Raw genomic sequence first — 57,671 nt, forward strand, 5'->3', positions numbered from 1 at the left:
CTGGAAGGCGAAGTGACAGACGGTGATCAGATCACCCTGAGCCGGCAGGATACTTTCAGTCTGTTTGATTCTTTCAAACGCGGAATTGAAGTCTCTGCCCGCGCACCTTCTGATGCCTCAGCAACCGCTGAATTGCACCAGGTGGCAGAAGAGTTTTCACAGGCGTTCAAGCATATTAACCGGGCGCGATCAGAAGTCGGCACCCGGCTGCAGACCCTGGATCGTCAGGCCGATATGCATGAAGACTTTAAGCTGGTGATCAATAAAGCACGCGGTACGCTGGAAGATCTGGACTATGGCAAAGCCGTGGTGGAGCTCAATGAAAATATGCTGGCGTTGCAGGCTTCCCAGCAGGCGTTTGCGAAAACTAAAAACCTTAGCCTGTTCAACTATATCTAACTTCCGGTCTCGGCTGTCCGTTTAATGAGCCCCTTTATCGGCATTTTAGGTAAGGGGCTTTGTTTTATCTTTGCCGCTGTCAACTTGCCGGGCGGCAAGGCTTGGCGGCAGAGCGGTTCAATGAGCTGGCATGGCTTTGCCGCTTTGCTTCAATTGCCACTGAAATAGAGTGCAAAGCCATGAAAATAAAGACTTATTATTTATGGCACACTAATTGCTAAAGTATTATTGTGATTTTCATTAACGACATTTTTACTAACGCTGGTCCCGCTTCACTCTCTGATGGGTTGACGTTGCGGGTAGCTGTTTCGCTAACAGCGAAAAGTCAAAGGAGAGCAAAATGGGTGTAACAGTGAACACCAACGTGTCTGCCATGACTGCGCAGCGCTACCTCAACAAAGCATCTGAGGGCCTGAGCCAATCCATGGAGCGCCTGTCTACGGGTAGCCGCATTAACAGCGCCAAAGACGATGCGGCCGGTTTACAGATTTCCAACCGTCTGATTGCGCAGACGCGTGGTCTGAACGTGGCGATGCGAAATGCCAATGACGGTATTTCAATTGCGCAGACCGCAGAAGGTGCGATGCAGGAATCCACCAGTATTTTGCAACGTATGCGTGATCTGTCGCTGCAATCGGCGAACGGTGCCAACTCGGATGACGACCGTGTTGCTATCCAGGAAGAAATTACCGCGTTGCAGGACGAGTTGAACCGTATCGCGGAAACCACTTCGTTCGGTGGCCGTAAACTGCTCAATGGTACTTTCGGTGAAGCGGCCTTCCAGGTCGGTGCGGATGCCGGTGAAGCGATTGTTGTCGGTCTGGACAGTGTCCGTGCCGACGAAGCGAAAATGGGCGGCAGCTTGCTGGTCTCGACCACGACGATTCAACCGGATGCAACGCTGGCCGCTGATACCAATATTGAATTGAGTGTTACGGCAGCAGACGGCACGGTCACGCCAGTGGCTATCGGTCTTATTGGCGGTGATGATGTGGAAGAAATTGCCACCCGTATTAATGGCCAGAATGGGCTGATTAATGCGTCCGTGACCGAGAAAGGCGAGCTTCAGTTGGTCTCCAGTGACGGTACCGTGGGTGTCACCAATGGTGCGATCAGCATGATCAACAGCGACGGAACGACTGTCGCGGGTGATATCGCCGGTACGGCGACTGATATTACTGTCTCGCAAGTCGATGTATCAACTGCAGGTGGGGCGCAGCGTGCTGTTCCTCTGATTGACTCGGCGCTGAAATATATCGACAGCATGCGAGCCGATTTGGGTGCAAAGCAAAATCGTCTGACGCACACCATCAATAACCTGGCCAATACCTCTGAAAATGTGTCTGCCTCGAACAGCCGTATCCGTGATACCGACTTTGCGAAAGAGACAACAGATATGACTAAGAATCAGATTCTGCAGCAAGCAAGTACCTCTATTCTTGCTCAAGCCAAACAGATTCCGCAGTCTGCACTGAACTTACTGCAGTAACCTCTAAACGCAGTATTTTGATTAAACGGCAAGGTGGCAATACCTTGCCGTTTTTTATTGGTGCCAGCCAATAAAAAATTAGCAAATAAATAGCAAAAAAATCCTGTAAAGTTTTCTTCCTTACCGCCGATAACCCTTATAGAACAAGAAAGTGCGCCACTGCTTAATCAAGGTAATGAATTCTGATTCATTGTTGATTGTGTTCAGTTTCACACTTTTTTGCCCAGTAAAAAAATTTCAAAAAAAATCTTAAAGCTTTCTTCACCAGTGCCGTTAAAGGTGATGTACGAAGAATAACTCGGACTTGCCGGCTGAGCTGGTCAAGCCACAAAGAAGCACAAGTAAGGAGAATTACTATGGCAGTTACAGTAAACACTAACGTTTCTGCAATGACCGCTCAGCGTTACCTGAACAAAGCTAGCGATAATACAGCAGCTTCTATGGAGCGCCTGTCTACCGGTTCACGCATCAACAGTGCAAAAGATGACGCAGCAGGTCTGCAAATTTCTAACCGTCTGATGACTCAGAGCCGTGGCCTTGACGTAGCAGTACGTAACGCCAACGACGGTATCTCAATGTCTCAGACTGCTGAAGGTGCGATGCAAGAAACCACCAGCATCCTGCAACGTATGCGTGACCTGTCTCTGCAATCGGCGAACGGTTCTAACTCAGATGACGACCGTAAAGCGATTCAGGAAGAAGTAACAGCACTGAATGATGAACTGAACCGTATCGCGGAAACCACGTCTTTCGGTGGTCAGAAGCTGCTGAATGGTTCATTCGGTACCCGTGCGTTCCAGGTGGGTGCAGATTCCGGTGAAGCCGTACAGCTTACGCTGAAAAATATGCGTTCTGACAGCGCTGACATGGGTGGTAGCCTGATGGTTTCAACTAACCAGGTGGCAGATAAAAACTCTACCCTGGATGCAGATACAACCATCGAGCTGAGCGTAACGGATGCTGACGGTAATGCGACAGCGGTAAGCATCGACCTGGTTGGTGGTGACGATATCGAAGAAATCGCGACCCGTATCAACGGCCAGAATGACCAGATCAATGCGTCTGTTTCTGAAAAAGGTGAGCTGCAAATTTTCTCATCTAACGGTACTGTCGGTGTGACTACCGGTACTATCGCAATGACTGATACTGCGGGTAATGCTGTGGATGCCTCAATTGCAGGCACAGCGGCTAATATCACAGTGTCTCAGCTGGATGTCAGCACAGTCGGTGGTGCACAGCAAGCAGCGGCCATTCTGGATGGTGCTATGCAGTTTGTTGATTCACACCGTGCAGAGCTGGGTGCGAAACAAAACCGTATGGATCACACCATCAGCAACCTGAACAGCATCAATGAAAACGTGACTTCTTCTAACAGTCGTATCCGTGATACTGACTTTGCGAAAGAAACCACAAACCTGACTAAGAACCAAATCCTGCAGCAAGCGTCGACCTCTATCCTGGCGCAAGCGAAGCAGGCGCCTCAGGCGGCACTGAGCCTGCTGGGCTAATCCGTTCAGTAAAGCGGCAGGGGCAAGCCCTTGCCGCTTTTTTCGATCAGAAGGTGTCAGAAAATGGACGTAAAATCTGTATTAAACCCTTCATTTCTATCCCGCTTTTCTTCAACCGGTGCGAAATCACCTGTTGGCACAGATGTTGCAAACCCTTCTGTTGGTCATCCACGCGAAGATTCTTTGGCGGTCGCAACCCCAGGGCACAATACCTCAGGTGTGGCAGCGAACACGGACGTCAGACGCGTAGAGCAGTCGGCCAGGTTGGAAGAACAGCAGCAGTTACATCGCCAGCAATTAGAGAAACTGGTGGAAAGTATTGAAGATTTTGTCGGCTCAATGAATAAAGGGCTGGCATTTAGAATTGATGAAGAGTCTGGACGTCAGGTCGTTACCGTTTATGAAAAAGCAAGCGGTGAAGTGGTCCGGCAGATCCCCGATGAAGATATGTTGGCGCTGTCACGTCAGATAGCTACCTATACCACCGGGCTTTTGACCACCAAAGTGTAATAGTAACTGATTGAGGTTGTAGATGAATATTGGCGCAATGGGTACGGCATCCGGTTTGGATATCAATGCCATGGTCGACAAGATTGTCGCCGCAGAGCGGGCGCCAAAAGAAGAGCGCATCAATCAGCGAAAAGAGCAGGCCAATGTTGAGCTGAGTGCTTACGGGCGCCTGAAAGGTGCACTGGATGGTATGAAAACCCTGATGGCAGACATCAGGCAGAACCATACACTGGCTGAGCGTACCGCTTCTTCAGACAATCAGGATCTGGTGTCTGTCCGTGCCAGCCATGAAGCGCAGCCCGGGCGGTATTCCGTTGAAGTCAAGCAACTGGCGACCTCGCATAAAATAGCGTCCCAGCCGGTTGATGATAAAACGGCAATGGGTGCCGGAAAATTGACACTGTCCGTCGGTGGTCAGTCTTTTGACGTTTCATTCGACCAGGATCAAACCAAACTGCTGGATGTGGTTCGTGAGATAAACCGTCATCCGGATAACAAAGGCGTGCTCGCCACTGTTATTAAGGATGCCAGCGGCGCCCGGTTGGTGCTGAACTCCGATAAAACAGGGGCTGGCAATCCGCTGAAAGTGACTGTCGAGGCGCAAGCCGGCAGTCCGTTGCAGTCTTTTGCGTTTGATACCGGTAATCCCGGCAGCCCAATGCAGGAAATGCAGGCTGCCTCTGATGCCAAAGTGCTCATTGACGGCCTGGCAGAAGTGACGAGCGACACCAATACCCTGACAGATGCGATTCCCGGTTTGGATATAGATTTAAAGCAACTGTCAGCGAATGCCGAAAAACCGCAAGCCGTGATTGAAATCGGCTACGACAAAGACAAGGCCGGGGCACAGATCGAACGGTTTGTGAACGCTTACAATCAGTTTTACGACACCGCTCTGGAACTGGGTAAATTTGACCCGAATACCCAGAACAAAGGGCCGCTGGTTGGTGACAGTATGCTGCGCTCATCGGTTCAGCAACTGCGAAACGCATTCAGTACGCCGCTGGAAGAAGGGCCATCGAGTTTGCAGACCCTGAGTGAGCTGGGTGTGACAACCACACTGAGCGGGCATCTGGAAGTTGACTACGATAAACTCGACAGGCAACTGAACCAGAATTTTGCTGCTGTCGGTGAATTTTTTGGCAGCCGTAAAGGTTTTGCCCGTCGGATTGAAGATATGTTACATGCTTATACAGGTGTGACCGGTAGTATCTCGAACCGGGAGAAAAGCATCAATGAGCAGGTGTTAACGCTCAATGATGATCAGCGCGATCTGGAACGCCGGATGGAAGGCGTCTATCAGCGCACCCACGACCAGTTTTCTGCAATGGATCATGCCATGGGGCAGATGCAGAGCCAACTGGGATCAATGATGAGTATGATGCCGCAGATGTAATAGCGGATAACAAGAGGGAAGGCAGTGTCAAACAAGATGATGCAAACCCTGGCCGACATTGATCAGCAGCTGAATCAGCTTATCAATGACGGTACGGACATTGACGTGGACACCCTGTACCGCTTGCTGGCGGATCGCCAGACGGTGCTGAATGATCTTAAAGCCGTGCCAGAAATGCTGGATCAAGTCAGCTGGCAGGAAGCAATAACCCGAACATCGGATTTGCTGACAAGATTGCGCGAAAGGCGCGAAAAGTCAGCAAGTCAACTGAAACGATTACAGCACGGACAACGTTCGCTGCAGGCATATAATCAATTTCGTTAAGGTAACATCATGAGCATGAGAGGAAATCTACAGGCTTATAAACGAGTCTCAGTAGACAGTCAGTTAACATCCGCATCACCTCACCGTGTGATTCAAATGCTGATGGCGGGTGCCATAGAGCGTTTGATTCAGGGTAAAGCGGCTATGGAGCAAGGATCAATTGCCATCAAAGGTGAGCGCCTCGGTAAAGCTCTGGATATCATCATCAGCTTGCGTGGCTGTCTGTCATTTGATGATGGCGGCGAGATTGCCAGCAATCTGGACTCGCTGTATCTGTATATGATTGAAAAAATCACCGAAGCCAACCAGAAAAACGAAGTAGAGCATGTTGATGAAGTGATCGACATGTTAAGGGAACTGAAGTCAGCGTGGGATCAGATTCCTCCTGAGCATCACAATATTACTCAGATGGAGTATTAATCCGTTTACGAGTCAGTATTCAGCTTCCTACTTCCCCCGCACGATTTTGGCCGTTAATAGTCTATTAATTGTGTATCCGGCGTAATTCCGTGGCACTGGGCTCACAGCTTTTCACTGTGCCCGGTTGCCAAGTCCTGTTCTTTTATTACAATGGGCAGCATCAGTTTTGGTTGCTGTTCCGTTTGAATACGCCATAAGAATACATAAAGACAGGCAAATATCACTTCTATGCAAGGTTTAGCTAAGACCCTCGTCATTGATGACGACCCGCAGCACCGTCACGATCTCAGCGTGATCCTTAATTTTGTCGGTGAGCAGCATGAAGCGATATCCACCGATGAGGCTGAAGGCGCACTGTGGGAACAACCCTGGGGCGCCTGTTTGATTGGCAATATCCATTCTGTTAAAAAACAGAATCAGGTGCTGGAACAACTGCGTCAGCGATATCACATTCCTGTGTTATCCATGCCTCAGCATGAAAAAGCAGTCTCAGGCATGCCGAATTTTGTCGGCACCCTGGCCCATCCTCTGCACTACAGCCAGTTGATGGATGCGCTGCGTCATTGTCAGGAATTCCAGGGCAAAAATCATTTTCAGGTGCCGCAACTGTCCCGAAAAAATACCCTGTTTCGCAGTATGGTCGGGCGCAGTGACAGTATCAGTCAGGTCCGTTACCTGATTGAACAGGTTGCAGGGACGGACGCCAGTGTGTTGATCCTTGGTGAATCCGGTACAGGTAAAGAAGTCGTTGCCCGTAATATTCACTACCACTCCTCTCGTGGTAAAGGCCCGTTTGTGCCAGTCAATTGCGGCGCAATCCCAGCTGAGCTGCTGGAAAGTGAGCTGTTTGGTCATGAGAAAGGCGCATTTACCGGCGCGATATCCTCACGCAAAGGGCGGTTTGAACTGGCGGAAGGCGGTACGCTTTTCCTGGATGAAATCGGTGATATGCCGATGCCGATGCAGGTTAAGCTGCTGCGCGTTATTCAGGAACGTTGCTTTGAACGTGTGGGTGGCAATCAGAGTATTAAAGCCAATGTCCGCATTATTGCCGCGACCCACCGTAATCTGGATACTATGATTGCAGAAAACCTGTTCCGGGAAGACCTGTTTTATCGTTTGAATGTATTCCCGATTGAAACGCCGCCGTTACGTGAGCGACTGGAAGATATCCCTCTGCTGCTGCAGGAATTACTGTCCCGGATGGAAGCTGAAGGGGCGAGATCGGTGCATTTTACCCCGAGAGCGATCACCTCTTTGATGGAGCATGACTGGCCAGGCAACGTGCGTGAACTTGCCAATCTGGTCGAGCGCTTGATGATTCTCTATCCGGGTGAAATGGTGGATGTGAACCATTTACCGGTGAAATACAGGTACTGTGATTTGCCGGATTTCCGTCCTGAAGAGCGCATGATGTCTGTTGAGGAACAAGAACGTGCGATGTTAGCCGATGTCTTCGCCGACAGTTATGATGAGCAGGACGAGAGTTTCGGTTTCAGCGATTTACCACCTGAAGGCCTTAACCTGAAAGAAATGCTGGCAGATCTTGAGATTGACATGATTCGTCAGGCACTCGAAGCGCAGGGTGGGGTGGTTGCTCGGGCAGCCGACATGCTGGGCATGCGACGCACAACCCTGGTCGAAAAAATGCGTAAGTACAATATCTCGACCAAAGAGTCTGTGCGTGAAGAGTCTGTGCGCGAATAGCATCAGCGAGTAAAAATTTATCCTGGAGTATTGTAACTTTTATGCAGTACTCCAGACTCTGACAGGAGTGATGTCAATATTCTGACATCACTCTTTTTTTATGGGCTTACCATAACTTGTTGTTTTTTGTTGAATATTTTTGGCATAAAAAGTGCTTATTTAGTGTAACAAAGGACAATGCGAAAGTAGGTGTAAGGTGGAAGAAGGGCAGTCTGTCTCCCCGCTGGGAAACCTGAGTCAACAGGTCAGCCGGTATAAGCAAGTGATTGAAGTCATGCCGACTGGCGTGATCTTGCTCGATGGAATGGGAATGGTATGTGAGGCCAACCCTGAAGCTGTCCGCCTGTTAGGAGAGCCATTGGCCGGGGAACGCTGGCTGGATGTCATACAGCGTGCCTTTGCGCCTCAGGAAGATGACGGCCATGAAATTTCTTTACGCAGTGGTCGTAAAGTCAAACTGGCCATCTCCGCGTCAGCCAGTGGACAGCTTATCGTGATCACTGACATGACAGAAACCCGCCTGTTGCAGTCCCGCTTCAGTGAGATGCAACGCTTATCCTCACTGGGCCGTATGGTTGCTTCGCTGGCGCATCAGGTCAGAACACCGCTGTCCAGTGCCATGCTATATGCTGCAAATCTGGCCGCGCCTCAGCTGACCGCGCAAACCCGCGACAGGTTCCAGAGCAAACTGATGGACAGGTTGCGGGATCTGGAAAAGCAGGTCAATGACATGCTGCTGTTTGCCAAAGGCGGTGATAACAAAGTGGTGGCACCTTTTACGCTCGAAGCCTTGTTCAATGAACTGGACGCCATGATAGAGGCCCAGGTGGTGTCCAATCAGGTGGATTTCTCGATTGAGTGTGATGATGAGAGCCCCAGTGTTCTGGGTAATGTGAATGCCCTGGCGAGTGCGATCAGCAATCTGATCACCAATGCCATTCAGATGTCAGGCAAAGCATGCAAAGTCTGTTTGTCGGTACACTGCGACGCCGACATGATTCACCTCAGCATTACCGATAACGGTCCCGGCATTGCCCCTGAGATGCAGAAAAAAGTGCTGGAGCCTTTTTTCACTACCCGCCAGCAAGGCACAGGCTTAGGGCTTGCCGTGGTGCAGATGGTGGCAAAAGCCCACAATGGCAGCCTTTCGCTGTTTTCCACCCCGGGAGAAGGCGCCTCATTTACGCTCAGCCTGCCTAAGGCAGAAAGCCATGAGCAAGACTATGAATTAACAGCAACAGGAGACAGGCAATGACGAGCCGAGTACTGATCGTTGAGGACGACGAAGGTCTGCGTGAAGCTTTAGTGGATACACTGGCGCTGGCAGGTTATCAGTGGCTGGAAGCAGACAGTGCCGAACAAGCCCTGTTGCTGTTGAAATCTGAGCAGGTGGATATTGTGGTATCCGATGTTCAAATGGCCGGTATGGACGGACTGGGCCTGCTGCGAAATATCAAGCAACACTGGCCCAAACTGCCGGTACTGCTAATGACAGCCTATGCCAATATTGAAGATGCTGTACTGGCAATGAAAGACGGCGCCATTGATTACATGGCAAAGCCTTTTGCTCCGGAAGTGTTACTGAACATGGTCAGCCGCTACGCGCCTGTGCAAGCGGTCAGCAGCCAGGCGATAGCCGCTGATGAGAAAAGCCTGAAATTACTGGCGCTGGCCGAAAGAGTCGCGCAGACTGACGCCAGCGTGATGGTACTCGGGCCGAGCGGCTCGGGCAAAGAAGTCATGTCGCGATACATCCATGAGCACTCACTGCGCCGTGAGGGGCCTTTTATCGCGATCAATTGTGCCGCCATTCCCGACAATATGCTGGAAGCGACCTTATTCGGTTATGAAAAAGGCGCCTTCACCGGTGCGGTTCAGGCCTGTCCGGGAAAATTTGAACAGGCACAGGGCGGTACCATCTTGCTGGATGAGATCAGTGAGATGGACCTGAACCTGCAGGCGAAACTGCTGCGTGTCTTGCAAGAGCGAGAAGTCGAGCGTTTAGGCAGCAGGAAAAGTATCAAACTGGATGTGCGGGTGCTGGCCACCAGTAACCGGGATCTGAAACAATATGCGGCGGAAGGAAATTTCCGGGAGGATTTGTACTACCGCCTGAATGTTTTTCCGCTTGTCTGGCCGTCGCTGTCTGAACGTCCGGGCGATATTATGCCGCTGGCCAGTCACCTGGCTGATCGGCATTGCAAGAAACAGGGCATGCCATCGCCGGTCTTTTCTGCTGCCGCGCAAGCCAAACTGCTTCAGTATGGTTGGCCCGGTAATGTCAGGGAGCTGGATAATGTTGTCCAGCGCGCACTGATTCTGGCCGGTGATGCCGACATAGGTGGCGAACATATTTTGCTGGAAGGCATGGACTGGATGGATTCACACAGCCTGCAGCATGCTATCAGCCTGGCTCCGGTGGCATCGCAGGAAGTGAACGACACATCGGTACATGTGATACCACCTGGTGTGTCAGGGGCTGACAGCCTGGGCAGCGAACTTCGCGAACAGGAATTTGCCATTATTCTGGAAGCCATACAGGCCTGCGAAGGCAAACGAAAAGAAGTGGCGGAGCGATTAGGCATCAGCCCGCGCACGCTCAGGTATAAATTAGCCAAGATGCGGGACGCCGGAATCGAGATCCCAGTTTGACCATAAAAGCGGAATTAACAGATTAATTTCATATTTTTGGCGTTAAGCTTGCACAACTTTATCTTTTAAGATGCGATCAATTTAGATTGTGTCAAAAAAGTACCACGGAGATAACCTATGAAAGTCAACGGATTTATGTCAGAAATGCAGGCAATGCAAATGGAAGCCAGCAATGCGTCACGTCCGGCGACTGGCGCTAAGGTCAGTGCTGATTTTGGTGCAGCCCTGCAAGATGCGATACAAACGGTTAACGGATTACAGAATACATCCAGTGAGATGACCAGTCGTTTTGATCAGGGCGATCGCAGCATTTCGCTGTCAGATGTCATGATCGCGCGAAATAAATCCAGCGTGGCTTTCGAAGCAACCGTCCAGGTTAGAAATAAGCTGGTTGAAGCTTATAAAGAACTGATGAATATGCCGGTTTAATTCAGGAATTAAGTGAGTGTCGGAACAAACATCCAACGAACTCGCCATAGCGGGTAGTGCTGCAGCTCCTGTCGTTGCCAACAGCGACCTGGATCTGCAAAATCCGGATCTTGAAGAGAAGAGTGCCAGCACACGTGTTGACAGCATGCTGGGCAACCTTGATTTGCTGCGTCAGATTATTCTGGTGCTGTCAGTGGCTATTTGTGTCGCTTTGATAGTGCTGGTCGTCGCCTGGCTCAAAGAACCGGAAATGCGTCCGCTGGGTAATTTCTCCACTGAAGAGCTGATTCCGATTCTGGATCATTTTGACCAGAAGCAAATTGAATACCAGCTGGAAGGCAATACCATCAGGGTGCCGGCTGATAAATACGGCGCACTTAAGCTGGAGCTGACCCGTGCCGGACTGAATAACCCGACGGCGGAAGGTGATGATATCCTGCTGCAGGATATGGGATTTGGTGTTTCACAGCGTCTTGAACAAGAACGGCTGAAACTGAGTCGCGAACGTCAGCTGGCAAGAGCCATAGAGCAGATCAGACAAGTGCGCAAAGCGCAGGTACTGCTGGCGATGCCCAAGCAAAGCGTTTTTGTCCGTCATAATCAGGAAGCGACGGCCAGTGTATTTCTGACCCTGAGTACAGGTGGCACGCTGGGTCAGCAGGAAGTGGACTCCATTGTTGATATGGTCTCTACCGCCGTGCCGGGCCTGAAACCCAGCCGTGTCACAGTCACAGATCAACACGGTCGTCTGCTCAGCTCCGGTACTGAAGATCCGGCAGCCACGGCACGCCGGAAAGAATACGAACTGGAGCGCAAACAAGAGCAAGCCTTGCGCGAAAAGATCGATGCAATCTTAATTCCTGTCCTGGGGCTGGGTAACTACACCTCTCAGGTCGATGTCTCGATGGATTTCAGTGCCCAGGAAGAAACGCAAAAACGTTTTGATCCCAATACGCCGTCTACCCGCAGTGAATATACGCTGGAAGATTACAACAACGGCCAGTCTGTAGCGGGTATTCCGGGCGCGCTGAGTAATCAGCCGCCGCAGGATTCAGCGATACCGCAGGATGTGATTGATTTACAAACCGGTAAAGGCGGCAACGGCTCGGTGCACCGGGAAGCAACGCGAAATTTTGAACTGGATACCACTATCCGTCATAAGCGTTCGCAAACCGGCACTATCAGCCGTCAGACGGTTTCAGTGGCAGTGAATTATAAGCCGCAGATCAATCCGGAAACCGGCGAAATGACCCGTATTCCGGTGACCGAAGAAGAGCTGGTGAAAATCCGTCGTCTGCTGATGGGCGGGGTTGGCTTCCTGCAGGATCGCGGCGATATGCTGGAAGTGATTTCCGTACCTTTCGCCACTCAGGAGCAAGAACGCATTGTCGACTTGCCTATCTGGGAACACCCGAATTTCAATACCTGGATTCGCTGGCTGGCTGCAGCGCTGGTTATCATAGTCGTGCTGGTGGTGCTGGTACGCCCTGCCATGCGCAAACTGCTCTATCCGAACCAGGCTGCCGATGGTACACCTCTGGATGAGAATGGTCTGCCTATCATGGCGGGTGACGGTTCAGATCTGATAGGGGCCGATCTGGACGGTGTTGACGGTATCGATTTAACCAATAACAACCTGGATCTGCCAAATCTGCACAAAGACGACGACTTACTGAAAGCCGTGCGTGCACTGGTGGCCAACGAACCGGATCTGGCGGCTCAGGTTGTGAAGAACTGGGTATACGAAGATGGCAAATGAAGTCGCGACTACAGATGAAAAACCGTTCGACATTAATAGCTTAAGTGGAACGGATAAAGCAGCCATCCTGTTACTCAGTCTGAATGAACAGGATGCGGCTTCCATCATACGCCACCTGGAACCCAAGCAGGTTCAGCGCGTGGGTGGGGCGATGGCCAGTATGAAGGAACTGAGCAATGATAAGGTGACGGCTGTGCACCGCCAGTTCCTGACCGATATCCAGAAATACACCAGCATTGGTATGGGCAGCGCCGACTTCGTCCGCAATACCCTGATCGCCGCACTGGGTGAAGATAAAGCCAATAATCTGGTTGATCAGATCCTGATGGGCAGTGGCTCCCGCGGCCTGGATTCTCTCAAATGGATGGATCCACGTCAGGTGGCCAGCATCATTCTCAATGAACACCCGCAGATTCAGACTATCGTGTTGTCGTATCTGGATCCTGAGCAATCGGCAGAGATTTTATCCCAGTTCCCTGAGCGCGTGCGCCTGGATCTGATGATGCGTATTGCGAATCTGGAAGAAGTTCAGCCTGCTGCCCTGCATGAGCTGAACGACATCATGGAGAAGCAGTTTGCAGGTCAGGCTGGTGCTCAGGCCGCGAAAATTGGCGGCATGAAGGCGGCAGCCGATATCATGAACTACCTCGACAACAATATCGAAGGTCTGTTGATGGATCAGATCCGCGAGAACGACGAGGAGATGGCCGTTCAGATCGAAGACCTGATGTTCGTGTTCGAGAACCTGGCCGAAGTGGACGACCGGGGTATCCAGAGCCTGCTGCGGGAAGTGCCTCAGGAACTGCTGCAAAAAGCGCTCAAAGGGGCCGACGATATGTTGCGCGAGAAAATTATGCGCAATATGTCCAAGCGTGCTTCTGAATTGCTGATGGATGACCTTGAAGCGATGGGGCCGATACGTGTCTCCGATGTGGAAGCAGCACAGAAAGAAATTCTGTCTATTGCCCGTCGTCTTTCTGAAGCCGGCGAGTTGATGCTGAATGGCGGCGGTGGGCAGGATGAATACCTCTAATTCAGCCGGGGAAGCACAATGACGATTGAACGCCGTCGGGGCTTTGTCCGCCTGAGTGGCCACCAGGCAGAAGAACTGGAACGCTGGGCTTATCCCGATTATAGCGATGAAGATCGCGGCCCGGTTGAGAACGCATTAAATTATGATCCGGGCTGGCGCCCGAGAGAAGTGCCGGAAGAGGAGCAGGCTCCCCAGCCACTGACCGCTGCCGATCTGGATGATATCCGCCAGTCAGCCTATGAAGAAGGACTGGCCGAAGGCCGGGCTGCCGGTCATGCTGAAGGCTTTGAAACCGGAAGGCAGGAAGGTGCTGCCGCCGGTCATCAGGAAGGGCTGGAGGCTGGCCGGGAAGAAGGACTGGCTGCCGGACAGGAACTGGTTGATCAGCATGTGGCTCATCTAACGCAGGTTTTTGACAAACTCGCCCAACCCTTACAGCAGGTTGATCAGCAGGTAGAAAGCCAGCTGGTGGAGATGGTCAGCGTGCTGACTCGTGAGTTAATCCGGGTTGAAGTGCAGACCAATTCGCAGGTTATTTTGTCCACGTTACGAGAAGCCATTGCCACTTTGCCGCTGGCCTCTCAGTCGATCACTGTGCAACTGCATCCGGACGATCTTGCGCTGGTAACTGCCGCGTACAGCCAGCAGGAACTGGATAACCGTCGCTGGCAGTTGCTGGCAGAGCCGGGGCTTGAGCGCGGTGATGTCCAGCTCAGTGCCGGTGATTCTGCGGTGGATTATCGAATGGAAGATCGTGTTCGTCATCTGTTGAGCCAGTTTCTGGGCATGAATCAGCGCCCTGCTGACAGTTCATCACAGGATAGCGCGGAATGACCCTGTCGCAGCGGCTGGGTAGCTACCGCTTACAGGGGCTAGCCTGTCGCCCCGTGGCCTCCGGGCGGCTGGTGCGCGTGGTCGGTTTAACGCTGGAAGCCATTGGTTGCCGGGCGCCTGTTGGCAGTGTGTGCCGTGTCGAGGCGGTACAGGGCAGTATCGAAGCCGAAGTTGTCGGATTCAGTGGTGACACCCTGTACCTGATGCCCAGTGAGCAGCTGACCGGGGTGATGCCCGGCGCTAAAGTCACGCCTGTGATGAGCGACGGTGGCCTGCCGGTGGGTCCTGAGTTGCTTGGCCGGGTTATTGACGGCATGGGAAATCCCCTGGACGGCAAAGGACAGATTTATACCTCGGCCCGGGCCGCACTGAATGCGGAGCCCATCAACCCTCTCGCAAGAAAACCAATCAGTGAACCTTTGGATGTCGGATTAAAAGCCATTAATGGGCTGCTGACCGTAGGTAAAGGCCAGCGCATTGGCCTGTTTGCCGGTTCCGGGGTGGGTAAATCTGTCACTCTGGGCATGATGACCCGGGGCACTACGGCGCAAGTGGTGGTGGTCGGACTGATTGGTGAGCGTGGCCGCGAAGTCAGAGAATTTATTGATGAGATCTTAGGTGAAGAAGGCCGCCAGCGCGCGGTTGTGGTGGCAGCCCCTGCTGATGCTTCTCCTCTGATGCGCCTGAAAGGGTGCCAGACTGCCCTGACCGTGGCGGAATATTTCCGCGATCAGGGCTTAGATGTTTTATTGCTGATGGACTCGCTCACTCGCTTTGCTCAGGCGCAGCGTGAAATTGCTCTGTCGATTGGTGAGCCACCAGCCACCAAAGGGTATCCGCCCTCTGTGTTTGCCAAGCTCCCGGCCCTGGTTGAGCGCGCCGGCAATGGCGGCGATCATCAGGGGTCGATCACGGCATTTTTTACTGTGCTGACCGAAGGCGATGACTTGCAGGATCCTATCGCCGATGCATCACGAGCGATTCTTGACGGCCATATCGTGTTGTCACGTGAGATGGCCGATGCCGGCCATTATCCGGCCATTGATGTTGAACGCTCTGTCAGTCGTGTTATGCCAGCCATAGTGGATGAAGAGCAGATGCTGATGTCGAAAGCGGTTCGGCAGATATTGTCTATTTGCCGCAAAAATCAGGATTTGGTGTCTATCGGCGCCTATAAACCCGGCTCAGATCCGGCGATTGACCAGGCCTTTACGTTAAAACCCAGGTTGGATCAGTACTTACAGCAGACAATGAAAGAGTCGGTTCCTTATGACATGTGTGTCAACATGCTCCGTTCTGCGCTGGGAGCCTGAGGATGAAACACCTAAGCGGCATGACCGGAGGCGCGGATGTCTGATCAGGCACTGAACCTGATTCTTGAACAGGTCAAAGACAAAGAACATAACGCGTTTCTGGCACTTCAGCAGGCTAAGCGGGATTTGGACAGCTTTTATCAGCAACGCGAACAAATTGAAAAATACCGCTACGATTACTGCCTGCAATTGACCGAGCGTGGTCAGAATGGACTGACGGCCAGCCAGTTCAGCCATCTGCATAAATTCCTGGGTCAGTTAGACGAAACTCTGGTTCAGCAGGGAGCGGCCGGCCGTGAATTTGAACGTCAGGTAGAGAAATGCGCTGAGTTCTGGCAACAGGCCCGTACTGAACGAAAGTCGGTTGAATGGCTGCTGGAAAAAAAACACACAGAGCGGGAACAGCGTCTGGCGCGTCAGGAGCAAAAGTTAATGGATGAGTTTGCCACATTGCAATCTGCCCGCCGCCGGTGTTAGTCGCTTATCGCAGTCAACTCAAGAGCTGGTTCACTTCTTGCATGGTTTTGAGTATAACCACGACTTTGGTCGTCAAATAATTGTCAGTGTAAGGTAGTTATGAAACCGTCCAGCAGCATTTCTGTCGATTTTAGCGCGTCCGGATCCTCTGTCCGGCCGGGTAAGCCTGCTCGTTCTGACAGCCGTGAAGAACCGGGACTGTCAGGGTTTTCATCACGACTTGAGTCTGCCGTCCACAGTGAAAATAAGACGGCGACTAAGCGTCAAAAAATTGAATCGTCTGACGCGCAGCCGGCAAAAGCCAGTGACAATACCGCGCAAACACACAAGGCGAAAGACAGCCAGCGGCAAGAAAATGCAGATAAAGTGACTGCCAGTAAAACATCGGAAACGCCGGACGATACCGCGCAGACAGCGGAGAACGTCAAGCCTGAGTCTGAGGGCACTGAAGAAAGCATTCGCGCCGAGGCAGAAGCACTGTTAGACAGACTGAATGCCTCCAGTCAACAGCTGCTAATGGCAAAGGATGGCAAAGAATTGCCACCTGAAGCTGAAAGCAGCGAAACGGAAGGGGTGGAGATGGGCTTATTGTCGCCGGGTTTCTCTGTCCAATCCGGCGTTCAGACACTTGCTCAGACTGGTGATCTGTCTGAGGGTGGGGGTGATGATGACAGTGTGACGGCCGGACAGTCGGGTAAGCTTGCCGAGATGCTGGCGGCAGTCACTAAAGGGACAGCTTCTGATGCCAAAGGTAAAGGCGATAAACCTGACTTGACGCTGGTGGCCGGCTCGGTTCAGTCCGCCATTCAGGGTGACGCCAAGGCGGGCAGCGAAGGAGATACACAGCCAGATTGGCTCAGTGATGCTATTGCCCGGCTTTCTGCTTCTGCCAAAGGCGGGGAAGCGGGTCTGGCTGACGGTGCAAATGCTAATCAGGCCGGAGCCGGTCAACCGGGCGTCTCTGCATCGCTTCAGGCAGCTTTGGCTGATGCCGGACTGCAGATGGATACAGCGCAGAAAGAAGCGATGGCGACGGGGGCAGCATCAGGCACCAATGCGATCACCGGGCAGCCTACTTCACTGGCTGCGATGCAACGAGCTGAAGCGCAGGCACAACCTGCCGCACTGCCTTTACAAAAAGAGATGGCTGGTGAGCAACTGGCGGAGCGGGTGCAGATGCTGATGAGCAAAAATCTCAAGCATGTCGATATTCGTCTGGATCCGCCTGAATTGGGCCGGATGCAGATAAAACTGGCCATCAATAATGACCAGGCTTCAGTCCAGTTTCATGTCGGTAACGCGCAGACCCGGGATCTGGTTGAACAGGCCATGCCGCGACTGAGAGAGCTGTTACAGCAGCAAGGTATCCAGTTGACTCAGGGCAGCGTCCAACAGGACGGTAATCAGCAGTTTGCCGGCCAGCATACCGGGACCCAACAGGGTGAAGAAGGCTTGGCCAGAGGCGGTCAGAGCGGCCAGTCGCAACAGGATGATGACGATGGCAAGGCGATTGCCGTGACTGTCAGTGAACCAAGCGACGGCATTGATTATTACGCATGACCTCCAGCGGCATAGCTGGCATCCTGCGACACCCAAGTGACTATTATTGACCCGCGAACGGAATTGGAAATATGGCTGAATCAGCGGCAACAACAAATAGCAAAAAACGCATTTTATTGATTTTAATTGCTTTGGTCCCCGTACTTCTGGGGGGCGCAGCAGCCTGGTTTTTTCTGTCTGACGATCAGTCTGCTGCTGATAGTGACGGCATGTCGGCAAGCCAGTCATCAGGTAAGCCGGAACCGGCTTATTATGTGATTTTGCCGCATCCCTTTATTTTTAATGTGACGGGAGATACCCAGCAGCGGCTGGTACAGGTAAAAGTACAACTCATGGTACGCGGTGATGAGAATGATACTCTGGCCCGTCAACACATTCCTTTGGTAGAAAGCACCCTGCTTCAATCTTTCGGTGCAGCCAGTGTGGAGCAGCTTCGTTCTCCCAGCGGACGGCTTGAACTACGTCAACAGTCGCTGCAATCGGTGCAGTCTGCGCTGGTGAAAGTGTCTGGCAGCCCTGTGGTCGAACAGGTACTGTTTACTGGCTTTGTAATGCAATAGGTTCCCAGTGACTGATTTATTAACCCAAGACGAAATTGATGCGCTGCTGCATGGCGTCGATGATGTAGAGGATGATCACCCCCGGCAAGAGGAAGGCACTGGGGTTATATCGTTCGACTTCTCATCGCAAGACCGCATTGTCCGTGGCCGGATGCCGACGCTTGAGCTTATCAATGAGCGTTTTGCCCGTCATATGCGGATCAGTTTGTTCAATATGCTGCGCAAGACGGCAGAAGTGTCGATCAATGGCGTACAGATGCTCAAGTTCGGCGAGTACCAGAACACACTGTACGTTCCTACCAGTTTGAATATGGTGCGTTTTCGTCCCCTGAAAGGCACGGCCTTAATCACCATGGAAGCCCGGCTGGTCTTTATTCTGGTAGAGAATTTCTTTGGTGGCGATGGCCGTTTTCACGCCAAGATCGAAGGGCGTGAATTCACACCGACTGAGCGCCGTATCGTCCAGATGCTGCTGAAACTGGTGTTTGAGGACTACCGGGAAGCCTGGTCACCCGTGATGGGCGTGGAGTTCGAATACCTGGATTCCGAAGTGAATCCGACTATGGCGAATATCGTCAGCCCGACAGAAGTGATAGTGGTGAGCTCTTTCCACATTGAAGTGGACGGCGGCGGCGGCGATTTCCATGTTGTGATGCCGTACTCCATGGTGGAGCCGATCCGTGAATTGCTCGATGCCGGCGTCCAGAGTGACAAAATGGATACCGATGTCCGCTGGAGCAAGGCCCTGCGGGATGAGGTGATGGATGTCGAAGTGAATCTGCGTGCCAAGTTGCTCGATATTGACCTGACGCTGCGGGATCTGATGGAACTGCATTCCGGCGATGTTATACCGATTGAATTGCCCGAAACGGCCACTCTCTATGTTGAAGACCTGCCGACTTACCGCGGTAAAATGGGTAAGTCAGGCGATCACGTAGCGATAAAAATTTCCAAGAAACTAAAGCGGCCAGATACGGTGAAAACGGACCTTGCCTTCCTGGATGGCGATGAACTGAGTCCGACTTTCTCCGCCACTGACCCGATTGACGATTAATACAGGTGACTTATGTCAGATAAAGACCAACAAGTAGCTGACGACTGGGCGGCAGCCCTGGCCGAACAGGCCGACGACAATATTGAAGCCGCACCGCTGGAAGAACTTACAGATGAAAGTACCCCTATTTCTGATGAAGAACGTCGTCGTCTGGATTCCATCATGGATATTCCGGTCACGATATCGATGGAAGTCGGGCGCACCAAAATCAGTATCCGTAACTTACTGCAGTTGAACCAGGGTTCCGTCGTCGAGCTGGACCGTGTCGCCGGTGAGTCGCTGGATGTACTGGTCAATGGCACTTTGATTGCCCACGGTGAAGTGGTGGTGGTCAACGATAAATTCGGTATTCGTCTGACCGATGTGATCAGCCAGACTGAACGTATTAAAAAGTTGCGGTAACTGGGATGAAAGCATTGAAAAGCACATTGCTCGCTGGTCTGGCAGTGATCAGCCAGCCGGTAAGGGCGGCCGGGGCGCCGGAGCTGGATATGGGCACAACGATAGGTTCATTGCTGCTGGTACTGGTTCTTATCGTGTTTCTTGCCTGGCTGCTGCGCCGCATGAAATTGCCGGGTGTGAGTGGCGGAGATAACGGGTTGCAGATTGTCCGCCAGGTGGTGGTTGGCCAGCGTGAGCGAATCGTGCTGGTACAGGTGGGTGACGAGCAGTTACTCATTGGTGTGACGCCGCAAAATATTTCAATGTTGACCAAGCTGGAAACCCCCTTGCCGGTCAGTGCTGGTGCAGGCAACGGTGAGTTTGCTCAGCAACTCGGTAAGTTGTTGAAAAGACAATGATGTATAGATCTAACTTCTTTATCTGGGTTATCGGTGCGCTTTGCCTGCTGCTTTCCGGCATGGCGAGTGCGCAGAGCGAAGATGGCGGGCTGGGCAATGTGGCGGGCAATAATGTCACCGTCAGCGAGATGCAGAGCGATAAAGGGGCGGCAACCCTGCTGACCACCAAAGGCGGTGGTGGTATTCCGGCATTTTCTGTGTCGGTGAACCCGGATGGCACTGAAGATTACTCAGTCACGCTGCAAATCCTGGCCTTGATGACCGCGCTGGGCTTTTTGCCAGCCATAGTGATCCTGATGACCTCATTCACCCGCATTGTGGTGGTGATGTCGATTTTGCGCCAGGCGCTCGGTCTGCAGCAGACCCCGTCAAACCAGGTGATTATCGGGATTGCCCTGTTCATGACTTTCTTTGTCATGTCTCCGGTATTGGATGAGATCAATACCAAGGCCGTTCAGCCCTATATCAATGAAGAGCTCTCTGCCCGTGAAGCCTTGACGATTGCTCAGGATCCATTGCGCCAGTTCATGCTCAAACAAACGCGGGTGAAAGATCTGGAAACCTTCGTTGATATGTCGGGTTCGCAGGCGACAGACCCCCAGCAAGTCCCTATGACAGTCTTGATTCCCGCTTTTATCACCTCGGAACTGAAAACGGCGTTTCAGATTGGCTTTATGCTGTTTCTGCCTTTTCTGGTGATCGATCTGGTCGTGGCTTCAATATTGATGGCGATGGGTATGATGATGCTGTCGCCGATGATCGTCTCACTGCCGTTTAAACTTATGTTGTTTGTACTGGTGGATGGCTGGAACCTGATCCTGTCGACACTGGCCGGCAGCTTCGGCACCTGATGACAGGGAGAGACAGACAATGACACCAGAAGCCTTCGTCGAAATTTTCCAGGAAGCCCTGTACATGGTCCTGGTGATGGTCTGTGTGATCGTCATACCCGGCTTGCTGGTTGGTTTGGTGGTGGCAGTTTTTCAGGCCGCCACCTCAATCAATGAGCAGACGTTAAGCTTCCTGCCTCGTCTGGTGATCACCCTGGTTGCGCTGATGGTGTTTGGTCACATGATGACCAGAATGCTGATGGATTATTTTCATCGCATCATTGAGCACATTCCTCAAATTCTTTACTGAGCAGATTGGTCATGACGTATCCGGCGGAAGTCATATTAGATTGGCTGGCCAATTATTTTTGGCCGCTGACCCGCATCGGCGCCATGATGATGAGCATGACCTTCTTCGGCGCCCGTTTCGTGTCGATGCGCATCCGGCTTTATCTGTCGCTGACAGTCACTTTTGCTGTGATGCCGATGCTGCCTCAGGTCCCTGATATTCCTTTGTTGTCCTTTGAGGGCTTTCTCACCACAGGCCAGCAAGTGATCATAGGTGTCGCTATGGGGCTGGTCACTCAGTTTGTCACCCAGACTTTTGTCCTGTTAGGGCAGATTCTGGGCATGCAGTCCAGTTTGGGCTTTGCCTCCATGGTCGACCCGGCCAACGGACAAAACACCCCTGTGCTGGGCCAGTTGTATATGATGCTGGCGATCATGTTATTTCTCGCCACTGACGGTCATCTGGCGATGCTCAGGCTGGTGGTGCTGAGCTTTACCACTTTGCCGGTCGGCCAGTCTATGTTGCAGGCGGTGGATTACCAGCAGCTGGCGGGCTGGTTCGGCTGGATGTTCAAAGCCGGTTTAAACATGTCGCTGGCCGGGATTATTGCGTTGCTGACGGTGAATCTCTCGTTCGGTGTCATGACACGTGCGGCACCTCAGCTGAATATTTTCTCTCTGGGCTTCTCGTTTGCGCTGTTGCTGGGGCTGTTCGTCAGCTGGTATCTGTTAATGGGCATTCAGGCACAGTATGAAGAACACTGGCAACTGGGTACTGAGCAAATCTGCAGCCTGATCAGGCTGGATTGCTGATGACAGACAGGAGGGAGTCCGATGGCTGAGTCAGACGGACAAGAACGTACTGAAGACGCAACCCCCCGACGGTTGCAGCAAGCGCGGGAAAAAGGTCAGGTCGCGCGCTCAAAAGAACTGGCGTCGGTTGCGGTACTGGTATCGGGGGCAGTTGGCCTGATGTGGTTTGGCGAAATGCTGGCCGTTGCCTTGAGCGAAGTCATGCGCAAGTTCTTTACCCTCAGTCGCGAGGAAGTGTTTGATTTTACCAAACTGCTTGCCGTGACCGGGGATGCCATAGTGCATATGCTGTGGCCTTTGCTTCTGGTGTTGATATTTTTGTTTGTGGCGGCACTGATTGGTGCTTCCGCCTTGGGCGGAATCAGCTTTTCCGCTGAGGCGGCAAGGCCCAAGCTCTCAAGAATGAACCCGGCCAGCGGCCTTAAACGTATGATTGGAAAGCAAAGTGCCGTTGAGCTGGTGAAATCCATCATGAAAGTCACTTTGGTGGCCGGTGTCGCTTACTACCTGATGTACAGCAGCCTGGAAGGTTTCTTTCAGCTCAGCATAGAGATCTATCCGAGTAACATCTTTCATGCGCTGGAGATTTTACTGCGCTTTGTGTTGCTGATCTGTTGCTCGCTGCTGGTCGTGGTGGCTATCGATGTGCCGTACCAGATCTGGCAGCATAACGAGCAACTGAAGATGACCAAGCAGGAAGTAAAAGACGAACATAAAGATGTTGAAGGTAAACCTGAGGTCAAAGGCCGTATCCGTATGCTGCAGCGTGAAATGGCGCAGCGGCGCATGATGGCGGAAGTGCCGAAGGCCGATGTGGTGATTACCAACCCGGAGCACTTCTCTGTTGCCTTACGATATGACCCCACGCTGGACAAGGCGCCAGTGGTCATCGCCAAAGGTACCGATCACATGGCGATGAAAATCCGGGAAGTGGCCAACGAATATAAGATCGATATTGTGCCTGCGCCTCCGCTGGCACGCTCCCTCTATCACAGTACCGAGCTGGAACAGCAAATACCGGATGGTCTGTTTGCCGCTGTGGCGCAGGTACTGGCGTACGTATTCCAGTTGAAACAATACCGGCGTGGTAATGGTAAGCGGCCTAAGTTATCTTCAGGCGCGGTTGATATACCTCCTGAATTACGGCACTGATTGCTTGCGGCAAAATGTTTTGGCTGCAGGTCAAAAAATTGACTTATCAAGACGGTATAAATTTTGCTTTATGCGAAGCTTAGCCCGTTCAGTTGTCTGCGATTCACTGCCGCACCAAGTGTCAGACAGAGAATAGCGGTGAACACTGAGTGAGCACTGACGATTAACCGATTCCAACCAAATAAGAATGCATGAAGCTGCCGATACCCTTTTCAGATAAATTGCCTTTACACCGATTGCAGTCACTGCCTGCAATCGGCGCCCCTGTCATGGTACTGGCAACATTGGCGATGGTTGTGTTGCCAATGCCAGCAATGCTGCTGGATATGGCCTTTTCTTTTAATATAGCCCTGGCCCTTGTGGTGCTGCTGGTCACTGTGTATACCCGCCGCCCGCTCGATTTTGCGGCTTTCCCGACCGTACTGTTGATTGCCACCCTGCTCAGGCTGGCGCTGAACGTAGCGTCAACCCGGGTTGTTTTGCTGAATGGTCATGAAGGCCCGGAGGCGGCAGGCCAGGTGATCGACGCCTTTGGTTCTGTGGTTATCGGGGGGAACTACGCTGTTGGTTTAGTGGTATTCCTGATTTTGATGATCATCAACTTCATGGTAGTCACCAAAGGTGCGGGTCGTATTTCAGAAGTCAGTGCCCGCTTTACCCTTGATGCCTTGCCGGGTAAGCAGATGGCAATTGATGCCGATCTCAATGCCGGGTTAATTGATCAGGAGCAGGCACGAACACGGCGCAGCGAAGTCACCAAAGAAGCCGACTTCTACGGTTCGATGGACGGTGCTTCTAAATTTGTCAAAGGGGATGCCATTGCCGGCATCCTGATCCTCTTTATCAATATTATTGGTGGCCTGATCATTGGTATGGGCCAGCATGATCTCAGCTTCAATGAGGCGATTCATATCTACAGCCTGCTGACCATAGGTGATGGTCTGGTGGCGCAGATCCCGTCTCTGTTGCTGTCCATTGGCGCAGCCATGATGGTGACTCGTCAAAATACTGACGAAGACATGGGGCAGCAGATGCTGTTCCAGATGTTCAACAACCCTCAGGCGCTAATCATCACAGGCGGGATTTTGTTTGTGATGGGTATTGTTCCTGGCATGCCTCATGTCCCGTTTCTGCTGCTGGCGCTGATCATCGGCCTGATTGCCTACTGGCGGGTGAAGAAAGAGCAACAGGCAAAAGTGCTGGCAGAATCCGCACCGCCTGAGGCGCTGGACAGCAAACCCGTCACCAAAGAGCTGTCGTGGGATGATGTTCAGCCTATGGATACCATCAGTCTGGAAGTCGGTTACCGCTTGATTCCTATGGTCGATAAAGAACAGGGTGGCGAGTTGCTGGAGCGGGTAAAAGGTGTTCGGAAAAAACTGTCGCAGGATTTCGGCTTCCTGGTACCGCCTGTCCATATCCGCGATAACCTTGAATTGCCGCCCAATACATACCGTATCAGCCTGATGGGGGTGAATAACGGTGAGTCAAACATCCACCCTGATATGGAGCTGGCTATCAATCCGGGTCAGGTATTTGGCAGTTTGGAAGGGGAGCGGACGACCGATCCCGCTTTCGGGCTGGAAGCAATCTGGATTTTAGAATCGCAGCGAGAGCATGCTCAGGCATTGGGTTATACCGTTGTTGACGCCGCCACTGTACTGGCTACCCATCTGAGTCAGATTCTGGTGAACAATGCTTCTCAGCTGCTTGGGCATGAAGAAGTCCAGAACCTGCTGGAAGTGCTGGGGCAGTCTACACCGAAACTGGTGGACAATTTCGTCCCTGATCAGCTGCCGTTAGGGGCTGTGGTGAAAGTGCTGCAGAACCTGCTGCATGAAGGTGTGCCTATCCGGGATATCCGCACCATAGTTCAAACTTTGTCCGAGTATTCCGGTAAGAGTCAAGATCCCGACATTCTCACAGCCGCCGCACGTATTGGCCTCAAACGCCTAATTGTTCAGGAAATCAATGGAATAGAGCCTGAGTTGCCTGTTATCACGCTTGTTCCTGAGTTGGAACAAATATTGCATAAAACAATGCAGTCTAGCGGGGGCGAGTCCTCCGGTATCGAGCCGGGTCTGGCAGAACGTCTGCAGCGCTCTTTGACCGAAGCCACACATCAGCAAGAGTTGAAAGGCGAACCGGCTGTACTGTTAACGTCTGGCGTATTGCGCGGCACGTTAGCAAAATTTGTGAAAAACACCATCCCGACACTGCGGGTGCTCTCTTATCAGGAAATCCCTGATGAAAAGCAAATCCGTATTGTGAATGCAGTGGGTAACTAGGTGTCCCCAGGCTGACTGAGTCAGCCAAAACGTGCAGGGTAATCCGTACCGGATGGGAAGACTGAATTGAAAATTAAACGATTTTTTGCCAAGGACATGCGAACCGCGCTGAGTGAAGTCAAAGAACAACTCGGTGCGAATGCGGTGATCATGTCCAATAAGAAAGTGACCGGCGGTGTTGAGATCGTGGCGGCGGTGGATAATGACGCCAGCGAAGCCAAGGTGCCGTCGCCGTCACAGCCTACCCGTGATGCCCTGGCTGAACGTTTGGGCGAGGCCAGGCGTAAATTGGCTGACGACAAGGTGCAGCTGCAGCAGCCCGGTAGCGGCCACTTTGCCAAGGTGCTGCAAAATTATGCTCAGGATCCCGAGACAGAAGTGGACTCCCTGTCAGCCTTATTACAGCGCCAGTCGAAGCACACCGGTGGACACCCTGCTGAACGTCAAGGATATGACTATTCTTCCCGTCCTCAGTCTGAGAACAGCCCTTACGGCAGTGACAGGCGTCAGTCTTCCCACCCTTATGGAGCGGGCGGACGTCAGCCAGCACCGAATGCTTACAGTGACTACCGCCAAAATCATGACGCAGATGCACACGCACCGGCAGGACGCACCGGTCGGGCAAATCCAGCGGCTGCGAGCCAGAAAAACAGTGCTTTTCAGAACCGTCTGGATCCCAGCCGGTTTGAACAGCGAGCGCCGCACCGCGAGGATGATCTTGATGCCATGCGCAGTGAAATGGCGTCAATTCGTCGCCTGCTCGAACATCAGCTGTCTGGTTTGATGTGGCAGGAGGTTGAGCGTCGCGAGCCGATGCGGGCCATGATGATTAAGCGTTTGGAAAAAATGGGCTTATCAGCAGAACTGGCCGATCAGCTGGCTTGTTATATTCCTGAAGATGTCCAGCCGCACAAGGCTTGGTCATCCTTGCTTCAGTTGCTGGCCGACCAGATCATTACCACTGATGACTGTATTCTCGAAACCGGGGGCGTGGTCGCACTGCTCGGGCCGACCGGTGTAGGAAAAACAACGACAATTGCAAAACTGGCCGCCAGAGCGGCGATGGACTTTGGTCCGAATGAAATTGCTCTGGTTACCACAGATACCTATCGTATCGGTGCACATGAACAGCTGGCGACTTATGGTCGAATTCTGGGCTGTCCGGTAAGAGTTGCTAAAGATGCCGAAGAGCTTGCCGATATACTTCATCAGTTACGGCATCGGCGCCTTGTACTGCTGGATACAGCAGGCATGGGGCAACGGGATCTTCGCCTGCAGGAACAGCTGGATACCCTGATGCATAATAGTGGCTCACAAATTCGTAGCTTTCTGGTATTACCGGCGACCTCCCAGCGCCGCGTTCTGCACGAAACCATTGAGCATTTCCGTCGTATCCCGCTGTCGGGGTGCGTGCTGACTAAGCTGGATGAAACCCTCAGTCTGGGTGAAGTTATCAGTGTCACATTGGAAAGTGCTCTGCCGATCGCATATCTGGCGGACGGTCAACGAGTGCCTGAAGACATTAAAGTCGCCACAGGACACTTCATGGTTAATCGTGCAAACGAGTTGTTGGAAAACGACATGGGCCAGCAAACCCACTTCTGGAGCAGCGACAGCGCAGATAACCAGGGGGCGGATTTTTATGATTGAGAACATGATGCACGATCAAGCAAGCGGCTTGCGCCGTATGACAAAACTGGCCTCGACCAAAGTGATCACCGTCAGCGGTGGTAAAGGCGGTGTGGGTAAAACCAACATCACACTGAATATGGCGATTGCCATGGCCCGTCAGGGCAAGAGAGTGATGGTGCTGGATGCCGACCTTGGCCTGGCCAATGTTGATGTGATGCTGGGGCTGCGAGCGGGTCGTAACCTGTCTCATGTCCTGTCGGGTGTGTGCGATCTCCGGGACATCATTATCGAAGGTCCTTACGGCGTAAAAATCATACCGGCCTCTTCAGGCACGCAAAATATGGCGGAACTGTCCAGTGCTCAGCACGTTGGCCTGATCCGCGCGTTTGCCACGCTTGAAGATGAAGTGGATGTCCTGCTGGTGGATACTGCTGCAGGGATCTCAGATATGGTGTTGAGTTTTGCCGGTGCGGCCCAGGATGTACTAATTGTCGTATGTGATGAGCCGACCTCCATTACCGATGCTTATGCGCTGATTAAAATCCTGAACCGTGAATACCAGGTGCAGCGGTTTAAAATTGTGGCCAATATGGTACGCAGTTACCGCGAAGGGCGAGAGCTGTTTGCCAAGCTGACCCGGGTGACTGAACGGTTTTTGCAGGCCAACATGGAGTTAGTTGCCTGTATTCCACTAGATGACAGGGTACGTCAGTCTATTAAGCGACAAAAAGTAGTCGTGGAAGCTTTCCCACGAAGCCCAGCGGCACTGGCCCTGACAACGCTCGCCAATAAAGCGTTAACCTGGCCGGTACCGAATAATCCGGCCGGACATCTGGAATTTTTTGTTGAAAAGTTATTAGTTAAACCAACACCTGAAGAGGTACCTCTGGGTGAATAAAGCACAAACATACGGCCGATATCAGGAATCCCCCCATGCTTTTGTTGAGCGGTATTCGTCACTGGTGAAGCGGATTGCGCATCACCTGATGGCGCGATTACCGCCCAATGTACAGCTGGAAGACCTGATCCAGGCTGGCATGATTGGTTTGCTGGAAGCACAACAGAACTATGATCCGAGCAAAGGTGCCAGTTTTGAAACTTTTGCCGGAATTCGAATTCGGGGCGCCATGCTGGATGATATCCGTCGTGGCGACTGGGTTCCTCGCTCCGTGTATAAAAACAACCGCCGGATATCTGAAGCCATTGCTCAATTGGAAAGCCGTTTTGGCCGCGATCCGAATGATCAGGAAATTGCTGAATATCTCGAAATGACACTCGAACAGTACCATCAGGCATTAAATGATGTTAATTGTGGTCGCCTAGTGGGTATGGACGACCTGGGTGTCTCAGAAGATACGGTAGCAACCGAAGATTCAGTGGCAGAAAACCTCCCTTTTCAGGATGTTGCGGACGGCAGTTTTCGCCACGCTCTTGCTGGTGCCATTCGTACATTGCCGGAAAGGGAAGCACTGGTGTTGTCGTTGTATTACGACGAGGAACTCAACCTCAAAGAAATTGGTGCCGTTTTAGGTGTCAGTGAATCCCGTATTTGCCAGATTCACAGTCAGGCAATGCAGCGTCTGCGGGCCAAGTTGTCTGCTTGGACTGCTTCATAAACACACGATTTAGAAGAAACACTGTGACCTCAGTGGAGGCAACTTTGAATAAAAATATGAAAATCCTCATTGTTGACGACTTTTCAACAATGCGCCGTATCGTCAAGAACTTACTACGTGACCTGGGCTTTAATAACACCCAGGAGGCGGATGATGGATTGACTGCGTTACCCATGCTAAAGAAAGGCGACTTCGATTTCGTCGTCACCGACTGGAATATGCCGGGCATGCAAGGTATTGACTTGCTCAAGCAGATCCGGGCCGATGCTAGCCTGAAACACCTGCCAGTATTGATGATTACTGCTGAAGCCAAGCGCGAGCAGATCATCGAAGCGGCTCAGGCTGGTGTCAATGGCTACATTGTTAAGCCATTCACCGCTGCCACGCTGAAAGAAAAACTGGACAAGATTTTCGAGCGTATGCAGTGATGCCGTCAGTCTGACGCTAACTAGGGTAGACACATATGATTTCACTTGAACAGGCGAAACAACTCGTCGCGCTGCTGGAAGAAGATCGGCAAGCGGACGCGGATGAGTTGTTCCGAAGCCTGGTGTCGGATTGTCGGGATCCGATGTATCTCGAAGTGGGTAAATTGACGCGTCAATTACATGACTCATTGCAGAATTTTCGTCTGGATCCCCGTATTGCTGATTTAGCGACGACCGACATTCCTGACGCACGTGGGCGTCTGAATTATGTGATAGACAAAACCGAGGAAGCGGCCAACAGGACAATGGATGCTGTTGAAGGCACCCTCCCTATCGCTGATTTATTGCGTGAACGTCTGATGCAAGTGAAACCCCAGTGGCAAAGTTTAATGCACGGGGAGATCACCCTTGGCGAATTTAAACGGCTTTGTCACGATATTGACGCATTATTAGTTCAGCTCGACGGTGACAGCGAGCTGCTTCACCGTCATCTGACCGATATTCTGATGGCACAGGACTTCCAGGATTTGACAGGCCAGGTTATTCGCAGAGTGATCGAACTTGTTCATGAAGTGGAACATCAGTTGGTTGAGATTCTGAAGGCTGCCGGTATTGAACAGAGTGAAAGCTCAGTGATAGTGAGCCAGAAAGACAAAACACTCTCCCCGGAAGGGCCAATTATCAACAGTGCTGAACGCACTGACGTCATGTCTACCCAGGATGACGTCGATGATTTGCTATCAAGCCTTGGATTTTAGGGGAAGCTTATGAGCTTTGATTTAGACGAAGATATCCTGCAGGACTTTTTAATCGAAGCCGGGGAAATTCTGGAATTACTTTCCGAGCAGTTAGTAGATTTGGAACGTCGTCCAGATGATACAGATTTGCTGAATGCCATTTTCCGCGGTTTCCATACTGTTAAAGGTGGTGCCGGGTTTTTGGCGTTAACGGCATTGGTTGACGCTTGTCACGGTGCTGAAAATATTTTTGACTTACTCCGTACCGGTAAACGCACTGTGACGTCAGAGCTGATGGATGTCATCCTTCAGGCACTGGATACCATCAATGTGATGTTCGCACAGGTGCAGAACCATGAGCCGATTGAGCCCGCGGAACAAAGCCTGCTGGATGCGCTGCATTATTACAGCCAGCCACCGGGAGCCGAAGAGATGGCGGCTGTTTCAGCCCCGGCATCGGTTGCTGCTCCCGTAGCGGCAACGGCACCGGCTTCGCCTGAGCAGCCTGCGATTGCCGGTGGTTCGGTTGATGAAATCACACAGGATGAGTTTGAACGTCTGCTCGATGAGTTGCATGGTGCGGGCGGAAGCCCAAGCCCGAGTGCAGCACCAGCCAGTGATGTTCAGAGTGCACCTGTCTCGACCGACATCGATACTGGCGATATCACCGATGATGAGTTTGAACGTCTGCTTGACGAGCTGCACGGTATAGGTAACGCGCCTGGCACTGAAACCACGGGGGCTGAAGTGTCGGCCTCGCCAGTTGTTGCACAAGCGTCCGAATCACCTGCTGCTGGCGACAGCGACTTAATGACAGATGACGAATTTGAACGTCTGCTCGATGAACTGCACGGCAGCGGTAAAGGGCCGTCAGATGAAGAGCTGGCGATCGCAACCAAACCGGCTTCCGCGTTACAGGCTAAAGCTGAATCAGCGCCTGTTACCTCTCAGCCCGTTACTGAGATGCCGCAACCTGTGGCGGAGCGTAAAGCAACAGGACTAAAAGAAAAATCCAAAACTCAGGCTGAAGCCACAGTACGTGTCGATACCTCTACGCTGGACACCATAATGAACATGGTTGGCGAGCTGGTATTAGTTCGTAACCGTCTGATCAGCCTGGGCCAGAACAGCAATGACGAAGAAATGTCAAAAGCTGTTGCGAACCTGGATGTAGTGACTGCAGACCTTCAGGGCGCGGTGATGAAAACGCGGATGCAGCCAATCAAGAAAGTCTTTGGCCGCTTCCCGCGTGTTGTTCGCGATCTGGCCCGAAGTCTGAAAAAAGAAATCGTGCTGGAAATGCGCGGTGAAGAAACCGATCTCGATAAGAATCTGGTGGAAGCGCTGGCCGATCCTCTGGTTCACCTGGTGCGTAACTCAGTCGATCACGGTATCGAAATGCCGGATAACCGCGAGAAAGCCGGCAAGCCGCGTATTGGCACCGTACTTTTGTCTGCGGCGCAGGAAGGGGATCATATTCTGCTGACTATCGAAGACGATGGCGGCGGTATGGACCCGGATCGACTGCGTCAAATCGCCGTTGACCGTAATGTCATGGATGCCGATGCCGCCGCGCGTCTGTCTGACAGCGAATGTTATAACCTGATTTTCGCGCCCGGCTTCTCGACCAAAAAAGAAATCTCAGATATTTCCGGCCGTGGTGTCGGAATGGATGTCGTAAAAACTGCTATCAGCCAGCTGAACGGTTCCATTTATATTGATTCCAATCTGGGCAAAGGCACACGCATTGATATTAAAGTGCCGTTGACGCTGGCCATTTTGCCAACGCTGATGGTCGGTGTGGCTGACCAGCCATTTGCACTGCCTCTGGCCAGTGTAAATGAAATCTTTCATTTGGATCTCAGTAAGACCAATGTGGTTGATGGGCAGCTGACTATCATAGTGCGCGATAAAGCGATCCCGCTGTTCTATCTTCAGGATTGGCTGGCAGGTCACAGTGTTTCCAAGCGGGAAAGACAGCTTGGGCATGTGGTGATTGTTCAGATAGGCCATCAGAGAATGGGCTTTGTGGTGGATACGCTTATTGGGCAGGAAGAAGTGGTGATTAAGCCGCTCGATGAGTTATTGCAAGGCACACCTGGTATGGCGGGGGCCACCATTACCAGTGATGGTCACATTGCACTGATTCTGGATGTCCCCAACCTTCTGAAACATTACGCAGGCCGCAGATAATAATAATTGACAGGGGCTTAGAAGGCCCCTGTTCATTCAGGCCTGATTGCTTACGGAAAGATAAAACATGGCTGTAAAAGTGTTGGTGGTGGACGACTCCAGTTTTTTCCGCCGCCGGGTGAGTGAAATTATTAATGCGGATCCGCGCCTTGAAGTGATTGGCGATGCTGTTAACGGTAAAGAAGCCGTTGAAAAAGCGCGGACACTGAAGCCTGACGTCATCACTATGGATATTGAAATGCCTGTGATGGATGGTATCACCGCAGTGCGCGAAATCATGAAGTCGAACCCGACACCTATCCTGATGTTTTCGTCGCTGACCCATGAGGGCGCGCGGGCGACATTAGATGCTCTGGACGCGGGCGCGTTAGACTTCCTGCCGAAAAAATTTGAAGATATTGCGCGTAATAAAGACGAAGCAATCTCTCTGCTGCAAAAACGTGTCGCCGAGCTGGCCCGTAAACGTGTCTTTATGCGGGCGCCTGTGCGTACCAGCACTCCTGTTTCGCCATCGCCGGCTGATCGCCCGCTGACGTCAAGCCGCCCGGTCGCAAGTACGGCCACTGCCACGACGCTGACACGATCAGCACCGTCACAGGTTCGTCCGACCGCGCGGTTTAAAGCGACAGGTAAACAGTATCAGCTGATGGCGATAGGTACATCGACCGGCGGTCCTGTGGCGCTACAAAAAATTCTGACACAGCTGCCTTGCTCATTTCCGTACCCCATTGTTTTGGTGCAGCATATGCCTGCAACATTCACCGCGGCGTTTGCTGCGCGTTTGAATAACCTTTGCAAAATCGGTGTGAAAGAGGCCGAAGATGGTGATGTACTGCGTGCCGGTACGGCTTATCTGGCACCTGGCGGTAAACAAATGATGCTGGAAGGCCGCCCGGGTAATGTGCGTTTACGTATTATTGATGGTGGCGATCGTATGAACTACAAGCCTTGTGTCGATGTCACTTTTGGCTCTGCAGCCAAGGTGTATCATGACAAGGTGCTGTCCATGATCCTGACAGGAATGGGCGCAGACGGGCGTGACGGATCGCGTATGCTGAAGTCGGCCGGCGCAACCGTCTGGGCGCAGGACGAAGAAAGTTGTGTGGTATACGGTATGCCACAGGCGGTTGCCAAGGCAGGGATATCGACCGAAGATCTTCCTTTGGATCGCATTGCTGAGCGTATTCTGATTGAGGTTGGCTTAGCTTAAGGAGATGTCGTGGTAGTCTGGAGCATTGCCAACCAGAAAGGCGGCGTGGGGAAAACCACCACTACTGTCAGTCTGGCGGGCCTGTTAAGTGAACGAAACAAACGCGTATTATTGGTGGATACTGACCCGCATTCATCACTGACGACATACTTGAATTTTGATTCTGATCGCCTTGAATCCAGCCTGTTTGATTTGTTCCAGCTGTCGACAATTGACCGTGACACTGTCAAACCACTGGTGCTGGAAACACGATTTAAAAATATCCATCTGATACCGGCGCACATGTCGCTGGCGACCTTGGATAGAGTCATGGGGACTCGCAGCGGCATGGGATTGATTCTGAAAAAGGCACTGAAATGCCTGGAAGAAGAATATGATTATGTGCTGATTGACTGCCCCCCGATCCTGGGTGTCATGATGGTGAATGCGCTTGCTGCCAGTGAGCGCATTTTGATTCCGGTGCAAACGGAATTTTTGGCGATGAAAGGTCTGGAGCGAATGATGCGTACTTTGCAAATCATGCAAAAATCCAGGCCGGATGAATTCAAAGTCACTATTGTGCCAACCATGTATGACAAACGAACCAGGGCCTCACTGGAAACCCTGCAAGAACTGAAGTCGCGTTATGCCAATCAGGTCTGGGCTTCGGCTGTGCCCATTGATACCAAGTTTCGTGATGCCAGTATCAAGCACATGCCGCCATCTCTGTATGCCCGTGGCTCTCGCGGTGTGTTTGCGTATAAAACTTTATTGAATTATCTGGAGCGGCTTGGTCAAGATGAGCGATAACGCAAAGCTGTCCAGTGAACAGGCATTAGATGATTACTTTTTCGGGCTGCTGGATGATTCTTTGCTGCCCGAAGAGGGTAGCGTGGACGCTGTCAGCCCGCAGGATGACCTGCCAGCGTTAGCAGAGGAAAATGACGGCCAGATGTTGTTGTCTGATTCTGCTGTTGCTGATGAAGCAGCGGCTGAGTTGCAAAGTGGCAGTGAGCCCGATGATGCGATAAGTCTTGCGGTGATCCCCCAGACTCATCAGCCCTTTGATTTTAATAGTCTGGATCAATCCGGGCGAGATAACTCGTCTGTGAACTCGTTTGCAGAAGGTGGCGAACCGCCATCACTGCGGGCAATGGCAACCCAACTGCCGAGTGCTGCTGCGCCGGTTTCGTTGTCCGCAGAGCCAGAGCTGAGTGTACCTGAAGTCAGGTTTACCCCGCCGCGGACGAGAACGGATCTTGAGCAGTTGCAGCGTCTTCTCGACCAAATGTCAGAGATGCAAGAGGAAGTGATTGTTGAAAGTGAAGCCTGGATTGCTGAGCAACAGCAATTGGCTGAACTGGAAAAACAGCAAGAAGTTAAGCAAGAAGATGTTAAGCCAGCCGTTTTAGACGACCCGGGCTGGTTTGAGGATGACAGCGCGCTGACTCAGCATCAGAACACTGCGCCAGAGCCGCTTAAAAAATCGCTGGCAGTGGCTGCGCAGGCGTCAGCTGTTGAGTCGGCCCCCTATGCAGAGCCGCAAAACAGTGTCCAGCTGATGCAGATGCTGCCTAAGGTCGCTGAGGCTCCGGCTGTTGCTGACAAGGCGGCGCAGGTGGCTGAATTGGAAACAAGCTCTCAGCCTCAGAGTGAAATAGTTGCAACGGAGCCTGTTCCAGACATTCTTGATAAAGAAGAGAGTGTGCAGGAAACTGTGGCCGATGCCGCACCTGAGCTGGCGGCTGAGCCGCCACCGCCTTCCTGGGCATTACCTGGCGCCAGTGAGCAAACAGAATTTCAGGCGCTGTTTTTTGCTGTCAACGGTGTGACTTTTGCTGTTCCGCTGACAGAGCTGGGAGGGATTCACCAATTGGGTGAGATGAGTCACCTTATTGGCCGCCCGGACTGGTATCTTGGCTTGCAGCCGGTACAGAACCGAAAGCTGGATGTGGTGGATACCGCCAGATGGGTGATGCCAGAATCTATCTACAATGATGACCATCAGGAAAATTACCGATATGTGGTCATGTTGGGAGAAAGTAAGTGGGGACTGGCTTGTGATCAACTTCACGGAACAGAAACCCTGACAAAACAAAGTGTTCGCTGGCGAGAAAAGGCAGGTAAACGGCCTTGGCTGGCGGGTATGGTTAAAGAGAAAATGTGTGCTTTAATTCATGTCAATGAACTCATTTCCATGCTGAAAGCGGGTTTGGACGTGAAGAGCGTTTTGTGACGATGGCCGGAGAGGATACAGCATGTCGCAGGTAAGTGTTGCCGAGATTCAAAAAGAAGACAGTAACGACCAGGTATTACAGTGGGTTACCTTCCAGCTGGAAGAGGAAACCTACGGTATCAATGTAATGCAGGTTCGTGAAGTGCTGCGTTATACTGAAATCGCCCCGGTTCCGGGCGCGCCAGATTATGTGCTGGGAATTATCAACCTGCGTGGCAATGTGGTCACAGTGATTGATACCCGTGCACGGTTTGGCCTGATGTCAGGTGAGATTTCAGATAATACCCGTATCGTAATCATTGAAGCTGAAAAGCAGGTTATCGGTATTATGGTCGACAGTGTGGCAGAAGTGGTTTATCTGCGTAGCTCTGAAATCGACAGTACGCCAAGCGTGGGCACTGATGAAAGTGCCAAGTTTATTCAAGGCGTCAGTAACCGTGACAATCAACTGCTGATCCTGGTTGATCTGAACAAGCTCCTGTCTGATGAAGAATGGGAAGAGATGGCGTATCTCTGATGCCTGCTATCTTGCTTGAATGGCTGCCTTTGGTTGTTGCTTTGCTGGCAGTGGTGATAGCGGTTGTGCTGGTCCGGCGTGAGCGAAAAGCACGCCAGGATCTGGAAACCAAGTTTGCAGCAGCAGAGTTGCTGTTAAAAACCGCCAGACAGCAGCAGGAAAGCTTAACCAAACAGTTTCATGAGTTGCGTGCGGGTACGATGGCAATGAGTAATAAAATGGCCATATTAACCCGCCAGCAGGAAGAGCTGTCTGAGCGTCAGGGTGAAATGGCCATGCAGGATCCCGATGGCCGCCTGTACAGCCGCGCCAGTAAAATGGTCGAGCTGGGTGCCGATGTTAATGAGCTGATGGAAGAGTGTGATTTGCCGAAAGCGGAAGCTGAACTGCTGTTGCGGTTACAGCAGCGCATGAATAAAGGCCGGCGTTAGCCTGTTGCTTGCTGGCTGTTGTTTGTGGATAGCGACACCTTGCCGCTTTTATTCACGTTTTCTGCTATTTCATCACGGTTTCGGTTATTCACGGCACCTGTGTATAGCTTCGGTACACGCCTTAGTACATAGCTTCAGCGTCAGGTTCTGCCGCTTCACTGCACAATAGCGTCAGACGGTTTCGTTTACAGACACAGGCCCTTCCCATCCGGGAGGGGTTTTTCCGTTTAAAACCCACGAAAAAGCAATCAGTTCGGCTATGATCACGAACAGGGCGGGTGGGATGTTATCTCCGGCCTCTAGGTTATTGAGGTACTCAGCCAGTGCCGGATCCTGGTGTATCAATCCTCCCTGGGCTTTGGCCTGCTCGATGATCTCTCTTGCCCAGTCGTCATAACCTTTCGCTGACACATAAGGGGTGTTATAGCCATCGTAGCTCAACGCGATAGCCCGGTTTTGTTCTGTTGTCATACGCTGATCCTGATGCCGCATTGTGGGTGGATGTCCGGCGCTGAATCATCATGGGTTGGCGTCTGATGAAAACTCACGGACTCACAGTTAATCTCCAGCTGTTTCAGGCGACGCATAAGCTGAGGTGTTAACTGTTCTGTCAATGTCAGTATGTCTGACTGCTCGCAACTGAAAGCCAGATTGAGCTGGCTGTCCTGCCAGATGGCAGTGGCTTCTAACGTGTTCGACTCACCGACAGGTAATCCCAGTTTGACTGTCCAGGCCCGGCCGGGCGATTGCCGTTTCGAGGCTTGTTGCGATGCGTTTGAATGCACACTGAGACGGATTTCGCGGCCGTTACTTTGCGGTAAATGCAGTATAAAAGGCGTGTTTTCGTCGCGTCCGGCTGGCGCGCCGGCAATACGCTGCTCGGCGGCCAGGCGGATCAGTGCTTTGAGTTCGGTTTGTGAATCAGCCGGCAGGCTGGCGAGCAACCGGGCAAGCGGACTGTCGGGCTGTGTCAGCTGGGTTACCAGTGCCTTCAGGCTGTCTTTACCGGCCCCTTGCTGTAACCAGGGTGCGATATCGGCCGGCGTTCGCGGCAGCACCAGCTGAGATAGCCATGGTGCGATCGGTGAACTCTGGCCGCTCACTGCAGGAGGTAAATTGGCAAATAATCGTTGCAACACATGAAGTTGTGTTAGCAAGTGTGAAAGTTGGCTGATTTGCTGGCCGGATTGGAATACAGTTGCGCCTGCCTGAGCTTGACTTGTATGGCTGACCGAAGCGGTCTGCTGCGGCGCAGTTGTCTTCGACGCACTGGCCGCTGCTGGCGGATAAGCGGAGGATTGAGATATAGAGGTCACATTTAGATACCTTGCTGCCGGATCTATAACAGCCTGAAACTAACAAAGATCTCAGTCGCTGTGATATTATCCGAGGATTATTTGTGTCATTCAGGATGTCTCATCCCTATGTTATCAGTCAAAGGATTGAGCTGTACCCGTGATGAGCGTGTATTGTTCGATGACCTCCAATTTAATGTTGCTTCTGGCGAGCTGGTTCAGATTGAAGGCCGCAACGGGGCCGGTAAAACGACCTTATTGCGTATCATCGCTGGGCTCGGCTCTCCTGATACCGGCGATGTCTATTGGCACGATAACAAGATAGGCCATGTGCGTGAAGAGTATCATAGCCAGATGCTGTTTTTGGGACATCAAACTGGGGTCAAGCGCGAATTAACCGCCTCAGAAAACCTGGCTTTTTTCCAGGCTATGCATACGCCGGATAACAGCGAGAGACTCAGTGGTCAGGCAAGAGTGCATGGTGATGATGCTATCTGGCAGGCCCTGGCCCATGTGGGGTTGGCCGGACGCGAAGATGTGCCTGCCGGACAATTGTCCGCCGGCCAGCAGCGTCGGGTGGCTTTGGCCCGCTTATGGTTAAGTAACCATCCGCTGTGGATTTTGGACGAGCCGTTGACAGCGATTGATAAACTGGGAGTAAAAGTCCTTGAGCAGCTTTTTGTTTCCCATGCCGAACGCGGCGGGATTGTGCTGCTGACGACTCACCAGGATATGTTTTCTGCGCAGAACAGATTGCGCAAGGTGACACTGGGGCAGGCGTTGTGATGTGGCATTCTATGTATCAGGTTATCCGGCGGGAATTGCTGATTGCGTTTCGTCGTCAGGCCGATGTGTTCAACCCTTTGTGGTTCTTTATTATTGTCATCACCCTGTTTCCATTGGGGATAGGGCCTGAACCGAACCTGCTGGCGCGTATCGCGCCCGGTATTATTTGGGTAGCAGCTTTACTGGCGGCTTTACTGTCACTGGAGCGTCTGTTCCGGGATGATTTTGTTGACGGCTCGCTGGAACAAATGATGCTGATGCCAACCCCGTTATCGGTATTGGCACTGGCAAAAGTCGTGGCTCACTGGTTGCTGACGGGTTTGCCGCTGATAATAATCAGTCCGTTATTGGCAGTTTTACTGTCACTCGACTGGTCAACCTGGACTGCGGTGGTATTAACCTTGCTGCTTGGCACGCCAACACTGAGCTTTTTGGGTGCGATTGGGGTTGCACTGACGGTGGGATTGCGTAAAGGTGGAGTATTATTGAGCTTGCTCATCTTACCGCTGTTTATTCCCGTGCTAATCTTTGCTACGTCGGCGATAGAGGCGGCGTCGCTGGGAATGAGTTATCAGGGGCAACTAGCTTTGATGGGAGCAATGTTAGCCGGATCAGCCACACTGGCTCCTTTTGCGATATCAGCATCATTGCGTATCAGTGTTAACTGACGCGTGAATATAACGAATATTATTATTAATCATAGAGTAAAAAACTATGTGGAAGTGGTTACATCCCTACGCTAAAGCAGAAAACTGCTACCGCCTGTGCGGAACCCTGCTGCCCTGGTTTGCGGCAGTGTCTGTGATCAGCCTGATAACAGGCACTGTCTGGGGCCTGGCTTTTGCGCCAACCGATTACCAGCAGGGTGACAGTTTCCGCATTATTTACCTGCATGTACCGGCTGCTATCTGGTCCATGGGGGCTTATCTTTGGATGGCGGTAGCTGCCTTTATCGGCTTAGTCTGGCAGGTGCGCTTATCTGACATGGCAGCTGCGGCCATGGCACCGATTGGCGCTGTGTTCACCTTTATTGCATTGCTGACCGGTGCGGTATGGGGCAAACCAATGTGGGGCGCCTGGTGGGTGTGGGATGCACGTCTGACATCTGAACTGATTCTGCTTTTCCTCTATCTGGGTGTGATTGCGCTGTATAACGCTTTCGACGATCAGAAAACGGCGGCCAAAGCGGCCGGTATCCTGGCGATAGTGGGCGTGATCAATCTTCCTATCATTCATTATTCCGTTGAGTGGTGGAATACCCTGCATCAGGGCGCCACTATTACCAAATTCGCTAAACCGTCGATCGACAGCCGTATGCTGTGGCCATTACTGCTGAATATTTTGGGTTTTGCCTGTTTTTTTGGTGCGCTGACTCTGATTCGGTTACGCAATGAAATTCTGACCAGGGAAAGCCACCGCCCCTGGGTTCGTCAGTTGATTCAGTGAGGTGAGTATGCATTTCGATTCGTTCAGTGATTTCCTTGCCATGGGCGGGTATGCCGGTTATGTCTGGTCGGCCTATGGGATATCTGCTTTATCTTTGCTGATTCTTTTATGGACCAGTATCCGTAAGAGTCGTCGTCTGGCTGCTGACATTAAAAATAGAATTGCCCGCGAGCAACGCATTAAAGCGGCCGAGAATTTGGAGAATACCTTATGAACCCAAGACGCAAAAAACGCCTGACCGTGATCATTGCCTTGCTGGCCGGTCTCGGTGTGACGGTTGGCCTGACTTTGTATGCCATGAGCCAGAATATGGATCTCTTCTATACCCCAACGGAGCTGGTAGAGGGTAAACCCGATGGCACTAAACCCGAAGTGGGTCAGCGTTTACGCATTGGCGGTATGGTAGTCAAAGGCTCAGTCAGCCGTGACCCCCATTCTTTGCAGGTCAGCTTCAAAGTGGCTGATGTTGGCCCGGCCGTGACTGTGACTTATGACGGTATTTTGCCTGATCTGTTCCGCGAAGGGCAGGGGATAGTCGCTCAGGGTGTGCTGGTTGATGCCCAAACGGTGAAAGCCCATGAGGTGCTGGCTAAGCATGACGAAGAATATATGCCGCCAGAAGTGGCTGAGGCGATGCAGAAAAATCATAAGCCTCTGAAATATACCGAACAACAAATGCAAGGTAGCGTGCAATGATTGCAGAATTAGGGCAGTTCAGCCTTATCCTGGCACTGGGGTTATCGCTTCTGGTGAGTGTTTATCCACTGTATGGTGCCTATAAAGGTAACCCGGTGCTGATGCGTTTGGCCCGGCCTTTGACCTTTGGTGTCTTTGCGATGCTGCTAGTGTCTTTTGCATTGCTGTCGTGGGCCTTTTACATCAATGATTTTACTGTGACCTATGTTGCCAGTAATTCGAACAGCAATCTGCCCTGGTACTATAGGCTGACGGCGGTCTGGGGCGCACATGAAGGGTCATTGCTGCTTTGGGTCTTGATTCAGGCCACGTGGGCTGCCGCGGTGGCCATGTTCAGCCGGGGCATGCCACAGGAATCTGTGGCACGGGTGCTGGCTGTGATGGGGATGATCTCAGTTGGTTTTCTGTTATTTATCATCATCACCTCCAACCCGTTTGAGCGTACGCTGCCTTATTTTCCTGTTGATGGCCGCGATCTGAACCCCTTGCTGCAGGATCCGGGGTTAATCATTCATCCACCTATGCTGTACATGGGCTATGTTGGTTTCTCAGTAGCCTTCGCCTTTGCTATTGCCTCCTTAATGACAGGCCGGTTGGATACAGCCTGGGCGCGCTGGTCGCGGCCCTGGACAATTGCTGCCTGGTCATTTCTGACCGTAGGGATTGCTCTGGGCTCCTGGTGGGCGTATTACGAGCTGGGCTGGGGTGGCTGGTGGTTCTGGGATCCGGTCGAAAATGCCTCTTTTATGCCTTGGCTGGCTGGTACGGCGTTAATGCATTCGCTGGCAGTGACGGAGAAGCGAGGCACCTTTAAAGCCTGGACAGTGTTACTGGCAATATCGGCTTTCTCTCTGAGTTTGCTCGGAACTTTCCTGGTGCGCTCCGGCGTGCTGGTGTCAGTGCATGCCTTTGCTTCCGATCCGGCACGGGGCATGTTCATTCTGGGCTTCCTGGTGGTGGTGATCGGCGGTTCGCTCTTACTGTATGCCTTGCGTGGGGCACAGATCCGCTCCCATGGCAGTTTCAGCTTGTTTTCACGAGAGAACTTCCTGCTGGCTAATAATCTGCTGCTGATTACCGCCTTGCTGGTGGTGTTGATCGGCACCTTGTTACCCCTGGTTCATAAGCAGCTTGGTCTGGGCTCGGTATCCATTGGTGTGCCTTTCTTTAATACCTTGTTTACCTGGCTGATGATTCCGTTTGCTTTCTTTCTGGGTATTGGCCCTCTGGTACGCTGGAAGCGTGAGAATTTCTCGACTATTCGCCGGCCGCTGCTGATTACCGCATTGATCACGCTGCCATTAGCCGTGTTTGCGCTGTGGCTGCGTCCCGATCCGATCCAGCCACTGGCTGTACTGGGTATGGTGATGGCATTCTGGATCATTATCCTGCAGGGGTATGAGGTTTATGAGCGCGCTACTCATCGTCATAGCCTGATGGTAGGCCTGGGTAAGCTTGGCCGCAGTCACTGGGCTATGGTACTGGGCCATATTGGTCTGGCCGTGACCTTGATCGGTATTACGCTGGTTTCCAATTACGATCTGGAGAGAGACGTTCGCCTGGCTCCCGGTCAGACAGTGACAGTCGAAGGCTTCGATTTTAAATTGTCCGGGTTGCGTAATGTCGAAGGGCCGAACTATGACGGCTTTATTGGCGACTTTGTGGTGTCTCGTAACGGTAAGCACATCGCTGAACTGCATGCCGAAAAACGTTTTTATACGGTATCGGGCTCTATGATGACCGAAGCGGCGATCGACAGTGGTGTGACCCGTGATCTCTATGTGGCGCTTGGCGAACAGCTGGATGACAGCGCCTGGGCGGTCCGTATTTACTATAAGCCGTTTGTTAACTGGTTATGGCTGGGAGCGCTTCTGATGGCACTGGGTGGCGCAATGGCCATCAGTGACAAGCGTTACCGTTTTCGTCGCCGCTTTAAAAAAGAAGTGAAAGATGAAGAGGTTGTCAGTGCCCCGCACGCAGAGGTGAATGGATGAACAAAAAACTGCTTTTTATTCCTTTAGTCCTGTTTCTGGGCCTGGTGGCTGTCTTTATGGTGCAGCTGACCCGCAATGCTGACGGAGACGATCCGACGAAGCTGGAGTCCGTCCTGGTCGGTAAGCCCGTCCCGGCCTTTCGCCTCGAAGATTTGGAAGATGCGAACAAACTGTATCAGCAGGATATTTTTCTTGGTGAGCCTCTGCTGTTGAATGTCTGGGCAACCTGGTGCCCAACCTGTTATGCAGAGCACCGTTACCTTAATGAGCTGGCCAGCCAGGGGGTCAAAATTATTGGCCTGAATTACAAAGACGAGCGCGATAAAGCCAACCGCTGGCTGAAAGATCTCGGTAATCCTTATATGCACAGCCTGTTTGATGGTAATGGCATGCTGGGTATGGATTTAGGCGTGTACGGCGCACCAGAAACCTTTCTGATCGATGCCAGTGGCGTGATCCGTTATCGCCATGTCGGCGATGTGAATCCGCAAAACTGGCAAGACACCCTCAAGCCGATTTATGAACGTCTGCAAGAGGAAGCGAAAGGATGAAACACGCAATAGCAGTATTTACGCTGCTGATCGGAAGCTGGTTTGTCGCCAGTGTGCCAGTTCAGGCCGCGATTGATGTCTATGAATTTGCGACGCCTGAACAGGAAGCCGCGTTCCAGGAATTGACAGCCACGCTGCGGTGCCCGAAATGTCAGAATAACAATATCGCAGACTCCAATGCGGAACTGGCCAAAGACATGCGCCAGAAGGCGTATGAGATGTTAAGCGAGGGAAAATCCAAGCAGGAAGTCATAGATTATATGATTGCCCGTTACGGAAACTTCGTGACTTATGATCCGCCACTTATGCCATCTACCCTGATTTTGTGGCTGGGCCCTTTGTGTTTCCTGCTTATTGGCGCCAGTGTGCTGGTCTATCGTTCCCGGAAGGGAGTGGTGGCTTCATCTCAGCCAATGGATGAAAAAGAATCCGCCCGTCTTCATGCATTACTAAATGATATTGAAAAAGAGGCAGAAAACCCGCACGCCGCCAGTGGTTCGGCAGGTGAAAGCAAGGTGAAAAAATGACGTTATTTTGGATTTCCTCCCTGATACTGGTGTTGATTGCGCTGGCTTTTTTCATTGTTCCAGCCTTTGTGGGAAGCAATCAGGATCGGGTTGCCAGCCGGGACGAACTGAACAAAGCTTTCTTTCGTGACCGGTTGGGTGAACTGAAAGAAGAGAGCAGTGAAGGACTGGTGTCGAATCCGGATGAGCTGGAAGTTGAACTGCAGCAGTCGTTGCTGGATGACGTACTGGAGACACAGGCACAGCAGAACAGTCAGTTTAAACCCTGGTTATTAATTCCCGGTATCCTGGTGATTGTCGGGGTGGCGTATGGTCTTTACGGCGTCGTTGGCAATCAGCAAAAAGTGGCTGACTGGCAGCAGACGGTTTCAAAGTTGCCTCAGCTGACTCAGCGTCTGATGGGAGATAATGCTGCTCCGATGACAGATCAGGAGATGGAAGAACTGACCTTAGGACTCCGGACCCGGCTGCATGAGCGACCGGATGATGCCACCGGCTGGCTGTTGCTGGGACGAATAGGCATGGCAAACCGCGATATTGAAACGGCCCAGGGGGCAATGAAGCGCGCTCTGGATCTGGAACCGAATGATCCCAGTCTGCAACTGAGTTATGCTCAGGCCCTGATGATGGGGGGACAGCCAGGTCAGATTCAGCTTGCCCGTAATATGCTGACGCACTTGCTGGAACGTGATCCTGATAATCTGCAGGCGTTATCCTTAATGGCATTTGATGCGTTTGAACAGGCTGATTATCAGGCTGCCATCAAATACTGGGAACAGATGAAATCGCAGCTCAGCGCAGGTGATAATCGCATCAATATGCTTGAGCGCAGTATTGCCCAGGCAAAGGTGGAGATGTCGCAGACTGCCAATCCCAGCCCGGGTGTCAGGGTGACGGTTGAGCTCGGCGCCTCGGTGACGTTGCCGGCGCAAGGCATGGTTGTGGTGTCTGTCCATACCGCAGATGGTGCGCCCATGCCGCTGGCAGCCAGACGCCTGCCGTTATCACGCTTCCCGCTGACGCTCACCTTAACCGACAAAGACAGCATGATCCCTGATAGACTGATGTCAAAACAGTCAGAGCTGATAGTCAGGGCCAGGATCGACAGTGACGGCAACGTGGCGACAAAAGATGGCGATTGGTTTGGTGAGAGCGATATTGTGCCGTTAGGCGGAGAGACGACAATCACCATTAATACTCAGTATTAAAACATACTGGCAGTTAAGAAACAGACTGGATATCATTATCCAGTCTGTTTTGCATTTATTAAGTGGCTAACACATTGAAACCAAATCTGTTCTTATCCCTGTTACTGACATTCATCCTTATGGGATGTGCCAGCTCGCCGCCAGATCCGTCACCGGAAAAACTGGCGGGAAACGAATACGGCCTGGATGATGAGGAGCTTGAAGCTGCCGGTCTGGATGTCGAAGAGCTGGAAGCCCTGAGTGAGCCGGAAAACGCGGTTTATGACCCTTTTGAAGGGTTTAACCGTGCCATGTGGACAGTAAACTACGATTATCTTGACCCCTATTTTGTCCGCCCTGTGTCACTGGCTTATGTCGATTATGTGCCGTCACCGGTGCGTACCGGTTTAAGAAACTTCCTGTCCAACCTGGAAGAACCGGCTAACATGCTGAACAGCTTCCTGATGCAGAACCCGGAAAAGGCGGTGGATCATTTCACCCGCTTTTGGATTAACAGTATTTTTGGTCTGGGCGGGTTGATTGATATTGCGGCCGCTGCCGATATTCCGCCACCGGGAGAGCAGGCATTTCCTGATACGCTGGGTTATTACGGTGTCGGGAACGGCCCTTATTTCATGATACCCGCATACGGCCCTTTGACCTTGCGTGAAGGTGTCGGGGATCGCGTGGATGCTCTGTATTTTCCGCTCAATCTGCTGACTTTTTGGCAAAGCGTTGGCAAGTGGGCGCTGGAAGGCATGGAAGACAGGGCCAAACTGGTGGCTCAAGAACCTATGTTGAACAACTCACCGGATCCGTACGCTTTCACGCGCGATGCTTATATTCAATATAAGAACTTCAGGGCTGCGGGCAGGGAATCTGAACCCGCACAGCCGCAAAATGAAGAATATCTTGATGATTTTCTTGATGAAATAGACAGCGAATAGTCATCCGGTCTGTGTGTAAGATAAACCAGAGCAAAACTGCTCTGGTTTTTTTATACCTCTAACACAGTTTGATTTTTGTTAATTTTTTGTAAATAAAAACATTTCTGACAAAGTTAACACTTTGGCTGATTTCCAGTTTGATGAGTCCCAATAATACCGCTGCTGAGCGACACTTATTTGTAGCACTGAACTAATACCGGTCAAGCGAGTAGAATACTGCAGTAATTATCATTTCATCCCGTTCCATTGCCAGAAGTTTCATTTAGGTTGGCATAAGATCACAAAGCGCAATATCCAAAATAGAAATCTGACTTTCTTTCTTTGCGACAAAAAGAAACTGAACTATTGATTACCTAGCATGGTTTCATATCCGTGCTTTGTTACTTACTTTTTAACTCAAGGAACGAAGTAATGTTTTTCAATAAGTTAAATCCTGTCGCGGCAGGTATCGCCGTGATGACTATGTCGTGGGGAGCGATGGCAGCACCAGGCACTCCGCAAATTGCCTGGATGGAAACGGATTACGCTATCGTAGAGGTTGATCAAGCGGCCTCAGCCTATAAAAGCTTGATTACGGTTAAGCCGGCAGCGGAAGTCCCGGTTGCCTGGCAGCGTTATTCTGGTGAAACGGCTGACCTTTGGAAAGTGAAGCTCAATGGTAATGTGGTGTTTGAGCAAAGCATTGCTCCGGCATCCAGCGGAGCGGGTTCAACAACACTGTCTGTAGCCCAGGGTGGTCAGTATGCCATGACAGTTGAGCTGTGTAGTGGCGTGGGGGCGGCGCAAGCCTGTACCAGCAGTGCGGCAACGAACATTGTTGTTGCCGATACCGATGGCAGCCACTTAGATCCATTACCCATGAACGTGGATGCTAATAATGGCAATTACACAACGCCTGCGAACACTGTGGTTGGTGCTTACTTTGTCGAGTGGGGCGTCTATGGCCGTAAATTCTCGGTGGATAATATTCCGGCGCAAAACCTGACCCACATTTTGTACGGCTTTATTCCTATTTGCGGACCCAATGAATCTTTGGGCGAGATTGAAAATGGCAACAGCCTGGCCGCATTAAACCGTGCCTGTCAGGGAACGCCGGATTATGAAGTGGTGATCCATGACCCTTGGGCGGCGGTTCAGATGCCTCAGCCGCAATCAGGCCATACCCACAGCACGCCTTATAAAGGTACCTATGGTCAGATGATGGCATTGAAACAACGTTATCCTGATCTGAAGATTGTTCCTTCTGTTGGCGGCTGGACATTGTCTGATCCCTTCTATTCTTTCACCGACAAAGCCAAGCGTGACATTTTCGTCGCCAGTGTGAAGAAATTCCTCAAAACATGGAAATTCTTCGACGGTGTTGATATCGACTGGGAATTCCCGGGCGGGAAAGGCGCGAATGCGAATCTGGGCGATCCGGTCAATGACGGCCCTGCGTATGTGGCTCTGATGCGCGAACTGCGTGTCATGCTGGATGAGCTGGAAGCCGAAACTGGCCGCCAGTACGAGCTGACATCTGCAATCGGTGTAGGCTATGACAAGATTGATGTCGTGAACTATGCCGATGCGGTTCAGTATATGGACTACATTTTCGCCATGACGTATGATTTCTTCGGCGGATGGAACAACGTTCCTGGCCATCAGACAGCACTGTTCTGCGGCAGCCACATGTCTGCTGATGTCTGTAACGGCACAGGTGTTGATGAAAACGGCGTGCCTCGTCAAGGTCCGGCTTATACTGCCGCGCACGGTATTGATCGTCTTCTGGCGCAGGGTGTTCCTGCAAACAAACTGGTACTGGGTACTGCCATGTACGCACGTGGCTGGACAGGTGTTACCGAAGCCAGCATGACAGATCCGACGAATCCAATGACAGGTACAGGCAACGGCATGGTGCCTGGTTCGTGGGAACCCGGGGTTATTGACTACAAAGACGTTGTGACTGACTACATCAATAACGCTGCAGTTACTAAGGGTTATGATGCGCAGGCAGAAGCACCCTGGGCGTACAATCCAAGCAACGGTAACCTGATCACTTATGATGACCGTCGTTCAGTGCTGGCTAAAGGTCAGTATGTCCGTAATCTGGGGCTGGCGGGCTTGTTTGCATGGGAAATTGATGCCGATAACGGCGATATTCTGAATGCGATGCAGGATTCACTGGCTGGTGGCGGTGGCAACTACGCCCCGGTAGCGAAAGCGGGTGCTGATCAAGTGGTTAATGGTGCGGCGTCTGTGACTCTGGACGGCTCTGCATCCAGCGATCGTGATGGTCAGATCGTCAGCTATCAGTGGACACAAACCAGTGGTCCGGCACTGACTCTGACCGGGTCAGATACCGCGACAGCTACCGTTGCTGTTCCTGAAGTGACGGCTGATACCCAGTATGCGTTCACGCTGACAGTCACCGACAATGCCGGTGATACCGCTACTGACAGTGTGACAGTCACGGCCAAAGCACCAGGTTCAAATACCGCACCTGTGGTGGCAGTGTCTGGTCCTGCGACAGCCAATGCCGGTGATACTGTAGTGCTGGATGCGTCGCAATCGTCAGATGCCGACGGCGATACACTGACCTTTACCTGGACAGTGCCTGCCGGTGTTAACGCGACAGTGAATGGTGCAACAGTGAGTTTTGTTGCCGACAGCTACACAGTCGATACGCCGCTGAACTTTACCGTCGCGGTATCCGATGGGACCGATTCAGTGACAGAGTCAGTCACAGTGACGGTATTGAAAGACGGCGGCTCAACCGGTTGTACCAATGCCTGGGCAACTGGTGGTGTGTATAACTCCGGTGATATCGTGACGCATTCAGACAAGTCCTGGAAAGCGAAATGGTGGACGACTGGTGAAGAGCCAGGAACAACAGGCGAGTGGGGCGTTTGGGAAGATCTGGGCGCAGCCAACTGCCAGTAAATTCAGATACCCACCTGAAGGCTGGGAACTGATAAAATCCATAAAGAAAAGCCGCTCTAACGAGCGGCTTAGTTTTTTCTGGCAATATCCCGTTCTTAGTTAGAAAGAGCGGCTGTACTGCACACCGTACAGCAGCGCATCAGCACGGGTTGTCGCACTGATTGAGGTCGCCGCGGTTTGTTCGGTTGCGGCGATATCTTTACCCATCAGGTAGGTCAGGCCGAAATCAATCGTTGATTTAGTATCGAGATTATAGGTAAAGCCGCCAGAGAACCATTGGCGATCTGAATCTGGGACAGAAATGGAGGTTTTCTTGTCCTGAGCACTGGTGTCGTACATGTAGCCGGTACGCAAGGTCCAGTCTGAATTCAGTGTATAAGTACCACCAATCGCATAGTGCCAGCCATCCTGCCACTGGTAATCATTCAGTACTACGCCTTTGTCGGTTTTCAGCGTATCAAAGCTGCTCCACTCGATCCACTGAACACTATAGTGAACGGCGAACTGGCTGTTTAGCTGATGGAAACCGGAAAACTCAACCATATCTGGCAGCGGCATCAGCAGTTTCTGACCTTGAAGGTTCCCGCCGGCTGTCTGCGCATACATATCACCTTCGGCTTTCAGCTCGGGACTGTAATGATAAGCCAGACCAAAGCGGTTGAGGTCATTCAGTTCATAGACTGTACCCAGGTTGAAGCCAACAGCGGTGCCGTCAACATCAACATCCAGCAGTGGGCCGGCTACACCGGTTTGTTGCTGAACCAGTCCTTCTAATGTCTGATTGGAACGCTGCAGTTTGCCCTGGCCGTAAATGATGTCTAACCCGCCGCCGACGCTCCACTGATTATTCAGTCGATAAGCTGCATTCAGAGTCAGGTTCAGGCTTTTCACATCCGTCAGGCCGCCAAACTCGTTGGCAGAGTAGCTGCTGCTGAATTCGGTCTTGGTGCCGAAGTTTGAATAAATCCCGGCACCCAGAGCCAGTTTGTCGTTGACAGGGTGCACGTAATACAAGTTAGGCACATAAGAGCTACCACCAATCTGGGCATCATCAAGAGATGATGGTCCGAAGGGGGTGGAATACTGGGCATTTTTCACTTTAATGTCGGTGTCGATAACATTCAGACCCAGTGACATCGCTGGTGCATTAAACAAGGTCATAGCCGCGGCGTTACGCGACATTACTGAAGCATTGTCAGCAATGACGGCATCACCGGCAAAAGCGCGGCCCAGGCCAGTGGCAGACTGTGAGTTAAGCTGGAATCCGGCCGCCAGTGATTGCTGTGAGGCCAGCATGACGGCGGTTGCCATCAGAGTTTTTGTAAACAGACGCTTCTTGTACATAGTTATTTTTATCCTGATCGTTTTTTGCTGACACTTTAACTGTGCCAGTGAGGAAGCGATTGTAGGAGCAGGCAAAAAAACAACAAATCAGACCAGTATATAAATCATTGTTTTATTGGATTGGACAGGGACTGACTGACGAAATGATCAGCACTTTTTTGCGGTGGTCACTGTTGGTGATACCACCGCAACGTTAAATACTGGTCCAACGCATGGCGTCTTTCAGCTGTTCGGCGACAGGCATGACATCTTCGCCTTTGTTACCCACCACTATCAGGCTGGCGTTCTGAGAAGGCATGACAACACCGCGCATATTGCTGTCTTCGAAGCTTTTCATGGTGTTGGAGGATTGGGGCACGACAAAAACAGTAATTTTTCCGTGCTTACCGCCGATGACCATATGTAAGGCTTCACCGCCATCAAAACCACAATGATTGAGATAGTAAACATGAGAAGGCAAACCGCTGAGTTCAGGCCCGAAAGGTTTGAGTTTGGCGTTAACCTGAGTCAATGACACCCCTTCGTCAACCTGGTCGACAAAAGCGGCTTCGTTATAAATATGCGCCAGCGCAACCTGACCCATGTCTTTGGCGGGACTCAGCGAAAACCCGGGCTGAATCTGACCGATTAACAACCCGCACAGGAAAGCCACAGAAGCCGCTATGGCTAAATGACGGCGCACTTTTTTCTCGGCCTTATAGCCTTGCCCGGATTGGCGGAACAGGATTTTATCGGCCAGATCTTCCGGCACATCCACTTTCATCGCTGCAGACAGCTTGCTGTCTAATTGCTGTAACTCATCGTGAAGTTTACGGTTAGCAATTGACGCATTTTTCGTAGCGACCATTTCTGGACTCTGCTCATTAGGATCTGCCAAAATTCGGCGACGAAATTCAAGATCGTCCATTCTGGTGGCCCCTCCGCTCGGTTTGCTTTTCTAAAGCATCTTTTAACTGGTTACGCGCTCTGAACAATCGGGTCATCACTGTGTTTCTGTTCAGTCCAAGGATATTAGCAATTTCATCACCGTTGAATCCAGCCATGACCTGTAAAACTAAAGGTTCCCGGTATTCGGACGGCAGCTGTTTAATCATATGTTGTAGCTGGCCAAGTTCTGACTCGTTTAAACCGCCTGCGTCGGTGCCATGATCATCCGCAATGGGGTGATCGTCGATGTCGACCAAATCGAGCTGTTTGCGCTCAAAACGCCGGGCATTTTCGCGACGCAGGATGGTGATAAGCCAGGCTTTGGCCGCACTGTCATCGTTGAGGCTGTCTAGCGATCGCCATGCGCGCAGGCAGGTTTCCTGCACCAAATCTTCGGCAATATGCTGATCATGGCACAGCCAGTAGGCGTACCTGTAAAGGTCTTTGTGCCAGGCCCTGACCAGGGCTTCATAGCGTGTCTGTTTATTCATATCCACAGAGACCGAGGCATCTGTGTTTTTCTTGCGAAAAAATTGCTTAATCATGATGTAGCCCGTCCGTATCCTTTGAGCCGTAGTCAATAATACGGGAGATAACAGGAATTGGATTCATAAAATAGACTGTTGTGTTATTGATTTCCCTCAATATCTGTCAGCCCGCTTTCGTTATAGTAGCAGTGTTATCGGGTCTGACCCCTGATAACGTCCTTTACGGACTGAGTATACCCTTCAACTACTTGCGCGCGGAAAGTGTCAGTATTTCAATTGATAACTCAATAAGGAATGCTGAACGTTATTGTTCGCTATTGCTATCAAATTTGCACAAACGACTGACACGTTGAGTTTGTTAACCATACCATAGCGGTGTGGTTTTTTTTTGCGCTATGTTTTAACTCCTTACACTTTTCATTGTTTTTGGTTGCTCCAACTTCTTAAACATTAATTTGAATTAAATAACAATGCCGTTACAATCGGTGTGGTCTGACCTCTACCATATTGATAAGGAGCCGCGATGACACGTCGCCAGAATCTCACGACCCAACAGGGTGAACGCATCGCTGTCGTAACAGGATTACGTACCCCTTTTGCCCGCCAGGCTACAGCCTTTAACGGTGTCCCGGCACTGGATCTAGGCAAGATGGTGGTCAATGAAATGCTGCAAAAGATTGATTTTGATCCCGCTTTGATTGAGCAGGTCGTGTTCGGTCAGGTCGTGCAGATGCCTGAAGCACCGAATATTGCCCGTGAAATCGTGCTGGGAACGGGGATGAATATTCACACCGATGCTTACAGTGTGACCCGAGCGTGTGCAACGAGTTTTCAGGCTGCGGCGAATGTTGCTGAGAGTATCATCTCGGGCACCATTGATATCGGGATCGCAGGCGGTGCGGATTCCTCATCGGTATTACCTATTGGTGTGTCTAAAAAACTGGCTGCCACTTTACTGGCGCTCAGCAAAGCGAAAACCATGAGCAAAAAAATGGGCCTGCTCAGTAAGCTCAGCCTGAAAGATTTAATGCCAGTTCCGCCTGCTGTGGCCGAATACTCAACAGGCTTGAGTATGGGCCAGACAGCAGAGCAAATGGCAAAAACGCACGGAATCAGCCGTGAAGAGCAGGATGCACTGGCCCACCGTTCTCACAGCCTGGCAGCCCAGGCGTGGCGGGATGGGTTGATTCAGGGTGAAGTGATTACCGCTTTCCCGGAACCTTATCGTCAGTGGATCGATAAAGACAACAATATTCGCGAAGATTCCTCGGTAGAAGGCTACGCTAAATTGCGTCCGGCTTTTGACCGTAAATTTGGCACAGTGACGGCCGCTAACAGTACGCCGCTGACCGACGGTGGTGCGGCTGTGCTGCTGATGCGTGAAGGACGGGCAAAAGAGCTGGGCCTGAAACCGCTGGGCTATATTCGTTCTTATGCCTTTTCTGCGATAGGCGTAGAGCAGGATATGCTGATGGGGCCATCTTATGCGACACCGCTGGCCCTGGACCGTGCCGGTCTGACACTCTCAGATCTGACCCTGATTGAGATGCATGAGGCATTCGCCGCTCAAACTCTGGCGAATGTGAAAATGTTTGCTTCGAAGAAGTTTGCACAGGAAAAACTCGGTCGCAGTGAGGCGATTGGTGAGATCGACATGGATAAATTCAATGTCCTGGGTGGTTCGCTGGCATATGGTCACCCCTTTGCCGCCACCGGCGCGCGAATGATTACACAAACGCTGCGCGAGCTGCAGCGTCGCGGTGGCGGTCTGGCACTCAATACCGCCTGTGCCGCCGGCGGTTTGGGTGCTGCCATGATCCTGGAGACTGAATAATGACGGATGTAACCATGACTGAACAGACAAATACAGAACATACTGTTGAGCCGCAATCAGCTTTCAGCCTGAGCTACGGCGAGAATGGCCTTGCCTGGCTGAAAATTGATGTCCCCGGGGAAAAAATGAATACCCTCCAGGCCGCCTTCGCCACTCAGGTCGGAAGCGTGCTGGACGAGCTGGAAGCGAAAAAAGCAGAGATCAAAGGCTTGGTGGTGTATTCCGGTAAGCCGGATAATTTTGTCGCCGGGGCCGATATCCGTATGCTGGCGGCATGCACCACGGCCAAAGAAGCCGAGCAGTTGGCAACGCAGGGGCAGCAGATGTTCCAGCGACTTGAAGCGCTGCCGTTTCATGTTGTCGCTGCCATTCATGGCCCGTGCCTGGGCGGTGGTCTTGAACTGGCGCTGGCGTGCCATAGCCGGGTATGTACCGATTCGGATGCCACTAAGCTGGGTCTGCCGGAAGTCCAGCTTGGTCTGCTGCCGGGCTCAGGCGGCACACAGCGTCTGCCTCGCCTGATTGGCGTGGCAAATTCGCTTGATATGATACTGACCGGTAAACAGTTGCGTGCCAAGAAAGCGAAGAAGTTAGGCGTGGTCGATGAATGCGTGCCGGAAAGTATTTTGCTCAAGGTGGCAGAAACACTGGCGCTGAAAGGCAAACCGGTACGCAAGCACAGTTTCCAAGACTGGGCGATGGGCGGCAACCCTGTGGGCCGCGGTCTGGTGTTTGACCAGGCCCGTAAGAAGACACGCGAAAAAACCCGTGGCAATTACCCGGCAGCGGAAGCTATTTTAGATGTCATCAAATATGGCTTGCAGCACGGCATAGTCAAAGGACAAAAAGAAGAGGCCCGCTGGTTCGGAGAGCTGGTGATGTCTTCAGAGTCTGCCTCGCTGCGCAGCATCTTTTTTGCAACGACCGCCATGAAAAAAGAAACCGGTGCTGGCGATGGTATTAAACCGGCCGAGGTGAAGCGTGTCGCTGTGCTGGGTGGCGGGCTGATGGGCGGTGGCATCAGTCATGTGACCGCATCAAAAGCCGGCTTGCCGGTCAAAGTAAAAGACATCGCCAACGACGGCATTTTGAATGCCATGGCGTATAACTTTAAGCTGCTTGATAAAAAGCGTAAGCGCAAAATTATCAGTAAAGCCGAGTTACAAAAACAGATGCTGATGATCAACGGCGGTGTCGATTATCAGGGCTTTGATAAAGCCGATGTGGTGATTGAGGCGGTCTTTGAGGATCTCAGCCTCAAGCATCAGATGGTGCAAGAGGTGGAAGCCCATGCCAGACCTGACACTATTTTTGCCACTAATACGTCCTCGCTGCCTATCAACCAGATTGCTTCTGCCGCAGAGCGTCCTGAGCTGGTGGTCGGTTTGCATTATTTCAGCCCGGTAGAAAAAATGCCGCTGGTGGAAGTGATCCCCCATGCCGGTACATCGGAGCGAACGGTCGCGACCGTGGTGAAATTAGCCAAGAAGCAGGGGAAAACCCCGATTGTAGTCGCCGATAAAGCCGGTTTTTATGTCAACCGTATTCTTGCCCCGTACATGAATGAAGCCGCGCTGGCTCTGCTGGGCGGAGAGCCCATCGAACATATTGATAACGCGCTGTTGGACTTTGGTTTCCCGGTTGGGCCTATCACCCTGCTGGATGAAGTGGGTGTGGATGTCGGGGCCAAAATCAGCCCGATTCTGGAAACAGAGCTGGGCGATCGCTTCAAGAGCCCGGATGTCTTTGACATCTTGCTGAAAGATGGCCGCAAAGGCCGTAAAACAGGCAAAGGTTTTTACCTCTACAACGGCAAGAAAAAAGGTGTCGATAAGAGCGTTTATAAACTGCTGAAGCTGAACCCGGCGCGGAAAGCCTCCGGCCATGACATCGCGATCCGCTGCGCACTGATGATGCTGAACGAAGCGGCCCGCTGTCTGGATGAAGGTGTGGTGCACAGTGCCCGTGACGGCGACATTGGTGCGATCTTCGGTATTGGCTTCCCGCCATTCTTGGGCGGTCCGTTCCGCTATATGGATCAGCTCGGTGCCAAGCGTGTCGTTGAATTGCTCAATGAGCATGTCAATAAGTACGGTGATCGCTTCCTCCCCTGCGAACGTCTGCTGCAGATGGCGCAGGATGAACAGCGTTTCTACGACTGATTTCCTGTTCAGAACCTGATAAATCAAAGGCCTGCATAGCAGGCCTTTGTCGTTAGAGGGAGATGGAGACAGAGATGAAGTCAGGAGCGATGCGAAACGCTTAACTGATTTTGTGGTGCTTTAACCCTTGCTGCACATTGATGCCCAGACGAAAGCGCCGGTACAGGCTTTTCGGGCGGACTAAGTGCAGCAGCAGGATAACCGAGCCAGCCACCATCAGTGGGTTAAAGCCAATCCACAGCATGAAAGTCAGTGAACACAGGGCGATAGCGGTCAGCAGACACAACATGCTGTCAAGCTGGCGCGGATGAATAGCCTTCATACAGGAACGGCAGAATAGCCGGCTGTGTAAACTCTGGTTTTTCGCCGTAATAGACTGACGGCAGATCGAACAGGCGTGTGACATAACAGGTTCCTGAACATTGTTCTGAGAAATTATGCTTATTCGACCTCACGGCTTCTTGCATCACTATCAGATACAGACGGCCAGCCTGAGGCTGTATTTTTGGATTTGTTAATGTAGATAATCGACTGACAGGAAAAGGAAAATTAAGAGGGATGTCAAAAGTGGAATCATGATTCCACTTTTATCGTTTGGGATATGCAAACAGCCTCCCCCTGAGATCGGGACTCAGGGGGAAGCGGTTACTGGGCGTTACGCTGAAAATCGCTCACTGAGGGAATAGGATCACCCGCTTCCAGCGGAGTAAGGTTCCGGTGCGCGCCGCCCTGATAATACATCACCAGCCGATTCGCCGTTCTGGGTTTAATGTCTTCTACCAGAAAGCGGACTAACTCAGCACGGGACAGCGATGCCATTTCGTGGGCAATTTTGTGTCTTTGGTCAAAATGGTCATCTTTGTGGCCAATGCTGACCCAATAGCGCTGGGCACGTGCGCGCAAATTGGTATCCGGCTCGGACAACTGAGCGATCAGCCCTTGTTTACTGGCCTGCCACTGGCTCTCATTGAGCTCAAGCAAGACCAGCGCAAAGGCATTGGTGAACTCATCAATCGCTTCGAGCAGCTGCAACGGACCGGCCACCGGCGATTGTATATACAGCAGCAAGCCCGGATAGCGGTTAAGCGGCAGATTCGCCGTGCCTACCATGTACCCCAGTTGCTGTTCGGTACGCAGTTCGTGGAAGAAGGTGGTCGACATCAGATGATTGGCCAGAGTGTAGGTAGCAATGGCTTTGGGCGACTGTTCCCGTGACTGGTAGTAAATCAGGATGGCGGAATCAGCATGGCCGCAGTCCACTTCATAGCGCAGCGTGCCACATTCTCCCAGATGGACCAATGGCCGCTGTGCTTCACCATATAGCTGATCTGTCACCCTAAACGCGTCTTTCAGCACTTCTGCCAATGCCAGTGCATCATCTTTACGCCAGTCACCATATACGAAAGCATCAATGTGCAGTTCGGCAAACATGGCTTCGACAAAACCGGGTAACTCGGTGACTTCAACGGTTTCCAGCTCTTTGATCAAAGCCGGGTAGGGTGGGTTATTCGGTTGCAGCAAGCCGGTCAGTTGGTTAAACAGCTGAGAGATGGGTTTGTCTTCCGCGGCATTGCGCCAGTTACGCAGCATCTGTGCTTTGATGCTGTTAAATCGGTCGATATTGAAAGTGCGGCCGGAGAATTTTTCCAGCAGCAGCTTGAGCAGCAAAGGCTGCTTCTCGCTGAAACCGGATAACTGGAGTGTTACCCCGCCCTGATGGGCGTACAGGTTATACGCCATACCCGCCACTTCTGCCGGGTAGGCCACTTCGTTGCAGGACTCCATCAGCATTTCGACACACAGGCGCGTCTTGACGATATTACGCACAGAGCTTACCGCGTGCGGGCTGTCGATGGCGACATAGACCAGGCCTTTGGGCACTCTGAACTCATGTTCTTGCATAAACCACAGCCGGAAGCCCGGCAGATCCTGAATTAACTGAGGAATCGCTTCCTGTTCATCCGTCAGCGGGTGTGGATCCATACGCTGGCACA

The 57,671-nt window shown here is 51.9% G+C and carries 56 protein-coding genes and 2 pseudogenes (2 of these 58 running past the window's edge); 51 read left to right on the forward strand and 7 right to left on the reverse strand.

Going from position 1 to position 57,671, the window contains the following annotated elements:
* From flgL to IFO68_RS04170, 38 genes and pseudogenes are all read left to right on the forward strand, one after another.
* A protein-coding gene (gene flgL, locus IFO68_RS03990) for a flagellar hook-associated protein FlgL (RefSeq protein ID WP_192014692.1) crosses the window boundary here: on the forward strand, positions 1–399 show its end. 792 nt of this gene lie to the left of the window's left edge; 399 of the gene's 1,191 nt are visible here — the last part of the coding sequence; its start codon lies off the left edge, out of view; the stop codon is at positions 397–399.
* A 340-nt stretch (positions 400–739) separates the two neighbouring features.
* Positions 740–1,888, forward strand: a complete 1,149-nt coding sequence (locus IFO68_RS03995; RefSeq protein ID WP_192014693.1) for a flagellin — start codon at positions 740–742, stop codon at positions 1,886–1,888.
* Positions 1,889–2,244: 356 nt separating this feature from the next.
* Positions 2,245–3,396, forward strand: coding sequence for a flagellin (locus IFO68_RS04000; protein WP_192014694.1), 1,152 nt, complete (start codon positions 2,245–2,247; stop codon positions 3,394–3,396).
* A gap of 63 nt (positions 3,397–3,459) precedes the next feature.
* Entirely contained in the window at positions 3,460–3,906 is a 447-nt protein-coding gene (locus IFO68_RS04005; protein ID WP_192014695.1) for a flagellar protein FlaG, read from the forward strand.
* A 22-nt stretch (positions 3,907–3,928) separates the two neighbouring features.
* Positions 3,929–5,302, forward strand: a complete 1,374-nt coding sequence (gene fliD / locus IFO68_RS04010) for a flagellar filament capping protein FliD (RefSeq protein ID WP_192014696.1) — start codon at positions 3,929–3,931, stop codon at positions 5,300–5,302.
* Positions 5,303–5,326: 24 nt separating this feature from the next.
* Entirely contained in the window at positions 5,327–5,626 is a 300-nt protein-coding gene (locus IFO68_RS04015; RefSeq protein ID WP_192014697.1) for a flagellar rod protein FlaI, read from the forward strand.
* Positions 5,627–5,641: 15 nt separating this feature from the next.
* Positions 5,642–6,046: a flagellar export chaperone FliS gene (gene fliS, locus IFO68_RS04020; protein ID WP_192015039.1), complete on the forward strand. Its 405-nt coding sequence runs from the start codon at positions 5,642–5,644 to the stop codon at positions 6,044–6,046.
* A gap of 228 nt (positions 6,047–6,274) precedes the next feature.
* The gene (locus IFO68_RS04025) at positions 6,275–7,753 is read left to right on the forward strand and encodes a sigma-54 dependent transcriptional regulator (RefSeq protein WP_192014698.1); all 1,479 of its coding nucleotides are present in this window, start codon (positions 6,275–6,277) and stop codon (positions 7,751–7,753) included.
* Positions 7,754–7,949: 196 nt separating this feature from the next.
* Complete coding sequence (locus IFO68_RS04030; RefSeq protein ID WP_336510258.1) at positions 7,950–9,008, forward strand: sensor histidine kinase; 1,059 nt, start codon at positions 7,950–7,952, stop codon at positions 9,006–9,008.
* Positions 9,005–10,154: pseudogene (locus IFO68_RS04035) on the forward strand (sigma-54-dependent transcriptional regulator); the annotation flags it as partial. The gene IFO68_RS04030 and the pseudogene IFO68_RS04035, both read left to right, overlap by 4 nt.
* A gap of 80 nt (positions 10,155–10,234) precedes the next feature.
* Positions 10,235–10,405 (forward strand): annotated as a pseudogene (locus tag IFO68_RS22125) (helix-turn-helix domain-containing protein); the annotation flags it as partial.
* Positions 10,406–10,522: 117 nt separating this feature from the next.
* The gene (gene fliE, locus IFO68_RS04040) at positions 10,523–10,834 is read left to right on the forward strand and encodes a flagellar hook-basal body complex protein FliE (RefSeq protein ID WP_027253934.1); all 312 of its coding nucleotides are present in this window, start codon (positions 10,523–10,525) and stop codon (positions 10,832–10,834) included.
* Between the two features lie 16 nt (positions 10,835–10,850).
* Entirely contained in the window at positions 10,851–12,593 is a 1,743-nt protein-coding gene (gene fliF / locus IFO68_RS04045; RefSeq protein ID WP_192014700.1) for a flagellar basal-body MS-ring/collar protein FliF, read from the forward strand.
* Positions 12,583–13,626: a flagellar motor switch protein FliG gene (gene fliG / locus IFO68_RS04050; protein ID WP_046219526.1), complete on the forward strand. Its 1,044-nt coding sequence runs from the start codon at positions 12,583–12,585 to the stop codon at positions 13,624–13,626. Before fliF ends, fliG begins: the two co-directional genes overlap by 11 nt.
* An 18-nt stretch (positions 13,627–13,644) precedes the next feature.
* Positions 13,645–14,460, forward strand: coding sequence for a flagellar assembly protein FliH (fliH, locus tag IFO68_RS04055; RefSeq protein WP_192014701.1), 816 nt, complete (start codon positions 13,645–13,647; stop codon positions 14,458–14,460).
* A complete protein-coding gene (fliI, locus tag IFO68_RS04060) occupies positions 14,457–15,773 on the forward strand; it encodes a flagellar protein export ATPase FliI (RefSeq protein WP_192014702.1) in 1,317 nt (438 codons plus the stop codon). The genes fliH and fliI overlap by 4 nt, the downstream gene beginning before the upstream one ends.
* 36 nt (positions 15,774–15,809) lie before the next feature.
* On the forward strand, positions 15,810–16,250 hold the full coding sequence (gene fliJ, locus IFO68_RS04065) for a flagellar export protein FliJ (protein WP_192014703.1): 441 nt from the start codon (positions 15,810–15,812) through the stop codon (positions 16,248–16,250).
* A gap of 99 nt (positions 16,251–16,349) precedes the next feature.
* The gene (locus IFO68_RS04070; protein ID WP_192014704.1) at positions 16,350–17,810 is read left to right on the forward strand and encodes a flagellar hook-length control protein FliK; all 1,461 of its coding nucleotides are present in this window, start codon (positions 16,350–16,352) and stop codon (positions 17,808–17,810) included.
* Positions 17,811–17,881: 71 nt separating this feature from the next.
* On the forward strand, positions 17,882–18,370 hold the full coding sequence (gene fliL, locus IFO68_RS04075) for a flagellar basal body-associated protein FliL (RefSeq protein ID WP_192014705.1): 489 nt from the start codon (positions 17,882–17,884) through the stop codon (positions 18,368–18,370).
* A gap of 7 nt (positions 18,371–18,377) precedes the next feature.
* Positions 18,378–19,424, forward strand: coding sequence for a flagellar motor switch protein FliM (gene fliM, locus IFO68_RS04080; RefSeq protein WP_027253942.1), 1,047 nt, complete (start codon positions 18,378–18,380; stop codon positions 19,422–19,424).
* 12 nt (positions 19,425–19,436) lie between these two features.
* Positions 19,437–19,826, forward strand: coding sequence for a flagellar motor switch protein FliN (fliN, locus tag IFO68_RS04085; RefSeq protein ID WP_192014706.1), 390 nt, complete (start codon positions 19,437–19,439; stop codon positions 19,824–19,826).
* A gap of 5 nt (positions 19,827–19,831) precedes the next feature.
* Positions 19,832–20,224, forward strand: coding sequence for a flagellar biosynthetic protein FliO (fliO, locus tag IFO68_RS04090; protein WP_192014707.1), 393 nt, complete (start codon positions 19,832–19,834; stop codon positions 20,222–20,224).
* Positions 20,224–21,075, forward strand: coding sequence for a flagellar type III secretion system pore protein FliP (fliP, locus tag IFO68_RS04095; protein WP_192015041.1), 852 nt, complete (start codon positions 20,224–20,226; stop codon positions 21,073–21,075). Before fliO ends, fliP begins: the two co-directional genes overlap by 1 nt.
* A gap of 19 nt (positions 21,076–21,094) precedes the next feature.
* Entirely contained in the window at positions 21,095–21,364 is a 270-nt protein-coding gene (gene fliQ, locus IFO68_RS04100; RefSeq protein WP_192014708.1) for a flagellar biosynthesis protein FliQ, read from the forward strand.
* Between the two features lie 11 nt (positions 21,365–21,375).
* Complete coding sequence (gene fliR, locus IFO68_RS04105; RefSeq protein WP_192014709.1) at positions 21,376–22,155, forward strand: flagellar biosynthetic protein FliR; 780 nt, start codon at positions 21,376–21,378, stop codon at positions 22,153–22,155.
* A 21-nt stretch (positions 22,156–22,176) separates the two neighbouring features.
* Complete coding sequence (gene flhB / locus IFO68_RS04110; RefSeq protein WP_192014710.1) at positions 22,177–23,307, forward strand: flagellar biosynthesis protein FlhB; 1,131 nt, start codon at positions 22,177–22,179, stop codon at positions 23,305–23,307.
* Positions 23,308–23,498: 191 nt separating this feature from the next.
* On the forward strand, positions 23,499–25,595 hold the full coding sequence (flhA, locus tag IFO68_RS04115) for a flagellar biosynthesis protein FlhA (RefSeq protein WP_192014711.1): 2,097 nt from the start codon (positions 23,499–23,501) through the stop codon (positions 25,593–25,595).
* A 66-nt stretch (positions 25,596–25,661) separates the two neighbouring features.
* Complete coding sequence (gene flhF / locus IFO68_RS04120) at positions 25,662–27,245, forward strand: flagellar biosynthesis GTPase FlhF (protein WP_192014712.1); 1,584 nt, start codon at positions 25,662–25,664, stop codon at positions 27,243–27,245.
* Positions 27,238–28,125: a MinD/ParA family protein gene (locus IFO68_RS04125; RefSeq protein ID WP_027253951.1), complete on the forward strand. Its 888-nt coding sequence runs from the start codon at positions 27,238–27,240 to the stop codon at positions 28,123–28,125. Before flhF ends, IFO68_RS04125 begins: the two co-directional genes overlap by 8 nt.
* Entirely contained in the window at positions 28,118–28,843 is a 726-nt protein-coding gene (locus tag IFO68_RS04130; protein ID WP_192014713.1) for an RNA polymerase sigma factor FliA, read from the forward strand. The genes IFO68_RS04125 and IFO68_RS04130 overlap by 8 nt, the downstream gene beginning before the upstream one ends.
* 56 nt (positions 28,844–28,899) lie before the next feature.
* Complete coding sequence (gene cheY, locus IFO68_RS04135) at positions 28,900–29,271, forward strand: chemotaxis response regulator CheY (RefSeq protein WP_036748874.1); 372 nt, start codon at positions 28,900–28,902, stop codon at positions 29,269–29,271.
* 35 nt (positions 29,272–29,306) lie between these two features.
* Complete coding sequence (locus tag IFO68_RS04140; RefSeq protein ID WP_192014714.1) at positions 29,307–30,029, forward strand: protein phosphatase CheZ; 723 nt, start codon at positions 29,307–29,309, stop codon at positions 30,027–30,029.
* Between the two features lie 9 nt (positions 30,030–30,038).
* The gene (locus IFO68_RS04145) at positions 30,039–32,201 is read left to right on the forward strand and encodes a chemotaxis protein CheA (RefSeq protein ID WP_192014715.1); all 2,163 of its coding nucleotides are present in this window, start codon (positions 30,039–30,041) and stop codon (positions 32,199–32,201) included.
* A 67-nt stretch (positions 32,202–32,268) separates the two neighbouring features.
* A complete protein-coding gene (locus IFO68_RS04150) occupies positions 32,269–33,411 on the forward strand; it encodes a protein-glutamate methylesterase/protein-glutamine glutaminase (RefSeq protein ID WP_192014716.1) in 1,143 nt (380 codons plus the stop codon).
* A 9-nt stretch (positions 33,412–33,420) separates the two neighbouring features.
* Positions 33,421–34,200 (forward strand): ParA family protein, encoded by a 780-nt coding sequence (locus IFO68_RS04155; RefSeq protein ID WP_027253957.1) that lies wholly within the window; start codon positions 33,421–33,423, stop codon positions 34,198–34,200.
* Entirely contained in the window at positions 34,190–35,626 is a 1,437-nt protein-coding gene (locus tag IFO68_RS04160; RefSeq protein WP_225445037.1) for a chemotaxis protein CheW, read from the forward strand. The genes IFO68_RS04155 and IFO68_RS04160 overlap by 11 nt, the downstream gene beginning before the upstream one ends.
* A 22-nt stretch (positions 35,627–35,648) precedes the next feature.
* Complete coding sequence (locus IFO68_RS04165) at positions 35,649–36,143, forward strand: chemotaxis protein CheW (RefSeq protein WP_027253958.1); 495 nt, start codon at positions 35,649–35,651, stop codon at positions 36,141–36,143.
* Positions 36,143–36,574 carry a DUF2802 domain-containing protein gene (locus IFO68_RS04170; RefSeq protein ID WP_192014717.1) on the forward strand — a complete coding sequence of 144 codons (432 nt, stop codon included), beginning with the start codon at positions 36,143–36,145 and terminating at the stop codon, positions 36,572–36,574. The genes IFO68_RS04165 and IFO68_RS04170 overlap by 1 nt, the downstream gene beginning before the upstream one ends.
* Before the next feature lie 171 nt (positions 36,575–36,745).
* On the opposite strand, the gene IFO68_RS04175 is transcribed toward IFO68_RS04170, so the two are convergent.
* Positions 36,746–37,045, reverse strand: coding sequence for an EscU/YscU/HrcU family type III secretion system export apparatus switch protein (locus IFO68_RS04175; RefSeq protein ID WP_192014718.1), 300 nt, complete (start codon positions 37,043–37,045; stop codon positions 36,746–36,748).
* Positions 37,042–37,890 (reverse strand): hypothetical protein, encoded by an 849-nt coding sequence (locus tag IFO68_RS04180; protein WP_192014719.1) that lies wholly within the window; start codon positions 37,888–37,890, stop codon positions 37,042–37,044. Before IFO68_RS04180 ends, IFO68_RS04175 begins: the two co-directional genes overlap by 4 nt.
* Before the next feature lie 108 nt (positions 37,891–37,998).
* Here IFO68_RS04180 and ccmA point away from each other — a divergent pair, with 108 nt between their 5' ends.
* The 11 genes from ccmA (at position 37,999) to IFO68_RS04235 (ending at position 48,922) form a co-directional block, all read left to right on the forward strand.
* On the forward strand, positions 37,999–38,655 hold the full coding sequence (gene ccmA, locus IFO68_RS04185; protein ID WP_192014720.1) for a cytochrome c biogenesis heme-transporting ATPase CcmA: 657 nt from the start codon (positions 37,999–38,001) through the stop codon (positions 38,653–38,655).
* On the forward strand, positions 38,655–39,323 hold the full coding sequence (gene ccmB / locus IFO68_RS04190) for a heme exporter protein CcmB (RefSeq protein WP_192014721.1): 669 nt from the start codon (positions 38,655–38,657) through the stop codon (positions 39,321–39,323). Before ccmA ends, ccmB begins: the two co-directional genes overlap by 1 nt.
* Positions 39,324–39,369: 46 nt before the next feature.
* The gene (locus IFO68_RS04195; RefSeq protein WP_192014722.1) at positions 39,370–40,101 is read left to right on the forward strand and encodes a heme ABC transporter permease; all 732 of its coding nucleotides are present in this window, start codon (positions 39,370–39,372) and stop codon (positions 40,099–40,101) included.
* A 7-nt stretch (positions 40,102–40,108) separates the two neighbouring features.
* The gene (gene ccmD / locus IFO68_RS04200) at positions 40,109–40,315 is read left to right on the forward strand and encodes a heme exporter protein CcmD (RefSeq protein WP_192014723.1); all 207 of its coding nucleotides are present in this window, start codon (positions 40,109–40,111) and stop codon (positions 40,313–40,315) included.
* Positions 40,312–40,797 (forward strand): cytochrome c maturation protein CcmE, encoded by a 486-nt coding sequence (ccmE, locus tag IFO68_RS04205; protein WP_192014724.1) that lies wholly within the window; start codon positions 40,312–40,314, stop codon positions 40,795–40,797. The genes ccmD and ccmE overlap by 4 nt, the downstream gene beginning before the upstream one ends.
* On the forward strand, positions 40,794–42,791 hold the full coding sequence (locus IFO68_RS04210; RefSeq protein ID WP_192014725.1) for a heme lyase CcmF/NrfE family subunit: 1,998 nt from the start codon (positions 40,794–40,796) through the stop codon (positions 42,789–42,791). The genes ccmE and IFO68_RS04210 overlap by 4 nt, the downstream gene beginning before the upstream one ends.
* Positions 42,788–43,342 (forward strand): DsbE family thiol:disulfide interchange protein, encoded by a 555-nt coding sequence (locus tag IFO68_RS04215; protein ID WP_192014726.1) that lies wholly within the window; start codon positions 42,788–42,790, stop codon positions 43,340–43,342. Before IFO68_RS04210 ends, IFO68_RS04215 begins: the two co-directional genes overlap by 4 nt.
* Complete coding sequence (locus tag IFO68_RS04220; RefSeq protein ID WP_192014727.1) at positions 43,339–43,869, forward strand: cytochrome c-type biogenesis protein; 531 nt, start codon at positions 43,339–43,341, stop codon at positions 43,867–43,869. The genes IFO68_RS04215 and IFO68_RS04220 overlap by 4 nt, the downstream gene beginning before the upstream one ends.
* Positions 43,866–45,077 carry a c-type cytochrome biogenesis protein CcmI gene (gene ccmI / locus IFO68_RS04225; protein ID WP_192014728.1) on the forward strand — a complete coding sequence of 404 codons (1,212 nt, stop codon included), beginning with the start codon at positions 43,866–43,868 and terminating at the stop codon, positions 45,075–45,077. The genes IFO68_RS04220 and ccmI overlap by 4 nt, the downstream gene beginning before the upstream one ends.
* 74 nt (positions 45,078–45,151) lie before the next feature.
* A complete protein-coding gene (locus IFO68_RS04230) occupies positions 45,152–46,003 on the forward strand; it encodes an MlaA family lipoprotein (RefSeq protein WP_225445038.1) in 852 nt (283 codons plus the stop codon).
* A gap of 411 nt (positions 46,004–46,414) precedes the next feature.
* Positions 46,415–48,922 (forward strand): glycosyl hydrolase family 18 protein, encoded by a 2,508-nt coding sequence (locus IFO68_RS04235; RefSeq protein WP_192014729.1) that lies wholly within the window; start codon positions 46,415–46,417, stop codon positions 48,920–48,922.
* Positions 48,923–49,021: 99 nt separating this feature from the next.
* On the opposite strand, the gene IFO68_RS04240 is transcribed toward IFO68_RS04235, so the two are convergent.
* From IFO68_RS04240 to IFO68_RS04250, 3 genes are all read right to left on the reverse strand, one after another.
* Positions 49,022–50,266 carry an outer membrane protein transport protein gene (locus IFO68_RS04240; RefSeq protein WP_192014730.1) on the reverse strand — a complete coding sequence of 415 codons (1,245 nt, stop codon included), beginning with the start codon at positions 50,264–50,266 and terminating at the stop codon, positions 49,022–49,024.
* Between the two features lie 193 nt (positions 50,267–50,459).
* The gene (locus IFO68_RS04245; protein ID WP_192014731.1) at positions 50,460–51,173 is read right to left on the reverse strand and encodes a DUF3379 domain-containing protein; all 714 of its coding nucleotides are present in this window, start codon (positions 51,171–51,173) and stop codon (positions 50,460–50,462) included.
* Positions 51,160–51,738: a sigma-70 family RNA polymerase sigma factor gene (locus tag IFO68_RS04250; RefSeq protein WP_192014732.1), complete on the reverse strand. Its 579-nt coding sequence runs from the start codon at positions 51,736–51,738 to the stop codon at positions 51,160–51,162. Before IFO68_RS04250 ends, IFO68_RS04245 begins: the two co-directional genes overlap by 14 nt.
* A gap of 466 nt (positions 51,739–52,204) precedes the next feature.
* Between IFO68_RS04250 and fadI the strand changes: the two genes are divergently transcribed.
* Positions 52,205–53,515: an acetyl-CoA C-acyltransferase FadI gene (gene fadI / locus IFO68_RS04255; protein ID WP_192014733.1), complete on the forward strand. Its 1,311-nt coding sequence runs from the start codon at positions 52,205–52,207 to the stop codon at positions 53,513–53,515.
* Positions 53,516–53,529: 14 nt separating this feature from the next.
* Positions 53,530–55,677 (forward strand): fatty acid oxidation complex subunit alpha FadJ, encoded by a 2,148-nt coding sequence (gene fadJ, locus IFO68_RS04260; RefSeq protein WP_192014734.1) that lies wholly within the window; start codon positions 53,530–53,532, stop codon positions 55,675–55,677.
* Positions 55,678–55,777: 100 nt separating this feature from the next.
* Here fadJ and IFO68_RS04265 read toward each other — a convergent pair whose 3' ends face one another.
* Together IFO68_RS04265 and IFO68_RS04270 are read right to left on the reverse strand one after the other, a co-directional pair.
* Positions 55,778–56,083, reverse strand: coding sequence for a hypothetical protein (locus IFO68_RS04265; protein ID WP_027253977.1), 306 nt, complete (start codon positions 56,081–56,083; stop codon positions 55,778–55,780).
* A 239-nt stretch (positions 56,084–56,322) separates the two neighbouring features.
* Positions 56,323–57,671: the end of an insulinase family protein gene (locus IFO68_RS04270; RefSeq protein ID WP_192014735.1), read on the reverse strand. 1,417 nt of this gene lie beyond the right edge of the window; only the last 1,349 of its 2,766 coding nucleotides appear in the window; the start codon falls outside the window, past its right edge; it ends in the stop codon at positions 56,323–56,325.

Origin of the sequence: Photobacterium arenosum, from assembly GCF_014841115.1 — a bacterium.
GTDB classification, from domain to species: Bacteria; Pseudomonadota; Gammaproteobacteria; order Enterobacterales; family Vibrionaceae; genus Photobacterium; species Photobacterium arenosum.

Excerpts from the sequence above, each read along its gene's own strand:
- IFO68_RS03995 (WP_192014693.1), top strand. The coding sequence starts at position 740 with ATGGGTGTAACAGTGAACACCAACGTGTCTGCCATGACTGCGCAGCGC.
- fliG (WP_046219526.1), top strand. The coding sequence starts at position 12,583 with ATGGCAAATGAAGTCGCGACTACAGATGAAAAACCGTTCGACATTAAT.
- IFO68_RS04215 (WP_192014726.1), top strand. The coding sequence starts at position 42,788 with ATGAACAAAAAACTGCTTTTTATTCCTTTAGTCCTGTTTCTGGGCCTG.
- IFO68_RS04170 (WP_192014717.1), top strand. The coding sequence starts at position 36,143 with ATGCCTGCTATCTTGCTTGAATGGCTGCCTTTGGTTGTTGCTTTGCTG.
- ccmD (WP_192014723.1), top strand. The coding sequence starts at position 40,109 with ATGCATTTCGATTCGTTCAGTGATTTCCTTGCCATGGGCGGGTATGCC.
- IFO68_RS04150 (WP_192014716.1), top strand. The coding sequence starts at position 32,269 with ATGGCTGTAAAAGTGTTGGTGGTGGACGACTCCAGTTTTTTCCGCCGC.
- fliL (WP_192014705.1), top strand. The coding sequence starts at position 17,882 with ATGGCTGAATCAGCGGCAACAACAAATAGCAAAAAACGCATTTTATTG.
- fadJ (WP_192014734.1), top strand. The coding sequence starts at position 53,530 with ATGACTGAACAGACAAATACAGAACATACTGTTGAGCCGCAATCAGCT.
- IFO68_RS04265 (WP_027253977.1), bottom strand. The coding sequence starts at position 56,083 with ATGTCACACGCCTGTTCGATCTGCCGTCAGTCTATTACGGCGAAAAAC.
- flhB (WP_192014710.1), top strand. The coding sequence starts at position 22,177 with ATGGCTGAGTCAGACGGACAAGAACGTACTGAAGACGCAACCCCCCGA.
- IFO68_RS04240 (WP_192014730.1), bottom strand. The coding sequence starts at position 50,266 with ATGTACAAGAAGCGTCTGTTTACAAAAACTCTGATGGCAACCGCCGTC.
- flhA (WP_192014711.1), top strand. The coding sequence starts at position 23,499 with ATGAAGCTGCCGATACCCTTTTCAGATAAATTGCCTTTACACCGATTG.
- fadI (WP_192014733.1), top strand. The coding sequence starts at position 52,205 with ATGACACGTCGCCAGAATCTCACGACCCAACAGGGTGAACGCATCGCT.
- fliR (WP_192014709.1), top strand. The coding sequence starts at position 21,376 with ATGACGTATCCGGCGGAAGTCATATTAGATTGGCTGGCCAATTATTTT.
- fliP (WP_192015041.1), top strand. The coding sequence starts at position 20,224 with ATGTATAGATCTAACTTCTTTATCTGGGTTATCGGTGCGCTTTGCCTG.
- ccmE (WP_192014724.1), top strand. The coding sequence starts at position 40,312 with ATGAACCCAAGACGCAAAAAACGCCTGACCGTGATCATTGCCTTGCTG.
- cheY (WP_036748874.1), top strand. The coding sequence starts at position 28,900 with ATGAAAATCCTCATTGTTGACGACTTTTCAACAATGCGCCGTATCGTC.
- IFO68_RS04025 (WP_192014698.1), top strand. The coding sequence starts at position 6,275 with ATGCAAGGTTTAGCTAAGACCCTCGTCATTGATGACGACCCGCAGCAC.
- fliD (WP_192014696.1), top strand. The coding sequence starts at position 3,929 with ATGAATATTGGCGCAATGGGTACGGCATCCGGTTTGGATATCAATGCC.
- IFO68_RS04245 (WP_192014731.1), bottom strand. The coding sequence starts at position 51,173 with ATGGACGATCTTGAATTTCGTCGCCGAATTTTGGCAGATCCTAATGAG.
- IFO68_RS04235 (WP_192014729.1), top strand. The coding sequence starts at position 46,415 with ATGTTTTTCAATAAGTTAAATCCTGTCGCGGCAGGTATCGCCGTGATG.
- fliQ (WP_192014708.1), top strand. The coding sequence starts at position 21,095 with ATGACACCAGAAGCCTTCGTCGAAATTTTCCAGGAAGCCCTGTACATG.
- fliI (WP_192014702.1), top strand. The coding sequence starts at position 14,457 with ATGACCCTGTCGCAGCGGCTGGGTAGCTACCGCTTACAGGGGCTAGCC.
- IFO68_RS04000 (WP_192014694.1), top strand. The coding sequence starts at position 2,245 with ATGGCAGTTACAGTAAACACTAACGTTTCTGCAATGACCGCTCAGCGT.
- IFO68_RS04220 (WP_192014727.1), top strand. The coding sequence starts at position 43,339 with ATGAAACACGCAATAGCAGTATTTACGCTGCTGATCGGAAGCTGGTTT.
- IFO68_RS04210 (WP_192014725.1), top strand. The coding sequence starts at position 40,794 with ATGATTGCAGAATTAGGGCAGTTCAGCCTTATCCTGGCACTGGGGTTA.
- IFO68_RS04175 (WP_192014718.1), bottom strand. The coding sequence starts at position 37,045 with ATGACAACAGAACAAAACCGGGCTATCGCGTTGAGCTACGATGGCTAT.
- IFO68_RS04070 (WP_192014704.1), top strand. The coding sequence starts at position 16,350 with ATGAAACCGTCCAGCAGCATTTCTGTCGATTTTAGCGCGTCCGGATCC.
- IFO68_RS04165 (WP_027253958.1), top strand. The coding sequence starts at position 35,649 with ATGTCGCAGGTAAGTGTTGCCGAGATTCAAAAAGAAGACAGTAACGAC.
- fliO (WP_192014707.1), top strand. The coding sequence starts at position 19,832 with ATGAAAGCATTGAAAAGCACATTGCTCGCTGGTCTGGCAGTGATCAGC.
- fliN (WP_192014706.1), top strand. The coding sequence starts at position 19,437 with ATGTCAGATAAAGACCAACAAGTAGCTGACGACTGGGCGGCAGCCCTG.
- IFO68_RS04145 (WP_192014715.1), top strand. The coding sequence starts at position 30,039 with ATGAGCTTTGATTTAGACGAAGATATCCTGCAGGACTTTTTAATCGAA.
- ccmB (WP_192014721.1), top strand. The coding sequence starts at position 38,655 with ATGTGGCATTCTATGTATCAGGTTATCCGGCGGGAATTGCTGATTGCG.
- IFO68_RS04160 (WP_225445037.1), top strand. The coding sequence starts at position 34,190 with ATGAGCGATAACGCAAAGCTGTCCAGTGAACAGGCATTAGATGATTAC.
- fliS (WP_192015039.1), top strand. The coding sequence starts at position 5,642 with ATGAGAGGAAATCTACAGGCTTATAAACGAGTCTCAGTAGACAGTCAG.
- IFO68_RS04125 (WP_027253951.1), top strand. The coding sequence starts at position 27,238 with ATGATTGAGAACATGATGCACGATCAAGCAAGCGGCTTGCGCCGTATG.
- IFO68_RS04005 (WP_192014695.1), top strand. The coding sequence starts at position 3,460 with ATGGACGTAAAATCTGTATTAAACCCTTCATTTCTATCCCGCTTTTCT.
- ccmA (WP_192014720.1), top strand. The coding sequence starts at position 37,999 with ATGTTATCAGTCAAAGGATTGAGCTGTACCCGTGATGAGCGTGTATTG.
- fliJ (WP_192014703.1), top strand. The coding sequence starts at position 15,810 with ATGTCTGATCAGGCACTGAACCTGATTCTTGAACAGGTCAAAGACAAA.
- fliE (WP_027253934.1), top strand. The coding sequence starts at position 10,523 with ATGAAAGTCAACGGATTTATGTCAGAAATGCAGGCAATGCAAATGGAA.
- ccmI (WP_192014728.1), top strand. The coding sequence starts at position 43,866 with ATGACGTTATTTTGGATTTCCTCCCTGATACTGGTGTTGATTGCGCTG.
- IFO68_RS04250 (WP_192014732.1), bottom strand. The coding sequence starts at position 51,738 with ATGATTAAGCAATTTTTTCGCAAGAAAAACACAGATGCCTCGGTCTCT.
- IFO68_RS04140 (WP_192014714.1), top strand. The coding sequence starts at position 29,307 with ATGATTTCACTTGAACAGGCGAAACAACTCGTCGCGCTGCTGGAAGAA.
- IFO68_RS04195 (WP_192014722.1), top strand. The coding sequence starts at position 39,370 with ATGTGGAAGTGGTTACATCCCTACGCTAAAGCAGAAAACTGCTACCGC.
- fliH (WP_192014701.1), top strand. The coding sequence starts at position 13,645 with ATGACGATTGAACGCCGTCGGGGCTTTGTCCGCCTGAGTGGCCACCAG.